Here is a 57,671-nt window from a genome sequence, read left to right on the forward strand (position 1 = left end):
GACATGCTGAGACCGCTGCGCCGCCGAAATGCGGGAGAACCCGATGGAGGATCCCCGACCGCTCGGTGAGTCTGTGCGCGGCCGAAGATGAAAGCGAAAAACTCCATGAGTGAGCAGTCGAACGGTTCCGGCCCCGGCTACGGGGGCGACGCAGAGACCGTTTCCGGAATCGAAGAGGCCTCCGGCCCGGCCAAATGGAAGGTCATCGGTCCCGGCCTCGTCGTCGCGGCCACCGGCGTCGGTGCCGCGGATATGGTGGCGACCCTGGTGGCCGGCAGCCAGTTCGGCTACGGACTGCTGTGGGCAGTGATCGTCGGCGTCATCCTCAAGATCGTCCTCGTCGAAGGAGCCGGCAGGTTCAGCCTCGCGACCGGGAAGACGATCTTCGAGGGGTGGCGATCGCTCGGCCGCTGGACTACGTGGTACTTCGGGCCGTACATCATCATCTGGGGCTTCGTCTACGGAGCCACGGCGATGAGCTCGGCGGCACTGCCGCTGGCCGCGCTCTTCCCCGGCCTCAACCTCACTGTGTGGTCGGTGCTCATGGGCCTGGCCGGCTTCGTCATGGTGTGGTTCGGTCGCTACGGCGTGTTCGAGAAGATCACCGCCGTTCTCGTCGGGATCATGTTCATCACCGTCGTGGGGCTGGCGATCATCGCCGCGCCGAACATTCCCGATATGCTCACCGGGCTGATCCCCATCATCCCCGAGGGCGGAGTGATCTACACGCTCGCGCTCGCCGGAGGAGTCGGCGGCACCATCACCCTGGCCGCCTACGGCTACTGGCTGCGCGAGAAGGGCTGGCACACTCCGAAGTGGATGCGGGTGATGCGCATCGACAACTCGATGGCGTACGTGATGACCGGCATCTTCGTCATCGCTATGCTCATCGTCGGTGCCGAAGTCGTCCGTGCCGCGGGAGTCTCGATCTCTGCCGAGGACAAGGGACTGCTCGACCTCGCCGACGTCCTCAAAGCCCGTTACGGCGAGGTCGTGGGCATAGGCTTCCTCGTCGGATTCTGGGCCGCTTCCTTCTCCTCGATCATCGGAGTCTGGAACGGAGTGTCCCTGATGTTCGCCGACTTCTGGGGCCATATGCGCAAGAAGCCGGGCGGACATCCCGACACCCTGACCGGCGGCAAGTACTTCAAGTTCTATGTGCTGTGGCTGACGTTCCCGCCGATGCTGCTGTTCATCCTCGGCAAACCGATCGGACTCATCCTCGCCTACGGCGTCCTCGGCTCGCTGTTCATGCCGTTCCTCGCAGTCACTCTGCTCGGCCTCCTCAACGGCAAGAAGATCCCCAAGGAATGGGCCAACAAGCTGCACACGAACATCGCTCTGGCGATCACAGCACTGCTGTTCATCATCCTCGGCATCCAGCAGCTCTACTCGGCGCTCGCCCCACTCTGGGGCGGCGGGCAGTAACCCGCCTGGGCGGGGCCGAGTCTGGGCATTGCCGCTAAGCTGGGAGACGCAATGGCAGAAGAGAACCCGACCCCGTCGACCACCCCAGCGAACACGAATCCAGGACGGCCGCCTCGGCGCGGGAAGAACGGACGTGGGCGTTCGCAGCAGCGACGCAGAACCACGGCAGTGCACCATCAGCAGCGCCGAGCCCGGCTCAAGGACGCCCGCGCTGCCCATCCGGTCACCGTCACCTACCCCGAGGATCTGCCGGTCACCGCGGCGAAGGACGAGATCGCCGAGGCGATCCGGGACAACCAGGTCGTCATCATCGCCGGCGAGACGGGATCGGGAAAGACCACCCAGCTGCCGAAGATCTGCCTCGACCTCGGCCTCGGGGTCGACGGACTCATCGGCCACACCCAGCCTCGGCGCATCGCCGCCCGGACTGTGGCCGAGCGCATCGCCGACGAACTCGACGAGGAGCTCGGCAGCACCATCGGTTACCAGGTGCGGTTCACCGCGCAGGTCGCCGATTCCACTCGGGTGAAGGTGATGACCGACGGCATTCTGCTGTCCGAGCTCTCGCGCGACAAACTGCTGCGCGACTACGAAGTCATCATCATCGACGAGGCACACGAACGCAGCCTCAACATCGACTTCCTCCTCGGCTATCTCAAGGAAGTGCTCGACCGACGTCCCGACCTCAAAGTCATCATCACCTCGGCGACGATCGACCCCGAATCGTTCTCCGCTCACTTCGATGACGCTCCGATCATCTCCGTCGAAGGCCGCACCTTCCCCGTCGAGGTGCGGTACCGGCCTCTCGGGGACGATCCTGCCGATGACGATGTCGACGGGCCCGGCGAATCCGGGAACTACGAAACCGGAGTCGAGGAGCAGACCGACGGAATCATCGCCGCCGTCGACGAACTCGCGGCCGAGGCACCCGGTGACATCCTCGTCTTCCTCTCCGGCGAACGGGAGATCCGCGACACCGCCGACGCCTTGAGTGACCACCTGCGCAGACGTCCGCGGATGAGCAACTGGGAGGTCGTGCCGCTGTTCGCCCGACTCTCGGCGGGGGAGCAGCAGAAGGTATTCCAACCCCATTCACGACCTCGCATCGTCCTGGCCACGAACGTCGCCGAGACCTCGCTGACGGTGCCCGGAATCAAATACGTCATCGACGTCGGCACCGCCCGCATCTCCCGCTACTCCAACCGCACCCGGGTGCAGCGACTGCCGATCGAGCGTATCTCCCAAGCCAGTGCGAACCAGCGCAAAGGCCGCTCCGGGCGCACCAGTGACGGCATCTGCATCCGCCTGTACTCGGAAGACGACTTCGACTCGCGTCCCGAATTCACCGATCCGGAGATCCTGCGCACGAACCTCGCCAGCGTCATCCTGCAGATGGCCTCACTGGGATTCGCCGCAAGCGATCAGGAGATCCTCGACTTCCCATTCCTCACCCCGCCAGAGGCCAGGGCCGTCCGTGACGGACGGACGATGCTCACCGAACTCGGGGCGCTGACCAGCGACTCGGCAGGGAAGATCCACGTCACCGAGATCGGTCGGAAACTCACAGTGCTGCCGATCGACCCCCGCCTGGCCCGAATGGTCATCGCGGGGGCGGAGGCCGGCTGCGGGGGAGAGGTCACCGTAATCGTCGCCGCGCTGTCCATCCAGGACCCGCGGGAACGTCCGGCGGAGGTCCGAGCCTCCGCCGATGAGAAGCACGCCCGATTCACCCACCGAGGCAGTGACTTCCTGTCCTACCTCAACCTGTGGAACTACCTGCAGAGTCTGCAGGCGGACATGGGATCCTCGAAGTTCCGGCGCCGCTGCAAGGACGAGTTCCTCAACTTCGTGCGCATCCGCGAATGGCAGGACCTCGTCGGTCAGCTGCGCTCTCTGCTCGGCTCGGCCGGCTTTCGCATCGAGAAATCCGTCTGGCAGCCGGGCGACGATGCCGACACGGCCGGATCCGCTCTTGATGGCGACGGGGGCAAGATGAATGCTGCCGAGCCCGGTGACTGCTCCGACCGTGGTCAAGGCGGTTGCAGCGGTCGTGGTCGTGAGGGGCAGAATGCTCCTGGCGGTCAGGGCACCCGTGGCGGTCGGGGCGAAGGAAGCGCTCAGGGCGGACGAGGTGCGAACGGCAAGATCGGATTCGCCGAGCTCAGCGCCGCCAAACGCAGCGCGAAGAAGCAGGGCGCGACCGGTCCGGCCGGGGACACCGGGAAGCAGGTGGCGGCTGCCAAACTCGACCCGCATGCCGCCGCCATCCACCGGTCCCTGCTCACCGGTCTGCTGACGATGATCGGCTCACGGTCGGAGCGGCACAAGGACTATCAGGGAGCTCGCGGCACCCGATTCGCGATCTTCCCCGGATCCGGACTCTTCAAGGTCAACCCCGACTTCGTCATGGCCGCCGAACTCGTCGAGACCTCCCGCCTGTGGGCCCGCACCGTCGCCGCGATCGACCCGGACTGGGTCGTCGAAGCAGCCGGTGGCCTGGTCACCCGCCAACATTCGGATCCGCACTGGTCGACGAAGGCCGGCGCATCGATGGTGTACGAGAAGATCTCCCTCTACGGGGTCACTCTGGTCAGCGACCGCCGCGTCGGCTACGGCACCATCGACGCCGAGGCCGCCCGGGACGCGTTCATCCGCAAGGGTCTCATCGAAGGCGACTGGCACGAACGCTTCGGCTTCCTCGAACACAACGCGGCCGTCATCGACGAGGCCGAGGAACTGGCTTCGCGGACACGGAACCGTCGCGTGCTCGACCAGGACGATGCCCTCTACGAATTCTTCGACGAACGGATTCCGGAGGGGATCACCTCGGCGGCGGATTTCCGGGGGTGGTGGTATAAGCAGAAGCGACGGGACGCGCACCTGCTCGACCTCACCACCTCGGTGCTGCTCAGCGACGACAGTGAGGAGCTGACCGCCTCGGTGGCCTCGGATTTCCCGATGGAATGGGAACTGGCCGATGGCACGCGGGCGAAGCTGCGCTACTCCTTCGACCCCGGCAGCACCGAGGACGGGGTGACCGTGGAGATCCCCGCCGAGGCGGTGCCCGCGGTCGACGCGGACGAATTCAGCTGGCAGGTCCCCGGCCTGCGCGAAGAACTCGTCGCCGCCTATATCCGGTCATTGCCGAAGAGCAAACGCCGCTACTTCGTTCCCGCTCCCGACGTCGCCCGCGAGATTCTGCCGGCGCTCACCCCATACCAGGGAAGCCTGCCGGAGGTGCTCGCCGCGTACTTGAGTGAACGCGCCGGTGGGGGAGGGCTGAACGACCTCGTGCCGATCACGGTCACCGCCGACGATTTCGACCGATCGCGGATCCCCGCCCATCTGCGGCTGACCTTTCGGGTCGTCGATGGGAAGAAGACCGTCGGTCTCGGCGAGGATCTGTCTGCTCTGAGAACGAAAGCCACACCCCAGGTGCGCAAGGCCCGCCAGAAGCAGAGCGCGTTCACCCCGAAGACCGGCCTGACGGACTGGTCGTTCGGTGAGCTGGCCGATCCCGATCAGGCCGCAGTCGGTGTCGTTCCGGGGCTCGCGGACCGTGCGAGCTCGGTCGACCTCGTCGCCTTCGACACAGCAGCGCAGGCACGCTTGGCCACGCGAGAAGCGATCATCACCCTGCTGGGCCAGCACACGTCTGACGCACTGAAGTACCTGCAGGACGGGCTGACCACTCAGGAGAAGCTCATCCTCGCCGGTCACCAGAAGACCGCAGACGAGCTCCTGGTCGGACTGATTCGAGTCGGGATCCGCGGCCTCGTCGCCGACCGGTTGGGGCCGGCCGAGACGTCATGGGTGGCCACCGCCGATGAGTTCGCGCAGCTGCGCAAGGACGTCGACGCCGAGCTGCCGCTGACCTGTTCATCGCTGCTGCCGCATCTGATGAAGGCGCTGCAGACGGCGACCGAGCTCGACAAACTCGTGTCGAAGGCATCCTCGTTGGCGATCCTGTCCAACCTCGCCGATGTGCAGGCGTGGCGAGCCTCCCGGACGACCGCAGCCGCCATTGCGGCGATGACTCCGCAGATGCTTCGCGAGCTGCCCCGCTGGGTGCAGGCCGAAGTGGTGCGCATCGGCGGAATGCAGGACTCACCGATCCGTGACAAGCAGCTCATGGATCGAGTCACCGGCTGCAGCAGCGATGTGGTCAAGAAGATCGGCAATCGATTCCCGGCGCTGGCGAAGGCCGAGTGGCCGCAGCTGATCGTGTCGCTGCCTGCCGAGTGGGTCGAGGTCGTTGTGATGCTCGAAGAGCTGCGGGTGTCGCTGTTCGCGAATTCGCTGGGCACGGCACATCCGGTGTCGGAGAAGCGCATCGCGAAGGCTCTCGCCCAGCTCTGACCCGAGCATCCCTCACCGGCAGCGGCACAACACCTCGTTGCAGAGGGGCGTTGTGTCACGAAGTGTGAGTGACGCGCGAGTACCTGTAGGAAGCGCCACCAGCGGGAGGTGTTGCCGCCAAACGTAGGAATTGCGAGGACCTGTGTGGGGCAGCGGCCGTCTCGGCAGCGGGTGAGGGTCAGACGTCGGCGAAGAAGCCGCTGCAGAGCCACCACAACGGCAGAGCTCCGGCGGCAAGAAGGGTGGCGACACTCCACCAGATGCGCCACTTCCACGTGCGACGGCGAGTGCCGATGAAGAGGAACGCGAGATAGAAGATGAGGCAGAAGGCCCCGGACAGGCTGAGCAGCACCATCCCGGCCGCCTCGGTGCCGGAGGTGCCGAGATCGAAGAGGTACTTCGTCGTCTGCGCAATCTGCCAGGAGAACCAGATCGCCGCGCACAGCAGCGGTACTCCCAGGACTCCCGCGACGATGAGCGGCAAGGCTTTGAGCCAGCGTTCCTTCGGCTCCGAACGGCCGGCGTATTCGACGAATTCCTCAGACATCGTCCCCCAGCATATGGGCCGATTCCGACAGGACGCTGGATGCAACGCCCACGGGCCTCCTCGCGCATACGGTTCCGGCCGCCGGACGCCCGGCACAAGCTGGCCCCACACTGTGACTGAGCGGACACGCCGGATGGGCGCGAAGAACGATAGGATATTGCGGTGACTTCTGGCCAGTATTCCGTCAAGGACATCCGACACGAGGCGTCCCGCCGCCGCACGTTCGCTGTCATCTCCCACCCCGACGCGGGCAAATCGACGACCACCGAGGCGCTCGCCCTCCACGCCCGCGCCATCGGCCAGGCCGGAGCCACCCACGGCAAGGCCGGTCGCCGCGCCACCGTCTCCGACTGGATGCAGATGGAGCAGGATCGCGGAATCTCGATCTCCTCCGCCGCCCTGCAGTTCGAGTACCGCGACGCCGTGTTCAACCTCGTCGACACCCCCGGCCACGCCGACTTCTCCGAGGACACCTACCGTGTGCTCTCCGCCGTCGACTGTGCAGTCATGCTCATCGATGCCGCCAAAGGCCTCGAGGCGCAGACGATGAAGCTCTTCGAAGTCTGTGCCCATCGCAATATTCCGATCATCACGGTCGTCAACAAGTGGGACCGTCCCGGCCTCGACGCGCTCGAACTCATGGACGAGGTTCAGCAGCGCACCGGCCTCCTGCCCACCCCGATCACCTGGCCAGTCGGGCAGTCCGGAGACTTCCGCGGAGTCCTCGACCGCATCAGCGGTGAGTACACGAAATACACCCGCACCGACGGAGGCGCCACGATCGCCGGTGAGGACACCTACACGTCCGAGGCGGCCGCCGACCTCGAAGGCGATGCGTGGACGACCGCTGTCGATGAGTCCGATCTGCTGGAGATGGAAGACCAGAACCACGACCAGGAGACCTTCCTCGCCGGCAAGTCGACCCCGGTGATGTTCGCCTCGGCCGTGCTCAACTTCGGCATCCACAAACTCCTCGACCTGCTCGTCGACCTCGCCCCACCCGCCGAGGCCCGCCTGGACAAGGACGACCAGCCCCGCCCCGTCGACGATCCCTTCTCCGGATTCGTCTTCAAGGTGCAGGCCGGAATGGACTCCCACCACCGCGACCGACTCGCCTACATCCGAGTCTGCTCGGGAGTCTTCGAACGCGGAACCGTGCTCACCCACGCCAGCACCGGCAAACCCTTCGCCACGAAATACGCTCAGCAGGTCTTCGGTCGCGACCGCGATGTCGTCGACGAAGCGTTCCCGGGAGATGTCGTCGGATTGGTCAACGCCTCCGCTCTGCGCGTCGGTGATTCCCTCTACCTCGACAAGAAGGTCGAGTTCCCCGGCATCCCGACGTTCTCACCCGAACACTTCATGGTCATCCGTGCCAAGGACTCCTCGAAGTACAAGCAGTTCCGCCGCGGCATCGAACAGCTCGACCACGAAGGCGTCATCCAGGTGCTGCGTTCGGACCTGCGCGGTGATCAGGCACCCGTGCTCGGCGCCGTCGGACCCATGCAGTTCGAAGTCGCCGAAGACCGGATGACCAACGAATTCAACGCTCCCTGCACCCTGGAGCGCCTCAACTTCTCCCTCGCCCGACGCACCACTCCCGAATGCGTGCCGACCCTGGCCCGGGAACGCTCGGTCGAGGTCCTCCACCGCTCCGACGGAGAGCTGCTGGCGCTGTTCTCCGACCGGTGGCGGCTGCAGGGCGTGCAGAAGAACCACCCCGACCTGGTCCTCGAACCTCTGGTCGTCAGCTGAGACGAGCGCTGCCGCGATCGGATGCCGGTGTCCGGCATTTTGACGCGGAGATTATTATGGATAGTTGGGGCCGAAGCGAAGCCCCGCAGGGCGAACCGCCCGCGTGGGACATTCCCGCCGCTCGGTGAAACCCAAACAGACAAAGGAGAATTGTGGGAACGAAATCGATTCGAGTCGCGATTGCCGGACTGGGCAACTGCGCCTCGTCCCTGATCCAAGGCGTGGAGTACTACCGGAACGCGTCGCCCGGGACGAAGGTTCCCGGCCTTATGCACGTGGAGTTCGGGGACTATCACGTCGGTGACATCGATTTCGTTGCCGCCTTCGACGTCGACGGCAAGAAGGTCGGCGTCGACATCGCCGAGGCGATCACTGCCAGCGAGAACAACACCATCAAGCTCGCCGATGTGGAGCCGACCGGCATCGAGGTCCTGCGCGGACCCACCCTCGACGGGCTCGGCGAGTACTACCGCGACACGATCGTCGAATCCGATCGCGAGGCCGTCGACGTGGTCAAGGCTCTCAAGGACGCCGAGGCGGATGTGCTCGTGTGCTATCTGCCCGTCGGTTCGCAGAAGGCCGTCGAGTTCTATGCTCAGGCTGCGATCGACGCGAAGGTCGCCTTCGTCAACGCCCTGCCCGTGTTCATCGCCGGCACCAAGGAATGGGACGAGAAGTTCCGTGCCGCCGGTGTCCCGATCGTCGGCGACGACATCAAGTCCCAGATCGGTGCGACCATCACCCACCGCGTGATGGCGAAGCTGTTCGAAGACCGCGGCGTCGTCCTCGACCGGACCTACCAGCTCAACGTCGGCGGCAACATGGACTTCAAGAACATGCTCGAGCGGCAGCGCCTCGAATCGAAGAAGATCTCGAAGACTCAGGCCGTGACCTCGAACACTTCCGCCCAGCTGTCCGACCGCGACGTCCACATCGGACCCAGCGACTACGTCGAATGGCTCGACGACCGCAAGTGGGCCTTCGTCCGCCTCGAAGGCCGCAACTTCGGAGACGCCCCCGTGTCCCTGGAATACAAGCTCGAGGTGTGGGACTCGCCGAACTCCGCCGGCGTCATCATCGACGCCGTACGTGCGGCGAAGATCGGCCTCGACCGCGGAATCGGCGGAGCCCTCATCTCCGCCTCCTCGTACTTCATGAAGTCGCCCCCGGAGCAGCAGGACGACGACGCCGCCCACGAAGCCGTCGAAGCGTTCATCCGCGGCGACCTCGAGCGCTGATATCGCCGAGGCGGCCCACCCTTATCTGAGGTGCTGAGTCGCCTGCCGGCTGAGAGGGCGCCGATCGCAGATACCTGCGGTCGGCGCCCCGGTCTATTCATCGACGTCGATGTGAACGGAACCGCACGACCGCCTCGGCGAGGTGCGGAGCGAATGTGCATCCGGTATTTGAGATTCCCGTGACACAACGCCGATTGTCCATGAGACTTGCACCTTGAGGTGATCGCTCTCACATGAGCTGCACCTGGCTCAACGCATTCGACTGCGCCGCCCTGACCGAGGAGAACCGATGTCGAGCACCACACCTGCGACCGCAGAGACGAGGAAAGACAGCTCCGAGCTGAGCTGGCTGATGCGGGTCCTCGTCATCATCGAGAAGGCCGGCAACAAGCTGCCTCACCCGTTCTGGCTGTTCCTCTCGCTGGCAGTCATCGTCATGATCCTCTCGGCGATCTTCGCGTCCACCGGGCTCAACGCCGTCAATCCGGCAACGGACGAGAAGGTGACGGTGACGAATCTCTTCTCCACCGAGTCGCTGCGTGAGATCGTCGCGGGGGCCACGAACAACTTCGTCACCTTCCCGCCTTTGGGACTCGTCCTCATCGTGCTCATCGGCGTGGCCGTGGCCGAGCAGTCGGGACTCATCCCGGCGATGCTGCGCGGAACCATCGCCGGAGCCTCGCCGAAGTGGATCACGTTCATCGTGGCCCTGGCCGGAACCGCCTCATCGATCGCCTCGGACGCGTCCTACATGATCATGATTCCTCTTGGCGGACTCGCGTTCAAAGCCGTCGGCCGCAATCCGCTGCTCGGCTGCCTCGTCGCCTATGCCGCGACCTCGGGAGGCTATTCGGCGGCTCCGATGGTCAACTCGCTCGACACGATCCTCGGCGGCCTGTCCACCTCGGCCGCCCAGATCATCGACGCCGACTACTCCGTCAGCCCGGTCGCGAACTTCTACTTCAACTTCATCTCCATGTTCGTCGTCGCTGCCGCGGTGACCCTGGTGACCGAGCTGGTTCTGTCCAAGCGAGCCGACCAGATCGAACTCGACGAGGAGACCGACGACGATCCTGACAACTTCGACGTCAAGATGGCCCTCGACGCCAACGAGAAGCGCGGAATCATCATCGCCGTCGTCGCCATCGTCATCTGCGCGGCGGTGCTGTTCGCCCTCGCCTGGCCCGCCGGGTCATTCCTCCGCGATGAAGCCGGAGGCTTCGGTCCCGATTCGGGTCTGATGGCCGGAATCGCCGCGATCATCGGCTTCGGCTTCTTCATCGTCGGCATCGTCTACGGCTACGCCACCGGATCGATCAAGCACACCGCCGATATCCCGGAGATGATGGGCAAGGGGCTGCTGCCGTTCGTACCGGTCATCGTCCTGTTCTTCGCCGCCAGCCAGTTCCTCGCGCTGTTCAAGATGTCCAACCTCGGCGAGATCATGGCGATCAAGGGTGCCGAGGTCTTCGGGGCGCTCAACACCGGACCGTTCGTCATCCTCCTCGGTGGATGGCTGCTCGTCGCAGTGGGTGCACTGTTCCTCACCTCCGGCTCGGGACTGTGGACGCTCATGGCACCGGTGCTCGTCCCGATGTTCATGCTGCTGTCGATCTCCCCGGAGACCACCCAGGCTCTCTACCGCATCGGTGACTCGACGACGAACATCATCTCCCCGATGAGCCCGTACTTCGTCGTCGTCCTCGGCTTCATCCAGCGATACAAGAAGGACGCCGGCATCGGCACGGTGCTCTCCTTCACGATCCCGCTGTCCTTCGCTATGTTCATCCTCTGGGGACTGCTGTTCTTCGTCTGGTGGGCCACCGGAATTCCGTGGGGACCGGGCGCGGCTACTCACTATCAGATGGGCTGAGTCGGTCACCCGATGGGCCGATCCGGGAATTCTCGCGCACGATCGGGTGTTGTCCACCACAGCATCACGATCGTGCAACGTCGGACGCTGCAGGCGGGAATCCTCAGTTCCCGTCCAGACCGTCCGGTTAGACTGTGACCGTGAACGATCATCTGTGCGGCCTCCCGGCTGCGCATATTCTACTCAGATCGAAAGGATCTCGACCGTGAGTAACCCCATGATGAACCGGGCTATCAACCAGGGCGCCCAGGCCGGACGCAACCAGCCGGTCATGTCCGATCAGGAACTCAACAACCTCTTCAACCAGCCTGCCGCGGAGAACCGCAACGCCGGGCCCCAGGTCGCCGACCGTGCGATGACCTATGACGATGTGATGATGAAGACCGGTGTGCTCTTCGTCATCCTCCTCGCCGGTGCCGTCGTCGGCTGGTTCGTGCCTGTCCTCGCCCTCCCGGCGATGCTCATCGGCCTCGTCCTCGGCCTCGTCAACGCCTTCAAGAAGGAACCGAACAAGGCCCTGATCATCAGCTATGCCGTGTTCGAGGGTGTGTTCCTCGGCGGCATCTCCGCGATCTTCGAGTCCTTGTACTCCGGCATCGTCGTCCAGGCCGTGCTCGCCACTCTCAGCGTCTTCGCGATCATGCTCGCCCTCTTCAAGTTCAAGGGCGTGCGCTACGGCTCGAAGATGATGAAGTTCATGGTGATCGCCGTCGGCGGCTACGCGATCTTCTCGATCGTCAACCTCGTCTTCGGGTTGGCCTTCGGAACCGGAGGGGTCCGCAGCATGGAGATCTTCGGCATCCCTCTGGGCATCGTCATCGGTCTTGTGGCCACCGTGCTCGCCGCGATGACCTTGATCATGGACTTCCAGATGATCGAAGAAGGGGTCAAGCACAAGATCCCGGAGAAGTACTCCTGGATGTGCGCGTTCTCCCTCATGGTCACCCTCATCTGGCTCTACATTGAGATTCTGCGCCTGATCTCCTACTTCAGAGACTGAGAGACGTGCTCGCCCCACGCAAGTGGGTCGCGGCCGAACGCTGAACGAAGGGCGGATCCCCGAGAAGGGGGTCCGCCCTTCACCGTCCGTTGCGAGTTGCCCATTGCTTGTGATCACTTTTCTGCCTATCGTCAGAGATACCGACGAGAAGCGTCGGCGGACCGTCTTCATCGATGAAGCGCGGACCAGAGACCTCATGGCCTGAGAGGACGATTCGATGACGAATCCGATGCGCGGTGTGTTCGCCGTTCCGACGACCCCCTACTTCGACGACGGAGACCAGAACCTCGACGCCCTGGGCAGTCGCGTCGAGGAGGTGCTCGCCTCAGGAGTGACCGGGCTTCTCGGCCTCGGCGCCACGGGGGAGGCGCTGGCACTCAGCGCCGCTGAGCGGGAAGCACAGATCAAGACCATCGTCTCCGCCGTCGACGGTCGGGCGCACGTGGTCATCGGCTGTATGGCCTACACTCCGGCGCAGATGTCGGCCCAGATCTCGGATGCCGCCGGCTGGGGCGCCGACGCCGTCATGGTCACCCCTCCCTTCTACGGCGGACTCGAACCAGACGCTGTCATCGCCGCCTTGCACCCGGTGCTGACCGCGTCCGAACTGCCGGTCATGGTCTACAACAATCCCCACTCCACCGGCACCGACCTGCTCCCGGACCACCTCGCCGCGCTCCAGCAAACCGGCCGACTCTGGAGCGTCAAAGAGACCTCCGGCGAAGCCACAAGGATCCGGGAGCTGCGCGACCGCCTCGGCGAGGACACCGAGGTCTTCGTCGGGGCCGACGGAATCGCCCTCGAGGGCTTCGCCCAGGGCGCCAGCGGCTGGGTGGCGGCCTCGGCGTGGCTGCTGCCCGATCACTGCCAGAGACTGTGGGAGCTGGCCGACAGCGGTGATTGGGCCGGCGCCGTCGACCTATGGAGAAGCCTCGGGCATGCCCTCGGACTCATCGAGGGTGACTCCGCCTTCATCTCACTCATCAAACAGGCGCTCGGCCGAACCGGTCACGAACAGGGACCGGTGCGTCCACCCCTGCCGACAGCCGGTCCCGACTCATTGGCATCGCTGCTCGACGCGATCGCCGAACTGGAGAGGAAACACGCAGCATGAGCCCTACGTCTTCAACTGACAGCACCCTCGTCGACCGCGGTCGAACCGCGCTTCGGGCCATCATCGACGGCAATTTCGGACAGTGGATCGGCGGCCGCGCCGTCACCGGCACCGGCGACGAGATCGGTCTCATCTCACCGAGCGACGGAACAGTGATCGGAAGCCTGTCCCCGGCCAGCGTTCAGCAGCTCGATGACACCGTCGCCACAGCGCGCACCGCCTTCAACGAGGCCGACTGGGCAGGAGACGCGAAGCTGCGGGCGCGGGTGCTGCGTCGCCTCGCCGACCTCGTCGAAGCCGATGCCGCAGAGATCGCCTACCTCGACGGCATCGAAGCCGGAAAGGTCGCCCTCGGCAGCGTCGAGGAAGACGTCCCCGATGTCGCCGCGAACCTCAGACTGAGCGCCGACCTCATCTCGCGCGACGACGGACGCTACCTGCAGAATCCTGACGGTTGGGGCTGGGTGACGAAGGTGCCCAGCGGGGTCGTCGGAGCGATCCTGCCGTGGAACTATCCCGTGGCCATGCTCGGCTGGAAGATCGCCCCGGCGCTGGCCGCCGGCAATGCGATGGTCGTCAAGACCTCTGAGGATTCGACGCTCAGCGCCCTCCACCTCGCCAGGCTCGCCACCGAGGCAGGGGTGCCCGACGGCATCCTCAACGTCCTCACGGGCACTGGCGCAGGCATCGGCGCCGCGATGGGGTTGCACAACGACATCGACGTGCTCACCTTCACCGGTTCGGGACCCGTCGGCAGGTCCTTCCTCGAATCCTCGGCCCGGTCGAACCTCAAGAAGGTCTCCCTCGAACTCGGCGGACGGGCCGGCTACATCGTCGACTCCGCATACGCCACGGATTTCGAGGCGATCGCCGCCGACATCGCGGGTGCGTCCTTCGGCACCAGCGGCCAGAACTGCACCGCCGCCTCTCGGGTGATCTACGTCGGCGACGATGACGAGAGGTTCGCCGAGTTCCGCACCGCGCTCATCACGGCGACCGAGGCACTCACCGTCGGCGATCCGTTCGATGCCGATACGGATGTCGGTCCGGTGATCAATGCTCGCGCCCGCGATCGCATCACCGCCTGGGTCGACGAAGCCGTGGAGAAGGGAGCGCGGATCCTCAACACCCGTGCCGACGTCCCCGACACCGGCACCTGGTACCCGCCGACCGTCATCGAAGGTGTGCCCGATGACAGCGAACTCGGTCGCGGCGAGATCTTCGGCCCCGTGACCCAGCTGCTGCGACGCACCAGCCGCGACGACGCTGTGGACCTCATCAACGGCGAACCCTATGGGCTGGCCTCGAGCGTGTGGTGCGAGGATATCGCCCAAGTGCGGTGGTGGGCGAGCCGGATCCGAGTGGGCACCCTCGCGGTCAACGGCTACAGCGAAGGCACCGAAGCCACCCCGTTCGGCGGACTGCGACAGTCCGGATTCTGGGGCCGCGACAACGGCCCGGAAGCCCTGGACACCTATCAGGAGACCATGACCGTCTGGGTGGCCGACGCCTGATCATCGTCCGAGGTTCCGCCGCTGTTCCCATCGACGAGGACTATCATGAGTCCATGACCACGGCAGCGGCGGAACTCGAGACCGAGGTGCGCCGCCTGCGCATCCGGATCATCTCCCTGACCACTGCCCAACTCGACGAGGCGGCCCCACCGGCACCGAGCAGACGTGCTGTCATCCGTGAGGCCCTGGCCGAGTTCTCATGGATCGGATCCGATGCCCGGCCGGTCCCCGAACTCGGCGATCAGAACCTCGCGGACCAGGTCGTCGTGCTCCTCGAACACGGACTGCGTTCGGCTCGGACACTGCCCGAACCCGATCGCGAGAACCGCATCAGCGCCCTCACCGAGGCGGCCGTGCGCCTGCGTCGAAACCTGGCCTGAGCACGGGGGAGAAGGAGGGCATGGTGGGGAGCACTCAGCGAACGTGGCCCTCTGTGCTCGCCGGGGTCGTTGCGACACTCATCTATTTCGGCACGGCCGAACTCATCGCCCGCAGCCTGGACGTGGCGTCGGCTCCTGCTCTGCTCATCGGCCAGGCACTCATCCCGCTGATGCCTACCGTGCTCATCAAGTCCGCGATCGCCCTCTTCGGCACTCACGACAAATTCGCCCTCGTCATCACGATCGTGGCAGGAGGGGCGGGGTGCGGTGCGATCATCGGGTGGATCGGCGCTCGCCGTCGCGGTCTGGCGCTCGTCCTGCTCATCGGTTTCGGCCTGCTGCCTGCCGTCGTCGGCTTCAGCTCCGGTGCCGGGCTTGTGGCCACTCTGCCGAGTCTCGGCGGAATCGCCGCCGGGGCCGCAGCCTTCCTCGTCCTCCTCCGCCTCGCGACTGTCCCGGCTCGCACCGGTGGAGGCACTGAGGCTCGCTCCGACACCGAGGAAGCCGGAGCCGACACGGAGCATCGAACTCCGGCCAGGCCGGGTCGACGGGCCTTCTTCGGGCTGGCCGCGGGGCTGAGCGCGGTCGGCATCGCCGCCGTCGCGGCCGGGCAGTCCGCGGCCACACTGGCCCGCAGTGCGGCAGGAACGGTGACGAAGCTCGTCCTCCCACGGCCGGCCGCCTCGGCGACGGAGATTCCCACCGGAGCGGAACTCGACGTGCCCGGACTGACCCCGCTGGTCACGGAGACCCAGGATTTCTACCGCATCGACACAGCGCTCTTCCCGCCGTCGATCGACGCGGGAACATGGATGCTGCGCGTCCACGGCATGGTCGAGCACGAGTTCACGATCACGATGGCCGAACTCCTCGACCTCCCGCTCCAGGAGCACTATGTGACCCTGGCCTGCGTCTCGAACGAGGTCGGCGGCGACCTGGTGGGCAATGCGAAATGGCTGGGCTATCCGATCCGGGACCTGCTGGCACGGGCGAAACCGCACTCCGGTGCGGACATGGTGCTCTCGGGCTCCGATGACGGTTTCACCGCCTCCACCCCACTCGAAGTGCTCACCGACGATCGCGCGGCCCTGCTGGCCGTGGCCATGAACGGTCATGCTCTGCCACGCGACCACGGATACCCGGCACGCCTGGTCGTCCCCGGACTCTACGGCTACGTCTCGGCAACGAAATGGGTGACCGATCTCGAAATCACCCGGTTCGCGGACAAAGAGGCATATTGGACGACGCGCGGCTGGGCCACGCACGGGCCCGTGCTGGTGGCCTCGCGCATCGACGTGCCCCGCCCCGGGGCCACTGTCACCCCCAAGAGCGGCGGCCGGGTCGTCACCGCAGGCATGGCCTGGGCGCAGCACACAGGCATCGAGAAGGTGCAGGTGCGCATCGACAACGGCGACTGGGCGGAAGCGGAACTCAGCGAAGAACTCACCGCCGACACCTGGCGCCAGTGGCGATGCGAGCACACGGGACTGAGCACCGGCACGCACACGGTCAGCGTGCGCGCGGTCGACCAGGACGGAAACGTGCAGACCTCGGAACGCCGGCCCGCCATTCCGGGTGCCGCGACGGGACTCCACGAGCGCCAGTTCACCGTTGAGTGAGCCCGCGCTGCGGAACGGACATGCGCATCGAACCGACAGGTCGGTCAGACAGTCGTGCCCCGCGTTCCCACCATGCGAACTTGGCGCTGCAGACTCAGGCTTCTCGCGATAACTTGTAATCTCACTCACATCATCTGTATTCCCGCATCACAACGAGGTGGTCAACGTGTTCGGTCTTCCGACGGCGACGGTCGTCATCATCGTCGGCATCCCCGCGATCTGGGTGATCTACACCCTCGTCTTCGTCTTCCTCTCCCGCGGTTGGAAGGCCGAGGACATGGCTGAGGATCAGGCCCTGGCGAGAACCGCGAACGGAGCGGACGGACGAGACGGCGGGGCCGCCTCGGCGGAAGGAAACGGGGGAGCGGCATGAACATCGAAACCTGGTTCCTCGTCATCTACTTCCTCGCCATGGCCGGGATCGGCGTGTGGACGCTCAAGATCTGGTCGAAGGGCAGCGAGGGATATCTGCTCGGCGGTCGCAGCCTGGGCGCTGCGGTCACGGCTCTGCGCCTGCAGTCGTCGTCGATGTCGGGATACATGTTCCTCGGTGCGGGATCGCTGGCGTATACGAAGGGCTACTTCTCTCTGTGGTACGCGATGGGCGACATCGGCGGCGGTGTTCTCAACCTCTCGATCCTGGGCCGGCGGATGCGCAAGCTCTCCCAGATCCTCGGGTCACTCACCTCGATCGAATACCTCGAACATCGATATCCGTCGAAGTGGATCCGCGCGATCGCCGCGCCGGTCGCCCTGTTCTGCATCTTCTTCTACGTGATGAGTCAGTTCATTGCCGGCGGGCGCGGACTCGAGATGGTCACCGGCATTCCGTACGCCTGGGCGCTGCTCATCGCCGTCGGCGTCATCGTCTTCTACACCTTTCTCGGCGGCTACCTCGCCGTGGCCTACACCGATTTCGTGCAGGCGATCATCATGCTCATCGGCATGGTGTGGATCCTCATCGGATGTCTGCAGGCCGTGGGCGGGTGGACAGCCGGCAACGAGGCGGTCGGACAGATCAACCCGAACCTCTTGACCATGTGGGGACCGGACGGGATCGAATCCGTCCAATGGGGAGTCATCGTCGGCGCCGTCCTCGTCTTCTCCATCGGCTATATGGGCTGGCCGCACGTCAATGTCAGCCATATGGCCATGAAGCGGCCCTCGGTGGCCAGGCGGGCCAGCCTCTACGCCACCGGCTTCAACCTGCTGTTCATCCCCGCCCCCTACATCGTCGGCATCATGGCGCTCATCCTGCTGCCGACCCTGGACAATCCGGAGCTCGCGGTCTTCGAAGTCGCAGACACTGTGCTGCCGAACTTCGCCGTGGGCATCGTCATGGCCGGAATCATGGCTGCGATCATGTCCACAGCCGACGCTCTGCTGCTGCAGTCGGGCACGATCGCCAGCCAGGATCTGTTCCAACGCTTCTTCAAGAAGGACATGTCCGACCAGCAGTCCGTCTGGGTCTCCCGGTTCACCGTTCTCGTGCTCGCGATCATCGGCTACTTCGTCGCCGTGAACGATCCGCCGGCCGTCGCCGAGGTGGTCATCTTCTCGACCACGGTGCTCGGCGCCGCGTTCGTCCCCGTCTACATCGCCGCCGCCTGGTGGAAGAAGGCGAACGTGCCCGGAGCGATCTGGCCGATGATCGCCGGCACCGTGTCGTCCGTCGTCTGGCAGCTGACGGGACTCGTCGACGTGACCGGAGTCGACCCGATGGGAGTCGGCATCGTGTGCTCGACCCTGGCCCTCATCCTCGTCTCCCTGGCCACTCAACGTTCGCGTCCGGTGCCTGCCCACGTCCTCGAGGCGATGAAGGAGACCGACAAGATCGGCGCGATCCCAGCACACATGCTCACCGGTCAGAACGATTCCCTGGCCGGTCAGGTTCCGAAGGACGTCTGAGATGAGTGCCGAGATCGGAACCGGGCGCCCGGTCGGCCCGGATCCGCGGGCTGAGGATCCGGTGCGGATGGACCCGCACGTCACCGCCGCCGAGGCGCTCGCCGTCTTCCAGCGCAAACTCCCTGACGCGCTCGCCGAGGTCCAAGCGGTGCATCATCCGTTCTGGTGGGCCGCCCTCGATGTGCGCACCCGCGGACTCTTCCGTAGAAGCGCATCCGGGCAGGGGCAGCGCATGGATGTGCTCGTCAACGCCGTGTCGGGCAGGGGCATGATCGCCGACTTCACCCCTCGCGGCGCCACGGCGGGATCATCGGAGTGGCCCCGTCTGATCGGCGAGCAGTCGGGACCGCTGCCGACTCGGGACGAGGCGGAGCGGACCGCGCGATCAGTGGCACGTGCGAAGGTCGTCAAGACGGTGAAGCTCGGAATGGGCATCGATATCACTCCTGCGGGCGGTCTGCGCGGAGTGCTCAAGCCCAACTGGATCGTCTCCGGAGGGAATGCGAGGCATCAGGCGACGATCCTCGTCGATGGTCTCGATGGGTCTCACTACATTGTGCGGGTGGACAAGGTCGGACGGAGCTGAGGGCTCGGCTGTCAGGTCTCCGGGGATGCTCAGCCCCAGTTCTTCGCGTCCGAGATGCAGAACGGATGACCGGCGGGATCGAGGAGCACGACCCAGGTCTCACCAGGCTGCGGTTCGGCTCGGGTGGCTCCGAGTTCGACGCAGCGATCGGCTGCCGCATGGATGTCGTCGGCGGCGAGGTCGAGGTGGAACTGCTTGTGTCCGTCGTCGGGCCAGCTCGGTCGCTGGTAGTCCGGGATCGTGCCGATGCCCAGTGCATGGCTGGGACCGGTGAGCATGGCATAGTTCTCGTCCGAATAGGCGATGGGCCAGCCGAGGACTGAAGAGTAGAACTCTCCGAGAACGGCAGCGTTCGGGGCGTCAAGAGTGACCATCGCCAGTGTGGCGACGGGTGCTGTAGTGGAGTTGTCGGCGGTGGTCGCGGCGGTGTCGGTCTTCTGTGTTTCAGTCATGTCTGACATTCTTGTGCCATGGACGACGACGTCACTAGGAAAAATGCGTCACCGGGCGAAGAGATGCCGCAGCACTTCTTCGGACGTGTGCTCAAGCCGGGGGAGATGCTCGAGCATGCGCGTTATTCGTCCGTTCGTGTCGTCGCCGAGCGCCTGCGCCCCTTCGTCAAACGCTATTGGGCCGTCGAGTGGGATCTGCCGGAGGGCGAGAGTTATCAGACGGCGACTTTGTCCGAACCGACCATCCATCTGACCTTCGAGTTCGGCGACAGCCGGCGGGCGCACGTGGACGGGCCTGGGGCATGGGTGACCGGTCCGGTCACCAAACGGCGCTTCGATGTGGGAATCTTCGGGCGCGGCGGAGTCTTCGGCGTGAACTTTCAGCCGGGTGCGACACTGGCGTTCTCCGAGGAGAAGCCGGCGAGCATCCGTGATTCGACCGTCCCTGCCGAACTGTGGTTTCCGAGGTTGGATGCCGACCTCGGACTCTCCGAGATGTTTGCGCAGTCGCAGAGTGCCGGGGCGCCCGACTTCAGCGAATTGGCCGCATCGGTGGAAAGCTGGCTGCTGTCCTGGCGGCCGCAGATGACCCCGTCGTTCGAACGATTGAAGCGGGTGCTCGACATCCTGTCCGACCCCGAAGTCGTGAGCCTGAAGGTCCTCTCGGAGAGAGCCGATATCGGTGAGCGTACGCTGCAGCGGATATTCAGCAGCTTCTGCGGAGTCGGGGTGAAGAAGGTCTTGGCCAGGGCACGGATCATCGACGCGGTCGCAGCGATCGACCGCGGGTGGGACGGAACTCTGGCCGACCTCGGCGCGCACTTCGGATGGTTCGATCAATCGCACTTCAGCACGGATTTCGTTCGCGTCACCGGTTTCAGCCCTGCCGAGTACGCGCAGCGGAAGTCCGCGCGGGTCACGCGAGGCTGACCGGGGACAGGCCGAGCGCTCCATCGGTCGTGGCGTGGGAACGAGCGACCGCCTCGGCGGTCCAGTCGGTGCGATCGAGGTCGGGGACCGCCTCGGCGATCTGGGACCCCCAGCTGTCGTGCCATTGGGCGGGGAAGGCCTGCTTGAGCAGATCGACCATGATCGGCACCGCCGTCGATGCTCCGGGGGAGGCCCCGAGCAGACCCGCGATCGAGCCGTCGGCGGAGACGACGAGTTCGGTGCCCTGCTGCAGGACGCCGATCTTCTGCCGATCCGGTTTGACCAGCTGGGCCCTCTGCCCGGCCGGCAACAGGGTCCACTCATTGCGTCGGGCCAGGGGCAGATAGCGTCGCAGCTGCGCGAATTTCCGGGACGGGCTGGCGGCGAGCTCCTTGACGAGGAACGACACGAGACTGAGGTTCTGCAGACCGGCGGCCGCGATGACATGTAGGTTGTCAGGCCGCACCGTCGTGAAGAAGTCGGAGAGGCGACCGTGCTTGAGCAGCTTCGTGCTGAAGGTCGCATAGGGGCCGAATAGCAGATGCTCCTTGCCGTCGACGACTCTGCGGTCCAGATGCGGCACCGACATCGGCGGGGCGCCCACATCGGCCTGACCATAGACCTTCGCATCATGGCGGGAGACGACCGACGGGGTCGAACACCGGTAGAAAGCGGCCCCGACCGGCAGGACGGCGTAGCCGCGGACTTCGGGGATCCTGGCTTTCTGCAGGAGTCGCAGCGCGAAGCCGCCGGCCCCGACGAACACGGTCTTCGCGTGCACGGCGAACGGTCCCGCCGGTGTCGATCCGCTGACCGTCCAGCCCGATGTGCGCGATTCGAGCCCGGTCACTGTGTGACCCGCTCGCACCTCGGTGGACCCGATGCTCAGCAGTGCCGAAGTCAGAGCGCCGAAATCGACATCGGTGCCGCGAGGGTGACGGGCCGCCGCCATGGGCTCGTCGCTGTCGGCTCGTCCCTCCATCGTCAGGGGAGCCCACCGGGCGATAGTGTCCGGATCCTCTGTGTACTCCATTGCGGAGAACAGCGGGTCGGCTTTCAGGGTGTCAACGCGTCGACGCAGGTAGGTGACGTCCGTGTCCCCGAAGACGAGGTTCATGTGTGGGGCCGAGTGGATGAATTCCGCTGGGTCGAGGAGCCCGAGTCGGACGAGATGGGCCCACCATTGGCGGGTGAGGTGGAATTGTCCGGCGATCTCTGCCGGTTTCGCGCCATCGGCGGGGTCAGGCATGTAGTTGAGTTCGCAGTACCCCGAATGCCCGGTGCCGGCATTGTTCCACGGGTCGCTGCTCTCTCCGGCGATGTCTTCGGCCTTCTCCAGAACGAGGATCCGCAGATCGGGATCGAGCAGAGTCAGCATCGAACCGAGAGTCGCGGACATGATGCCCGCGCCGATGAGGACGACATCGGCATCGGGCAGCTGGTCGGTGTGCTTGGGGTTCGCAGTCATATTCTCACCATGCGCCCCCATAAATCATCCGTCCAATGCGCGATCGGAACTGTATGATCCGAATATGGAACGATCATCCGAGTCCCGCGCGGCGCCGCTGACGGCGCTGCGGGAACTCGTCGAGCTGGCCGATCAGGACGGGCATCTGACCGAGGCCGCCGCCGCCCTCGGCATACCCCAATCCACGATGAGCCGACGTATCCGCGCCCTCGAAAGCCACCTCGGGGTGCCATTGACCGTTCCGCGCGGACGCGCCATCGGTCTGACGACGGCAGCGCTGGATCTCGTGGCTGCGGTGCGTGCCCCGCTGACGGAGATCGATGCGGCGCTGGCCGATCTCGCCGAGGTGGCCGATCCCGAGCACGGCACGATTCGGTTCGGATTTCCGCTGACGATGGGCGCCGGTGAGGTGCCCGACCTGCTCGCGGCTTTCAACCGGGCTCATCCTGGCATCCGCCTCGATCTCAAACAGGCCCACGGTGCCGAGCTCGTCGCTGATCTGCAGCGGGGCACTCTCGATCTGGCGATCATCATTCCGCCGCCGCCCGAGGTCAGCCACGAGGTGCTCGCACGACAGACGATCATCGCGGCGCTGCCCGATGTGCACCCGCTGGCAGGTGTCCGCAGCATCACCCTGGATCGGTTGGCGTCCGAGGAATTCATCGCCACCCCTGCGAGTTACAACCTCCGGGTGCTGACCGACCGCTGGTGTCAGGCCAGCGGATTCGATCCGGAGGTGAAGATCGAGGTCACCGAGTTCTCGACGATCCGCGAATTCGTCGGTCGTGGAATGGGCGTGGCATTGATCCCGCCCGCAGTGCGTCCGGTCGACGGAATCACCGAGGTGGCTCTGGACGGGGCCGAATACGTGCGTGAGGTCGCGCTGTGTTCGGCTGTGCGTCGGCCCGGCCGCGTCGTCGAGCGCCTGCGCGATTTCATCCGCGCGCACGCGGCCGCGTGGGCAATCGAGGACTGATGAGAAAGTGCGTACATCGTTGAGACCGTCGCATGTGGAGATGCTCGGTCCTGGAGTCGGAGGGAGCTGCTAGGTCCGCCATTCCTTCGCGCTGGCGATCTTGCGGAATGCGCGAACCAGAGACAGCACGGCCGGTGATGGCACTCGTTCGGGCAGTTGGGAAAGGACGATGCGTCTCGGCGCTGGATTTCCTCTGATGGAGACGACCTTCACGTCAGGGCTATGAAAATGGACTGCAAGGCGAGGGGCGATGGCCACCCCCAGCCCGGCGGCGACCATGCCCAGAAGCTCTTGGTAGTCATTGGCCTCGAAGACGATGCGCGGCGCGAACCCGGCATCACTGCATATCCGTCCGAGCACCGAGGCCACGGGGTGGGAAGAGCGAGTGATCCATGGATTGTCCGCCACCTCTTTGAGCTCCACGACTCTGCGTCGTGCTAAGGCGTGAGTTGATGGCAGAAGCAGCATCGTGGGCTCTTTGAGCAGCGTCGTCGTCACGGGGATCTGGTCGTCGATCGGCGCCCAGGGGTAGTCCCACACTGTCGCGAGATCGACTTCGCGGCGTTCGAGCGCCTCTTGGATGCGGTCGAGACGGTAACTCTTGACCGTCACATCGAGGTCTGGATGCAGTTCATGGAAATGCTGAAGGATCTTCGGCATCACCGACGCGGCGAAGGTCGGAAATGTGGCAATCCGAACTTCGCCTCGGTCGAGCTGAGCAAACGCGGACATGTCGTTCCTTGCGGCTGTGAGCGCATTGTCGATGGTCGCCGCATAAGACGAGAGTTTCACTCCGGCATCTGTCAGGCGCATGCCCTTCGGGTGACGGACGACAAGCGGAAGGCCGACTTCGCGTTCCAGTTTGCTGATCTGCTGTGACACTGCCGAGGTCGATAACGCGAGTTCGTCGGCGGCGGCAGAGAGGCTGCCTGTCCGAAAGACGAGAAGCAGCAGGAGGAGGCGGTCGACGTTGTAAGGCGCTGAACTCATAGTTTAAGCGTAGCTTATAGAGAGATTATCAAGTGTTGATTGAACTTAACTGGCCGATGTGAAAACTTGATGTTCGTCGTCGCAGACAGCGGCGATGGACCAAGGAGAAGCGAGTGGAAAGTCAGCTCCACGGACAGTGGTACAGAGGCGGAACGTCTAAGTGCTGGTTGTTCGCCAATGACGAGATGCCGGCGGACAGAGCTGGGATCGCGCAAGCCTTGTCTGCGGCCTTCGGGTCGGGAGATGACCGTCAGCTCAACGGAGTCGGTGGGGCTTCCTCGACGACCTCCAAGGCTGCCGTCATTTCGCCGTCGGCGATCCCCGGCATCGACGTCAGCTACCTGTTCGCGCAGGTCGGAATCGGCCGGTCGGCGGTCGAGTTCACGTCGAACTGCGGCAATTGCGCTTCGGCTGTCGCGCTCTACGCGGTCCAGAACGGATTGGTCCGACCTGGCGGCGAAGTCACTCCGGTGAGGATGGTGAATGAGAATACTCGTTCCGTCGTGGTCGCTCATGTAGCTACACCCGGAAAGAAGATTCCATCGAACGGCTCCGAAACGATACCGGGAAGCTCGATGCCGGGCATTCCGGTCAACGTCTTCTTCGAAAACGTCGACGGTGCTTCAACCGGCGAGCTGCTGCCGACCGGAGAGGCAGCCACCGAGGTGAGTTGCGACGGAGTTTCGATCACCGTCAGCTGCATCGACGCCGGTGCTCCGGCTTGCTTCGTCAGTGCCGCTGAGCTCGGACTTTCCGGGGCCGAGCCGACCGCGGAGATCCGTCTGAGACTCAATGAGCTCGTCGAGATTCGATCGGCCGCATCGAGGTCAATGGGACTGAGCGCCGAAGGCGAGGAGCCGAGCCCCGCCGTACCCAAGGTGGGCCTCATCGCGCCGCCGTCCGACTACACCAGCATCTCCGGAGAGAGGATCTCCGCCGGAGACTACGACATCTCTGCGCGGATGGTTTCGATGTTCGATCTGCATCCCGCAATCGGAATCACTTCGGCGATCGCCCTGGCACGGGCTTCATTCGTGGAAGGAAGTCTTGTCAATGACGTCATCGACAAGCGGGCTCTTCAGCACACCGACGCCGACGACGAGGTGGCTATCCGAATCGGCACCCCCGTCGGAGTCATCGTCTGTCGAGTTCAGCTCACCGGGTCGGGGCAAGTCGCTCGTCTCGGAGTCAGACGGGTGGCGCGGCGGATTGCCCACGCAGACATAGATCTGCCCCTGGTCTCATGAACGACCGTCCCTAGGAATACCTGAATCTTTTCAAGGAAGATCAGCTGACAATGAAGTTGGAGGAACACCCATGTCCCTAGTTCAGATACTCATGCTCGTGGTGCTGGTGGTGATGTTCATCGCCGCCACCAAATGGCCCATCAATATCGGGATCATGGGCCTCGTCGGGGCTTTCGTCTTCGGCACCTTCGTCTTCGGCATGGATGACAAGGAGATCCTTGAGGAGTTTCCCGCGAGCATCGTGCTGACGATCGTAGGCGTGACTTTCTTCTTCAGCATCGCCCAGAAGAACGGGACCATCAGGGTCCTCGTGGATCTGGCTATCCGCGCAGTCCGGGGTCGTATCAATATCGTGCCGTGGATCTTCTTCGTCGTCTCCTCGCTGCTGACAGCGATGGGCACATTCTCTCCCGCCGCAGTTGCTCTGCTGGCACCGGCAGCCATGGGCTTCTGTGCCTCGACCGGCTACAGCGGAGTAGTCATGGGAGCGATGGTCATCAACGGCGCACACGCCGGTGGGTTCTCACCGATCTCCGTGTCCGGAAACATTGTTCGTGACATTGCCGAGGCCAATGGCTTCGAGATCAACGGCGGGGCTCTCTTCCTCGCAGCCTATGTCATCAACTTGTTGGTCACTATTCTCACTGTCGTCGTGATGAAGGCCCTCGGGCGACTGCGTACAGTGCCCGACCCGGACAACCTTGAGAGTTGGGGAGCTCATGGAGACTCCGGTGTGGGAAGCAAAGGACCCGACTCTGACGGTAGGATGCCTCGGCAGGGAAGCGGTTCTGGAACGGCAGTCGCAGTAGAGACCGAGGTGCGCACAGCGACATCGCCGATGACTCGTCAGGTGTGGCTGACCATAGGCCTCATCGTCGTCATGGTTGTCGGCGCGGTCGGATTCGAGCTGCCGATCGGCTTCCTCGGACTGGCGTGCGGACTCGTGCTGGCGTTCACCTCCTTGAAGAGCTCCGAGAACCTCGTCTCAGGAATCTCGTGGTCGACCGTCCTTCTGGTGTCGGGCATGATCGTCTATGTCAGCCTGCTCACCCACGCCGGCGTCATCGATTCGCTCTCGAAGATGGCGGTGGCAATTGGTGCTCCACTCATCGTCGCGATCGTCCTCTGCTACGTCATCGGAGTGAGTTCTGCCTTCGCATCCTCGACTGCGCTGCTCACCGCCCTGATTCCGATGTCCATCCCTCTGCTCGAGCAGAGTGCCCTCAGCGCGACAGCCGTCATGTCGGCGCTCGCGGTATCGGCGACGATCGTCGATGTCTCTCCGTTCTCGACGGACGGTGCGCTCATCATTGCCAACACACAGGGCGGCGAAGCCAAAACAATCTGGCGCGACCTCATGATCTACGCCGGGTTCGTCGTCCTCATCGCCCCGCTTCTTGCGTGGGCTCTGCTGGTGCCGACGGGAATCATCTGACAACCGAACGATACACAGGTCGCCGCCGAATGCCATCGTGACTCGGCGGCGACCTTTCATCTGCTGATCGTTACTCGGATCGGCTGGAGAGTGCACATCGAATTGCAAGGCAACCGGGCAGGCGAGGAGCAGCGCGGGACCTTGCGAGTCTCACGCAATGTCAGGCGCGGGTGCGTGCCAGCAGGTAGACGAAGTACGGGGCGCCGATGAGGGCGACGATGAGACCGGCCGGTATCTGCGCCGGAGCGATGACCGTGCGCCCCACGGCGTCGGCGACGACAAGGCCCACGGCTCCGAGCAGCATCGCCGTGGGCACGACCCGGATATGACGGGCGCCGACCAGAGCGCGCGCAGCGTGCGGGGCGACGAGGCCGATGAATCCGACGACGCCGACTGCCGATACGCTCACCGCCGCGAGCACGGCGGCGGTGATGAGCACTGCCAGACGCACCGGTTCACGAGGAACCCCGACCAGCCGTGGGGTGTCATCATCAAGGGCGAGCAGGTCGAGCTCGCGCGTCCACACGAACGCCAGCGGTACGGCGACGAGCAGGGCGAGGGTGACCGGTGCGATATCCGCCCACGCCCTTCCGTACGTCGATCCGGACAGCCACGTGAAGAGGGCAGGCGTGTCCCAGGGATTCGCGCGGACGAGGAACAGCGTGGTCAGCGCGGTGAACCCGAACCACAGCCCGATGCCGATGAGGACGAGACGATCGGTATTCATTCCGCCTCGCCACGAGAGCCCGTAGACGATGGCGAAGGCGACCAGGGCGCCCACGATGCCGACCGCAGAGACGAGCCCGACCCCGGCGCCGGGGATGAGGGTGACGACGATGACGGCACCCAGCCCGGCTCCACCCGTGATGCCGAGCAGGCCGGGTTCGGCCAGAGGGTTGCGCGCACTGGCCTGGACGAGAGTGCCGGAGAGCCCGAGCGCGGCACCGGCAGCCAGGGCAGCGGCGACGCGGGGCGCCCGAGAATCGAAGGCGAAGTCGATGACGGGTGCCGCCCGGTCCTGGAACCACAGCAGCACATCGCCGAGGAGGTAGAACCGTTCCCCGGTGAGCAGACCGGTCACGGCGACGAGGATGAGGACCATGACGCCGATGCCGATGACGAGCCCGGCACGTCGCGGACCGACCACAGCCGAGTTCGCCGCCGAGGTGGCCGCGGCCGGTGATGCCGTGCGCATCGATCGCGCCAGAAGAACGAGCACGATCGCCCCGATCACAGTCGTCGTCACTCCCGACGGGAGGGTGATCGCCTCGGTGGCGCCGACGATCGCGCGCAGGAGGGCATCGGCGACGATGACGATGATCGCACCGATGAGACCGGCGGCGGGAAAGAGCACGGCATGACGGCCGAGGCTCGGTACGACGCGGGCGAGGAGCCGGGCGATGACCGGGGCACAGAGGCCGACGAAGCCGATCGGACCGGCCAGGGTCACCGCAGTGGCGGTGAGCATGACGGCGAGGAGGATCCCGATGGCCCGCGTCGACCTGACCGGAACCCCGAGCACCGAGGCGGCGTCGTCGCCGAGACCGAGCAGGTCCAGACGCCTCGACAGCAGGATCGCACCGCCGGCGATGACAGCGATGACGGGAATGCTGCGCAGGGCCGCGGTCCCGTCGAGCTGATTGAGAGTGCCCGAACCCCAGGAGAAGAGACTCGTCGTCTCTTCGGCGAAGAGGATGAGCAGAGTCGATGTCGCCGCCTGCAGCGCCATCGCCGTGGCCGTGCCCGCCAGCACGAGCCGAGTCGTCGAGGCTCCTGCGCCTCCGGCCAGGCCGAGGACCAGGGCTGCGGCAAGCAGGCCGCCGAGGAAGGCGACCCCTCCCGAGGCCCAGATCGGAATCGCAATGCCGAAGGCAGTGACCACGGTGACGGCGAAGTACGCACCGCCGGTGACCGCCAGCGTGTCCGGCGATGCCAAGGGGTTGCGCGCCAGCGATTGGAACAGGGCGCCGGCCACACCCAAGGCGAGGCCGACGAGGATGCCCGCCCCCACGCGCGGCAGCCGGGATCCGAGGAGGATGTCACGGGCACTGGGGCTATCCTCGGCGGGGGAGAGCGTGCCGGTCACGGCCGTGAACAGTTCCCTGATGCCGATGCCCGAGGTGCCCTGCGTGATATGCCAGGCGGAGGCGATGACGAGGACGGCAATGAGGCCGAGCAGTGCGGCGGCGGTCGACAGGGCACCGACGATTCCGCGGCCGCGGACCGGAACCATGGTCGGTTCCGGTGCCGCAGCCGTCTGCTGGGAGGTGTTCGGACGGGTCAGGGGAGAGGCCACGGTCTACTTGGTCAGTGCGTCGACGTAGGCGTCGAGGGCCTGCTCGGACGACTTGGGTCCGCCGAAGGTCCAAATGCCTGCCGGGAAGGCCGTGGTGCGGTCGTCCTTCACTGCGGGGATGTTCGCCCAGATGTCGTTCTTCTTCAGCAGCTCCACATAGTCCTCGGACTCAGGGTCCTCGGTCCCGGTGTAGAAGAAGTTCGCGTCACCGACCTTCGAGATGCCTTCGATATCGGTCTGGCCGAGTCCGTACGCGGGGTCGACCTCACCGGTCCACGCGTTCTTCAGGCCCAGTTCCTCGCCGAGTTCGCCGATGAGTGAACCCTGGCCGAAGGGACGCAGCGCCACATTCGAACCGTTGACCCAGCCGTCGAAGTAGACGAATTCGGTGGTGGCCGGGTCCGCCTCGGCGATGGCCTTCTTCGATTCTTCGAGCTTCGCATCGAAATCGCCGAGCACGGTGTCGGCGCGCTCGGTGCGACCGGTCGCCTCGGCGACGGTGGTGAACGTGTCCTTCATGTACTTGACGGGATCCTTGCCGTCGGCGCCGGCCATCGCCATCACAGGGATTCCCTGCTTCTCGAGCTGACCGACGATCTTGTCCTTGCGGTTCGTCGTTTCGATGATGACGAGATCCGGATCGGCCGACAGGATCGATTCGACGTTGGGTTCCTGGCGAGTGCCGACGTCGGTGGTGGAGTCGGGCAGCTTCTCTGCCGTGTCCCAGGTGGTGAAGCCCTTAGCATCGGCGACGGCGGCGGGATCGACGCAGAGCGAGAGAAGATCCTCGGTGTACTGCCATTCGAGAGAGACGACCTTCGCCGCCGGCTTGTCCAGTTCGATCTCGTGGCCGGTGTCGTCGGTGACGGTGACCGGATCCGCCGAGGTGGTGCTCGAGTCGTCCGCGCACGATGCGGAGGTCTGTCCCTTCGCATCTGCAGGGGCGTCGGTATCGGTGGTGCCGCACCCGGTCAGGGCCAGTGCGCAGACCGCCGTTGCCGAGGCGAAGGCGGCGAACGAGGTGCGTGACAGAGGTGTTCTGGTCATGGTGTTCTTTCTGTGAACCGATCGGCGATCGGAGATGAGGTGGTGCGATTTCTGGGTGTGACTGTCAGAAGGTGCGGTGGGGTGCTCAGAGAGCTGCGGCCGGGCGACGAGTCCGTCGGTGGAGGGCTTCGACCCGGACCAGGCCGGTGTCGGCATCGATCCGGGTCGAGATGGGCAGCCCGTAGACCTCGCTCAGCGTCTCGGCGGTGAAGACGTCTTCGCAGGTGCCGACCGAGCGGATGCGGCCCTGTTCGAGCAGGACCACGTGATCGGCGACGGTGGCGGCATGTTCGAGGTCATGGAGGACGACGCCGACGGCGATGGAGTGGTCGTCGGCGAGTTCGCGCATGAGGTCGAGGATCTCCGACTGGTAGCGCAGGTCGAGATGGTTCGTCGGTTCGTCGAGCAGGAGGACTCCGGTGTCCTGGGCCAGACAGGTCGCCAACCAGACGCGTTGGAGCTCGCCGCCGGAGAGCTGGTCGACCGGACGGTCGGCCATCGCCATGGTGCCGGTGAGGGAGAGGCCGCGATCGATGGCAGCGCGATCGACGTCGGTGAGCCCGGCGAAGCGCTTACGGTGCGGATGGCGGCCGAAGGTGACGATCTCACGGACACTGAGGCCCGACGGGTGCGGGCGCGACTGGGACAGCAGGGTGACGAACCGGGCGAACTCTCTGGCCGTCAGAGTGCTTGATGGAGTGTCTGCGTCGGCCTCGGTGATGACGACGTCGCCCGAGGTGATCGGGTGCAGCCGGGCCAGTGAGCGCAGGACGGTGGACTTGCCCGACCCATTGGGTCCGAGCAGGGCGGTGACCCGTCCGGGGACGATCGTCAGGCTCACGTCATGGACGACCTCGGTGCGGTCGTAGCCCAGATTGAGGCCGGTGGCAGTCAGTGCAATCGCATTCACAAATGTTTAGCCTAACCTAAGTCAGCGGTTGAGGGTATCTGTGTGGTGCAGAACACCCGCGTCAGTGCCTGCCGATAGTGTGGGCCTGCGACCGTAGGATGGGACCGATTGAGGAGGAGCAGATGAGATTCATCGCCACGGGGGACTGGCAGCTCGGCATGACCGCGCACTACCTCAGCGACGAGGCCCGGCCCAGGTTCCACCGCGCCCGCCTCGACGCCGTTGCCCGCATCGGAGCGCTCGCCGCCGAGACGGGCGCGGAGTTCGTCCTCGTCTGCGGGGACGTGTTCGAAACCAACCAGCTCGACCGCGCGATCATCGCCCGGACTTTCGAAGTCCTCAACGCTTTCACCGTGCCGGTCGTGTTGCTTCCCGGCAACCATGACCCCTTGGACGCCGCATCGATCTATGACTCCCCGGCCTTCTCCTCACGGGTGCCCTCGCATGTGCATGTCCTGCGCGGCAGCGACCCGTTCACCGTCGTTTCCGGGGTCGAGATCATCGGCGCCCCCTGGTCTTCCAAACATCCTCAAGGGGATCTCGTCGCCACAGCGACGAAAGACCTCGCCGAGGTGGCTGCCGGTGATATCCGGATCATCGCCGGCCACGGAGCCGTGAGCGTCCTCGACCCGGATCGGGAATCGCTGGCCACCATCGACACCGACCATCTGCAGGCACTGCTGCGCGACGACTGGGCCCAGTTCGTCGCGCTCGGCGACCGGCACGCGACCTTCGAGGTCGCCGACCGCATCTGGTATCCGGGAGCACCGGAAGTGACCTCTCGGCGGGAGACCGATCCGGGCAACGTGCTCCTCGTCGACATCGATGCCGACACCCACCGGGCCGAGGTCGAGAAGGTCCACGTCGGCACATGGGCATTCACCGTCATCGAAGCCGACCTCAACTCCGCCGAGGATGTCGCCGATTTCGAAGAGCGGATGAATGTCGTTCCCGACAAGGACCGCACGGCGGTGTGGCTGATCCTGCGCGGCACTCTGCCGACGGCGGCGAAGGCCCGACTCGACGAACAGCTCGACCACTTCTCCGACCTGTTCGCGCTCGTCTCACTCTGGGAGCGTCACATGGACCTGGCCGTCGTCGCTGCGGACGACGACTTCGCCGATCTCGGACTGAGCGGATACCTGCAGGAGACTCTTGACGAACTCTCCGCACGTGCCACCGCAGACGACGACTCAGCAGTCACGGCCCAAGACGCACTCGGTCTGCTCTACCGATTCGCCAGGAGCGGCTCATGAGACTCCATTCCATCCGCCTCATCGACTACCGCGCGATCAGCGACGCCACCGTCGACTTCAGCTCCGGGGTGACGATCGTCGAAGGCCCGAACGAGGTCGGGAAGTCCTCGATCCATCAGGCCATCACGCAGCTGCGCGAGGACAAGGACAGCTCCCGCAAGGCCAGCGTCAAAGACACCCAACCGGTCGGTTCCGACGTCGGTCCGCAAGTCGAACTGCACCTGAGCACCGGGGACTACGAACTCCGATACAGCAAACGCTGGATCAAACAGCCCTTCACCGAGCTGAGCATTCTCAACCCCGTCCCCCAACAGCTCAGCGGCAGCGAAGCACATGAGCGGTTCTTGGCGATCCTCGACGAAACCGTCGATGTCGACCTGCTCGACGCTCTCGACGTCGCTCAGGGCCGGAGCCTCGACCAGGCTTCCCTGGCCGAGATCAAGGCACTGCACGGTGCTCTGGGCGAGGCCGGGGAGGAACCGGCTGACCACGATGCCTTCCTCGACAGAGTCGAAACCGAATACCTGAGGTTCTTCACGGCAAAGGGCAAGGAGACGGGTGAGCTGCGAAGGCTCACCGAAGAACTCCCCGGCGCCGAAGAGCAGCATCGTGAACTGAAGGCTCGCAGCGCCGATATGGACGGGCTCGTCGACCGGCATGCTCGAGCAGCCGAGCGGCTGACGAATGGGCGTACTCAGCTGGCATCGGCCGTGACCGAACGCGAAGAGGCTGAACAGGCTGTGCAGTCCGTGTCCGGGCTCAAGACCGAACTCGATCGAGCTCTCGAACGCGCGGGCGTCGCACAGAGAGAACGTCAGCGTGCCGAGGAGGCGCGAGACCGACGTCAGGCACTCATCACCGAGGTCACCGCGGCCGAAGAGTCGGTGAAGACTGCCGACGATGCACTCAAGACGGTCACGACCGCACAGCAGGAAGAGGACTCGTCTCTCGCCGAGGCGCAGAAGGGCCTCGAGGCCAAACAGGCCGCACTCCTCACCGCTCAGGTTGAAGCGAAGACCGCAGCCGCCGATCTCGCTCGGGCCCGCGCACGCAGAGAGGTCGACACTCTGCGGAAGAGGCTGGCCGACATCCGCGACCAGGAACGCAGAGCAGCCGAGGCGAAAGCGACGATCGGGTCGATCACCGTGACCGCGAAAGACGTGGAGAAACTCGGAGGACTGTTCACCGAGCTGCGCATTGCGCAGAACGCGAAGACCGCGGCCGCCGCACAGATCGTCGCCCGCCGCCTCGGCGATACCGCCGTGAGCATCGACGGAACCGATGTGCCCAAGGGGTCCGCCGAGGAATTCGCCGTCACCTCGGACCTGCAGATCCTCGTCGACTCCGTCGTCGACATCACTGTGCGACCGGGACAGTCACCAGCCGAACTCGACCGGGCCCTCGACTCCGCGCAGACCTTTCTCGACGCGGAACTCGACCGGCTCGGCGTGACCTCCCTAGAACAGGCACGCGAACGCAGCGAGGTGCGCACCGATGCCGAGTCCGTGCTGGCCGAAGCCTCATCGACTCTGCGGGTGCTCATCGGCGACGACGACCGCGACGGACTCGATGCCGCGCTCACCCGAGCCAAACACGTGGCGGGGGACCCCGCTGATACGAGCGGAACCGCCGCATCGATCGACGACCTCGAAGCACTGGTCGAATCGACGTCAGCAGCCGTCGACGATGCGACCGCGCAGGTCGAGACGGCCAGAACCACGCTCGAACGCATTCGCACCGACCGGGATGAGGCACGTGTGGCAGCCGTGCGTGCACAGTCGACGCGCGAACAGGCGGCGACGACGCTGCAGAACCTCAGCACCCGCCTGAGCATGGACAGGGAAGCGAACTCCGATGAGTCCCTCGACGAAGCACTGACCGCTGCCACGGCGACACAGACACAGGCTGAGGACGAAGCCGCTGCCGCACGCTCCGCATACGAGGCCGCCGACCCCGAGACTCTTGAGATGCGACTGCAGAACGCTCTCCAGCTCGTCGACAGCAAACAGAAGCAGCAGGAGAAGGACCGGCAGGAGGTCGATCAGCTCTCGGCTCTCATCGATGACCGTGCGGCCGAGGGCATCTACGACAAGCTCAAAGCTGCAGAGCAGAACGTGGAGTCCATTCGGTCGAAGCAGGCTCGCATGCAGCGGCAGGCAAATGCGATCCGACTGTTGCGCGACACCGTGCTCGCACACAAGGAAGAGGCTCAGCGGAGGTACGTCGCCCCGTTCAAGGAGGCGATCGAGAAGCTGGGTCGGGTGATCTTCGGTCAGGGACTGTCGGTGGAGATCTCCGAGAACCTCGAAATCGTCTCCCGCACGCTCGACGGACGCACCGTGGCCTTCGACGCGCTTTCGGGCGGGACGAAGGAACAGCTGGCGCTCATCGGGCGACTCGCCGTCGCCACCCTCGTCGATGCGGAAGCCGGAGCACCGGTCATCCTCGACGATGCCTTCGGCTTCTCCGATGAGCAGCGCCTGTCCGCCCTCAACGTCATCCTCGGCAATGTCGGCCGCACGGCTCAGGTCATTCTGCTCACCTGTCAGCCCGACCGCTTCGCCTCCATCGGCGGCGCCGAAACCGTCAGCCTGGGCTGAATCTCGGCGTCCAGTCTCGGCGTCGACAAGGAAGCATGCGTTAACCTGGGGGTCATGCGCGAGAAGACCTATGCCGATGAAGTCATCGTCCGCTGCTCCGGCGGCGGGTACTACCGCACTCGCTGGATTCCGCTGATGTCATTCAAATCCATCCGCTTCGGTGCGTATCGCTTCCAATATTGCCCGGTCCACGGCCGATGGGAGATGGCAGGCATTGTCGAGGACGACGAACAGACTCCGGAGACTGTCAGCGAGGCAGACAAGTATCCGGCATCCCGCGTCCCCTGAACGACACCGACGCCGCGGAAGCCGGATTCGCGCAAGACCGCCCTGGCCCCAGCCTCAGTCGGCAGTGCCCGCTGCTGCCTTGGCCGCCCGGGCGGCTTCGACGGCATCGGCGCGGATGGTCCGTCGCAGGATCTTACCGGAACTCGTCTTCGGCAGCTGATCGATGAACGTCACCTGGTGCGGAGCCTTATAGGAAGCGAGCTTCTGCCGGCAGAATGACATGATCTCCTCAGCGGTCGCCTCAGCGCCGGGCTGCAGGGTGACGAAGGCCGACACATCCTCGCCGCGGTAGTCATCGGGGATGCCCACGACAGCTGCCTCCTGGATGGCCGGGTGCATGTAGAGCACATCCTCGACTTCCCGCGGCCAGACCTTGAAGCCGGAGGCATTGATCATGTCCTTCTTCCGGTCGACGATGAACAGCCACCCGTCTTCATTCATGAACCCGACATCGCCGGTGTGCAGCTCGCCGTTGGGGATCTGCTCCGCGGTGGCCTGCGGGTTGTTGAGGTAACTGGAGACCACCTGCGGTCCGGAGATCGCAACCTCTCCGACCTCCCCGGGGCCCATGGGCTGACCGTGGTCATCGAGGATGCGGATCATCACATCCGGCTGCGGCAGACCGCAGGCGAGGTTCCCGCTGTCCGGGTCGACCGGGGCTTGGAATCCATGCGGCACGGTGGCGACCTGGGCGCAGGTCTCCGACAGGCCGTAGCCCTGACCGACATAGATCTCGGCACGCTCTTCGAATTTGTTGACCAGTCCTTCGGGCAGCGGTGCACCGCCGGACATGAGGGATTTGAAGGATGCGAACTTCTCGGCGCTGAAGTCGGGGTGCGCCATCATCGCCGTGTAGATCGTGGCCGGGCCGGCCATGTACGCAGGCTTCTGCCGATCACATAGAGCGATGAGCGAACCGGGTTCGAAACGATAGTTCAGGATGAGCCGGGCACCGCCGGCCACGGCCGCAAGGAACTGGCAGATGAATCCGGTGATGTGGAACAGGGGAGCCAGTGAGACGTAGCCGTCGCCGGGACCCAGGATCGGGTTGCGCAGGCAGTAGCGCGAGTTGCTCGAGATATTCGCATGAGTCGCTGCCGCTCCCTTCGACCGTCCCGAGGTGCCGGACGTGTAGGCGATGAGACCGAGGTCCGACGGAGCAGGGGAGTACGGGGTGAAGTCGGTATCGAGGTTGTCCTCCACCGCCTCTGCGAACGCAAAACGTCCTTCGGCCGGCGGCAGGTCCTCGAAGCGCGGCAGCTTGTCGAACATCGCATAGATCGCATCAGGGCCATCCGTCTGGAAGCTCCGGTCATCACTGAGCACAACCAGCGGCAGGTCCGAGGTATAGTCCTTGACCCGGTCGAGATAGGCAGCCTGAGAGACGATGAGTCCCTTGACCTCGGAGTCGGCGAAGATGTGCTCGAGCTCGCCGCGGTACATGGGGTTGAGGGGGACGACGGTGCCTCCGGCTTTCCAGACCCCATAGGTGGAGATCGCGAACGCGGGGGTGTTCTGATCATAGATGCCGACACGGTCGCCGGGCTTGATCCCGTGGGCCGAGAGGAAGGCAGCGAAAGCTGTCGACCACCGGTCGAACTCCGCCCAGGTCAGGGTGAATCCGTAGTAGTTGATGCCTTCCTCGTCGCCACGGGCGTCGACTGTTGCAGCCAGGTCGGCCAAGGGCGTGGAATCCGGCAGCACATAGGGCTCCTGAGCGAGATCGCCCAAAGTGGTGATCCATGGGCGATCCTCAAACCAATTGTTCGTCATTGAACATCCTTTCGCAGGCGGTGCCGGGCCCGTGCACACTGCTGCGGGCCCGGTGGGGTCTCACTGTATCGCGGAAGAGCCGACCTCAGCCGCGGTATTTCCTGATCTCATTGCGGGCGATGGAGCGCTTGTGCACTTCATCCGGTCCATCGGCCAGACGCAGGGTGCGCATATGCGCCCACATCCGGGCCAGTGGGAAGTCCTCGGTGACTCCGCCGCCGCCGTGGACCTGAACCGCCCGATCGATGACCTTCAGCGCCATCGTCGGTGCGACGACCTTGATCTCAGCGATCTCGTTCTTCGCCACCTTGTTGCCGTACTTGTCCATCATGTCCGCGGCGTGCAGGGTCAGCAGCCGAGCCTGATCGATCTCGATCCGGGACTCGGCGATCCAGTCTTGGATGTTCGCCCGGTTCGACAGCTTCTCACCGAAAGTCACGCGAGATTCTGCGCGCTTGACCATGAGTTCGAGCGCCCGCTCGGCGGCTCCGATGGCACGCATGCAGTGGTGGATCCGGCCCGGACCCAGGCGCGCCTGACTGATGGCGAAGCCTTCGCCCTCGCCCTTGAGAATGTCCTTGAACGGCACGAGCACGTTCTCGAAGATGATCTCGGCATGGCCCTCCCGGTCGGCGTAGCCGTATACGGGCAGGTTGCGCACCACGGTGACTCCGGCGGCATCGATCGGCACGACGAGCATCGACTGCTGACGGTGCACCTCGGCGGTGGGATCGGTCTTGCCCATGACGATGAGCACCCGGCAGTTCGGGTGCATCGCGTTCGACGCAAACCACTTGCGGCCGTTGAGCACGAATCCGTCGTCGGTGCGCTCCATGCTCATCTCGACGTTCGTCGCATCGGAGCTGGCCACGGCCGGCTCGGTCATGGCGAAGGCCGAAGCGATCTCACCCTCGAGCAGGGGCCCCAGGTACTTCTCCTTGTGCTCATCCGTGCCGAAGACCGTGAAGACCTCCATATTGCCGGTGTCCGGTGCATTGCAGTTGATCGCTTCGGGGGCGATCTCCAGGCTGCGCCCGGTGATCTCGGCCAATGGAGCGTATTCGAGGTTCGTCAGCCCGGGTCCCCATTCCGGGTGCGGGTGGAAGAGGTTCCACAGGCCCTGCTTCTTCGCTTCGGCTTTGAGGTCTTCGAGGATCTGCGGCTGTGTGTGGGGGCTGGCCGCCGCGGCCATCTGCTCGGCGTAGACCGGCTCGGCCGGGTAGACGAATTCGTCCATGAAGGCGTTCAGACGCTCCTGATACTCGCGTCCGCGTTCGCTGATTTCCAACACGTGGGCTCCTTGCTTCTCGGTGGGTCTCACACTGCTGTGAGGTCTGGTCTCGGGTGAGTCTCACTCGGTGGTGGGCTCGGTGTCACTGTTCGCTGAGTCGGGCTTGGTATCGGGACATTCCGCGCAGCCAGCGGTCGTAGTCGCTGCCTTTCATCCGGTACATCTCGAGGACTTCGGGGTGCGGCAGGATGAGGAACTGCTCGTTCTCGACGGCGTCGAGGACGATGGCGGCCACCTCGGCGGGTTCCAGGACGGTTCCGGCTGAGGTCACGGCCTTCTGGGCGGCGCCGCCGGCGGATCCGGCGTCGTCGAGCAGATTCGTGTTCACTCCCATCGGGCAGACCACCGAGGCGCGGATTCCGTCGTCGCGATAGGTCATGGCCAACCATTCCGCGAATCCGACTGACGCATGCTTGGTCACCGAATACGCGGCCGAGCCTATCTGCGTGAGCAGTCCTGCCGCCGAGGCGGTGGCGACGAAATACCCGGAACCGGCCTCCTGCCAGCGGGGGACGAGTGCCTGCGCGGCGCGGATATGGGCGCGCATGTTGACGTCGATGATCGCGTCCCAGTCGGCGTCGGAGTCTCCGAGCATCGCCGGACCGATGATTCCGGCATTGGCGAAGTACAGATCGATCCCGCCGAGGCGGTCGTCGGCAGAATCGATGAGCGCACCGATTCCTTCGACCGATGACACGTCCCCCGTCCACGCGAATGCCGAGGTGCCGAGTTCGGCGGCGGTGTCGACGACCGTGGGGGAGAGGTCCGCGAGAACGACTGACGCACCGCGTTCGATGAGCTCGGCGGCCAAGGCGGCGCCGATTCCACCGGCGGCCCCGGTGACCACTGCACGTTTGCCAGCCAGGGATGAGGTCATGATCTCTCCAACAGGTCGAGGGCTTGGCGAGCGAGGTCTTCGACCCCGGCTCCGGCCTCTTCCGGGTCGAGATCGAGGTCGCCCATCTTGCCAGTCGCCAGTCGTGTGTAGACGCCTTCACGGATACAGGCCAGTTTCCACATCGCGAACGCCGAGTAGTAGCTGACATCGTGGACTTCGTGCCCGCTGACTTCCTGATAGCGGTCGATGAGTTCGTCTGTGGTGGGGAAACCGTCGTCGGCTCGGGGCACCCAGATGCTGGTGTACTGTTCGGGCACCGTGAGCATGGCGACGAAATAGCCGAGGTCGGTGAGCACCTCGCCGATGGCTGTCAGCTCCCAGTCGACGACGGCGTTGACCGACCCCGACGGCGCGAAGATCATATTGTTCGGTTTGAAGTCCCCGTGTGCGATTCCCACGGGCGAGCCCGCAGGGTCGGGCATGGCCTCGCGGAGGACATCGTGGACTTCGTGGATTGTCGGAGTCTCGCGCATCGCGATCTTCTCGACCTGCCCGATCCAACGACGCAGCTGCCGGTCGATGAGTCCGCCGGGTCGACGCAGATCGGACAATCCGACAGCATCGACGTCGACGGAATGGATCGCCGCCAGCGCGTCGACCATGCCGAATGCACAGTCGCGGCGGTTCTCAGGTGGGATGGACTCCCACTCGGTGGGAGTGTTGATCGGGAATCCCGGGCAGTGGTCCATGAACACGAAGGGCACGTCGAGGACCTCGGGGTCGTCGACGATGTCGAGGACGGTCGGCACCGGAACGTCACTGTCATTGAGCGCTGCCATGATCCGGCCCTCGCGGGCGACATTGTGAGCGCTGCCGCCCTCGTGGCCCAGGGGAGGGCGGCGCAGGACCCAGCGTGGGTTGCCGTCGACGAGGATGGTGAACGTCAGATTCGACCGACCGACCGACATCACTTCGACGTCGAAATCGCTGATCCCGAATCTCCGCTCGATCCATCTGCCGATGCTGTCCGCATCGAACCCTGCCGGTGATTGTGTCATCCTTGACCTTCCCGAGTGAACAGTCGTTCAGTAGAGTTCACAGTATTCATCCCGAGCGGGGGAGTCAAGCCGTGAAAGTGATCACGGTCATAGCCGCTCGGTGTGATAGAGGTGAGAAGACCGCCGACACCGGAGCTCGAGTGTTCCGTGTGCGTCACAACGATAGCGAGGAAACAATGAAAGCCATTCGCGTCACCGCTCTGACCGGCCCCGATGATGTGGAGCATCTCGATGTGGAGCGCCCGTCGCCGGGGCCGGGCCAGGTGCTCATCAAGGTCGCATATGCCGGCGTGACGTTCCCCGAAGTCCTGCAGACTCGCGGAATGTACCAGGTCAAGCACGACCTGCCCTTCACTCTGGGTTCCGAGGCCTCCGGCGTCGTCGCCGAGGTGGGTCCGGACTCCCGCTACTCCGTCGGGGACCGCGTTGCTGCGATCACCGGAAAGGGTACCTTCGCCGAATACCTCGTCGCCGGTGACGAGGCCACCGTGAAGGTCCCGGATTCGGTTTCCTTGGCCGATGCCGCAGGCATGCCGATGAACGTGCTCACCGCTGACTTCGCACTGCGGGTGCGCGCGAATGCCCAGCCTGGCCAGAGCCTCCTCGTCCACGGAGCCGCAGGCGGTCTCGGTTCGGCCGCAGTGCAGCTGGGTCTGGCGATGGGCCTCGAAGTCATCGCCGTCGTCTCGACCCAGGCGAAGGCTGAAGCGGTTCGCGAGATCGGCGCCACGCATGTCGTCCTCGCCGACGGCTTCAAGGACGCGGCGAAGGAGATCTGTCCGGGCGGCGTCGATTTCGTCTTCGACCCCGTCGGCGGCGACCGATTCACCGATTCGACACGAGTGCTCGCTCCGTTCGGTCGGCTTCTCGTTCTCGGCTTCACTGCCGGTGAAATCCCCTCGATCAAGGTCAATCGCCTGTTGCTGAAGAACATCTCTGTCGACGGCGTCGCTTGGGGCGCGGCGGCCTGGGGTCACTCGAACTTCATCCACGAGCAGTGGGACGCCGTCCTCGGGCACGTTGCCGCAGGTGACCTCAACCCGCGCATCCACGCGAACTACCCGCTCGCCGAGGCCTCCTCGGCGATCAGGGAACTCGACGGCCGTTCCGTGATGGGCAAGGTCGTTCTCGAAGTCGCGGGAGAGTAGCCGCGGGCGTTATCACCTCTTGCGGTTGCGCTTGGCGATATCGCGTCCGATGAGTTCCTTCATCACCTCGTTCGCTCCGCCGAAGATTGCCTGGATGCGGTTGTCCTTGTAGGCGCGAGCGATGGGGAACTCGAGCATATAGCCGTAGCCGCCGAAGAGTTGCAGGCAGCGATTGACGACCTCGATCTCGAGGTCCGAGCCCAAGTACTTCGCCTTGGCGGCGTCGACCGCGGTGAGTTCGCCTTCGTTGAGAGCCAGGGCACAGCGGTCGACGAACGCCTCCAGGGCGTCTACGCGGGTTTCGAGCTCGGCGAGTTCGAAACGAGTGTTCTGGAAGTCGCCGATGGTCTGACCGAAAGCGGGGCGGTCGAAGACGTATTCGGCCGTCCATGCCAGCGCTGCCCGCGCCGATGCCAGGGTTCCCGATCCGATGAGGAGGCGTTCGGTGGGGAGGTTGACCATGAGGTGGATGAACCCCTGATCGAGTTCGCCGAGGAGGGCATCGGCCGGCACCCGGACATCGGTGAACGAGAGTTCGGCAGTGTCCTGGGCATCCAGGCCGAGCTTTTTCAGTTTGCGGCCCTTCTCGAACCCAGGTGTGCCTGCCTCGACGATGAACAGCGAAGTGCCTTGAGACGCCTTCGCCTCCGGGTTCGTGCGGGCGACGACGATGACGAAATCACAGTGGATGCCGTTGGTGATGAAGGTCTTGGCGCCGTTGATGATCCAATTGTCGCCGTCGCGGACAGCCTTCGTGGTGATGCCCTGCAGATCCGAACCGGCATCCGGTTCGGTCATGGCGATCGCCCCGATCATCGCGCCCGAGGTCAGTCCCGTCAGGTACTTCTGTTTCTGCGCCCGAGTGCCCAACTCCATGAGATAGCCGGGGACGATTCCGTCTGAGACGCCCCAGCCGCTCGTGGCCGCACCGACGCCACGGCGGGCGATCTCTTCGGCTCGCACCATCTCGAACCGGAAGTCGGAGACGCCGCCACCGCCGAACTCCTCGGGGATGGCCAGGCCGATGATGCCCGACTGCGCTGCCTTGCGCCACATTTCCCGATCGACGAGGTGGTTCTCCTCCCAATCCTCGAAGTGGGGGACGACTTCGCGATCGAGGAATGCAGCGACCGATCCTCGGAATGCCTCGTGATCCTCGTTGTACAGATTCCTCTTCATCGATTGCGTCCTCTTCTCAAGCAGTGGTTGTCGCTGGGCGGGCAGACAGGCCGGTCTTCGGGCCGAGGCGATGATGTGTGCCCGGTCACTGAGCGTGCGTTCAGTCTGGCATCCGCCTGAAAAACAGTCAATACAGACTGGATCTGTGAGATAGTCGGAAGCAGCCCGTTTCGACCGCAGTTCTGCGGTGTCGAACAGCTCCAGAACGGAACACGGCAGAAGGGGATGCGATGGATGCCGGCAACCAGGCCGAACGCACTGCGCGCTCACGCGACCTCATCCTCGATGCCACGATCGAATGCCTGCTGCGCGAAGGATATGCGGCGACGACGACGGTGAGAGTCCAATCGATCGCGGGGGTGACTAGGGGGCGTCTGCTCCACCACTTTCCCTCAAAGCAGGATCTGCTCACGGCTGCAGTCAGCCGCCTCGGCGAACAGAGACTCAGCCTACGGCTGGAGGACCAGGACGACGAATTCGGTCGGATACTGGAATCGGAACGACCCGACGCCGCCGACGCCAGAAGCGATTGGGCGATTCGGACCCTGTGGACGGGGCTGATGCACGGCAGCTTCTTCTCTGCCCTCGAGCTGTGGACGGCTTCGCGCACCGACGATGAACTGGCCGGAAACGTCCGTGAGCACGAGAAGATCGTCCTCGACCGCGTCAGGGACAATGCCCGTGAGCTCTTCGGATCGGCGGTCACGCGGAACCCGGAGTTCGATGAGGTCTTCACGATGATCTTCGCGAGCATGCGCGGAATGGCCGTGACCTACACCTTCTCCCGACGTGACCCACACCGGGAGCCGATGCTCACCACCTGGCAGCGGACCGCGCGAACCCTGCTCTTGGGTGCGGCACCGGACTGACATCGCAGACCCACCGACGAGAGCCGGTGAGAAGCTGAGCGATCAGCAGCCGTAGATCTCGTCGAAGATGGTCAGGTCACCGACGACGATGAGCTTCGTCGTCGCTCTCGACATACCGACGTAGAGCATGTCGATGGCTCGCTGGGGGTCTCTGAACCCGTTGAGGCAGAGCACCACGGCGGGCCTTTCGAGTCCTTTGAAACCGAGCACATGCCCGTAGAAGACGTCCTCTTCAGCAAAGAACTGATCCCAGTAGGCTGCGATCCCTTCACTCTCCACGATGTTCTTCTGCTCCGGATGCCTGGATCCGGTGGTCAGCAGTGCGACCTGGCCGGCGTTCCACCCGGCATCCATGAGTGCTTCGACCTGCCCATCTGCTTCGGCTACGGCATCCTCGAGGCCGACGTCGATCCACTCGATTTCGTCGCCGGGCCCGTTGCGTGCGATCGGCGGTTCCAACGCGAGGTCGGCGATTCCGGCGACGATCTGCGATGAGTTGCGGAGATTCGCGTCGAGCTGGATGGGGTTCATCGTGATCGGTGATTCGCCGTGACGGTCGAAGATCCGTTGGCGCTCATCGGTGAAGACGTAGAGGGTGTCGGCAAGCTGATTGCGCAGGCAGGATTGGACGGCTTCCCACCACAGCAGGCTGAAGTCCTGGCCTTCGTCGATGACGATGGCGTCGAAGAGTCTCTTGCGCGGACGCTCGTCGGCGAGTTCCTTGAGCATCGTGGGCAGTCGCTGTTCCCAGTACTCCGAGTCGTCGTCGCTGCCGGTGGGCGCACCCCAGCTGATGGGCAGGTCGTGGAAGAGCCCGACGAACGCGGGCCGGTCGACTTCGGGCCATTGTGCGGTGAAGAGCTGGAGGAAGCGGCCGAGCCCGCGGGAATAGCACATAAGGGCGACCTTCTTCCCCTCCTGCGTCAGCGCTCTGGCCTTGAGCAGGGCCAGATAGGTCTTGCCCGATCCTGCACCGCCGCTGATCTCGGCACGATTCTGGTGGCGGAGGATGCGGATGAGCTTCGCCTGCTCACGGCTGAGGGCATCGGCTCGGTCAGAGATTTCGGAGGCTCTGAGCTTGAGATTCTCCACCGCCTGGTTTGTCCTGCGGAGGTTCTTCAGCACGAACTCGTGGCCGGCCGTGAGGTCGTGGCGTTCGGGGTCGAAGTCGAAGCGCAGCTGAGTGGCGATCTTCGATGCCAGGGAACCGATCTCGGTGCCGTCGACGAGCTGATGCCTCGGCGCGTCCGGCTGGTCCCAGTCGCTCGGCAGTTCCGTGTAGGGGAGGACCGCAAGGTGGCTGATCGGTCCGGGGAGGCGGGAGAGCCGCGGGCGCAGATAGTCCACGAGGGTGTGCTTGGCGATCATCGCCTGCTCGAGGGGAGAGGTGGGCAGTCGGTTTCGCTTTCCCTGGGCGCCGGAGGTGAACCAAGCGCCGTCGACGACGTCGACGCGTCCGCCTTTGACCTCGACGACGGCGATGCCGGCGCCCGGCCACAGGATGAGGAAATCGATCTCGACATCCTTGTCATCGCCGGTCAGTCGTTGACCATGGATGATCGCCGCTGCATCGGGCAGCTGCCGGCACAGAGCATTCCACACGAGCTCCTCGGCCGTAGATCCATTGAAATCTGGCTGTTCGGGAATCAACGTGACCATGACACGAGATTAACCCAGACTCAGTCGCAGAAGACCGGCGACACTGCAACGGAAGTTCCGCTGTAGTGCCGCCGGTCTGCTCTGCCGTAGGTGACGCGTCACTCAGATGCGGTCACGAGGGGTCCGGACGGTCATTTCGCGTCGTCGACGAGCTCCGATTCGTCGAGGATGACGTCCGCGCCGGTCTCGGGGAGGCCGCAGCCGCGCAGCGAGGCACCGTTCGTCTCCTTCATGAAGATCGTGGCAATCAAACCGATCGCGCATGCAGCCATGACGAGGTAGGCGGGAATGATGGTGTTTCCCGTCGCGCCGATGAGTCCATCGCTGATCGAGGGTGCGGTGCCACCGAACAGTGCAGTGGAGACGTTGTAAGAGATAGCGAAGCCTGCGAAGCGCACAGGTCCGGGGAACATCGCCGGGAACGTTGCCGAGATGGTCGAGATCTGCGGGATGTAGAGGACACCGAGGACGGCCAGTCCGATGAGTGCCCACACGAAGCCATTGGCCATGAGCATGAACATCGGAATCGCCGCGACGAAGAGGCTGATGAGCGAGAAGTACCAGACGGGCTTGCGTCCTACCTTGTCCGAAAGCATTCCGCCGAACGGGATGAGGATCATCATGAATGCCTGGGCGAGGAACATCACGGTCAGTGAGGCGTTCGCGCTCATGCCGACCGGGTTCTGCAGGTAGGTGGGCATGTAGGACAGCAGCGTGTAGTTGACCACGTTGACCGCGACGACCATGCCGCCGAGGACGAGGAGCTGCTTCTTGTAGTTCGCGAACAGGGTCGCGAAGACCTCCTTGACGGACTTGCCTTGATCGCTGTTGTCCAGCTCTTCATAGACAGGGGATTCGTCGAGCTGTGAGCGCAGGTACAGGCCGACGACGCCGAGCACACCGGCGAAGACGAACGGAATCCGCCATGCCCATTCCGTCATCGTCTGTTCGCCGAGTCCGAGCTGCAGAAGGAGGACGAAGAGCGAACCGGCGGCCATTCCGGCCAGAGTGCCGAATTCGAGGAAGCTGCCGAAGAATCCGCGCCGGTTGTCCGGGGCATATTCGGCCATGAAGGTGGCGGCACCACCATACTCACCGCCTGAGGAGAAGCCCTGGATGACGCGGAGCAGAACGAGGATGATGGGTGCGGCGACGCCGATCGTGGCGTAGGACGGCAGCAGCGCGATGCAGAAGGTGGAACCGGCCATGAGCAGAATCGTCAGCGCCAATACGCGTTTGCGGCCGAGGCGATCGCCCATCGGGCCCCAGATGATCCCGCCGAGTGGGCGGAAGATGAAGGACACTGCGAACGTCAGCAGCGCCATCAGCTGAGCATGCTCGCCGGGGAAGAAGTGCTGAGCGAGATAGGTCACTGAAACGGCGTAGAGACCGTAGTCGAACCACTCCGTCGCATTGCCCAGGGCGGAGGCGGCGACGGCCTTGCGGACCGTCTTGAGATCAGGTTCGGGCGGGGAAGCAGGTGATGCGGATCCTGAGGTATAGGGGATACTCATGAATTCCTCCAGTCATGTGGACCACAGTCGAAGTGATCCTTCATTCGAACCGAAGCCACGTTACGAGCCTGTGCTCAGCTTCTCAATCGAAGAATCCTGTCAAATCATCGGCGTGTCATTAGGAGAATATTCGGCTTTGGCGTATCTGACCTGGAAGAATGCTCTTCGTCGTCAATATCGGAGCGGCAAGTCTTCTTCACAGGGAACAGTGAAGTTATCGTTATGGCAATCGGGTTGACAGAAAACTCAATCAATGACCGAATTTGTCTGTGCAAGCGAAAAGAGTAGTCTTCTCTTTCTCCTCAGCCGACCGTTGCGCCCACCCCCGTTCGCGAAAAGAGCGGAGGGACCGCGCATATGCACGATCCCTCCACTCAATCGACTCAGGCCGAATGGCTCAGGTGTCAGAACGGTGGCGCTGGATCAGGACGCCGCAGATTCCTTCGCCGCGGCTGCTGCACGCTGATCCATCGCCGGAGACGTATCGATCCCGCGAGCGTTGAGGCGACGCTTGACCAGCGGCCACACGGCGAAGAGCACCGCAGTGGCGACTAGGCTCGTCCACACCTGTGCCCGGCCGTCCTCGCTGAGGAGCATGATGACGACGACGCCGATGACGACGATGATGAGGAAGATGTTGAGGATCGGCGTCAGCCACGATTTCAAGGTCAGAGCTTCTCGCTCGGCCGGGCTGAGTTTGAGTCGCATGCGCCACTGGGCGAGGGCAATGAAGACATAGACGAAGAGGGCTACGAGACCGCCGGAGTTCATGATGAAGTCGAAGATCCCTGATGCCGGGACGGTGAAGTTGGCGACAACTGCCGCCAGTGCACCGAGGCTCGAAGCGATGAGAGCGGCCACTGGGACGTTCGTCTTCGAGCGCTTGCGGATGAGCGCGGGCGCATACCCTTTGTCGGCCAGGGAAGCGAACATGCGGGAGGCCGAATAGAGGCCGGAGTTGAGCACCGAGATGACGGCGGTGAAGAGGACGATCGTCATGATCGCCGAGGCGCCCGGCAGACCGAAGAGACCGTAGACATGAGCGAACGGAGCGATCGTATCGGGATCGGGCAACTCATCCCAGGGAACCGCGGTGACGATGATGAGCACGCCGCCGACGAAGAACAACATGATCCGCCAGATGACGGTCCGAGTGGCCTGGTTGATGCCGCGAGCCGGATCGACCGACTCGGCCGATGCCATGACAGCGATCTCGGTGCCGAAGTAGCTGAAGATGACGGTGGCCACGCCGATCATCACGGCACTGAAGCCCATGGGCATGAAACCGCCGTGGTCCCACAGGTTGGATACGGAATTCGTCGCGTTGGGCCAGGCGCCGAACACGAAGAGTGCACCGACGATGAGGAAGACGACGATCGTGATGACCTTGATGCTCGCGAGCCAGAACTCGACCTCACCGAAGACGCGGACCGAGAGGACGTTCGTGCCGATGAAGACGATGACGAGGAGGAGGGACCAGAGCCAGGTGGGAATCGCGGGGAACCAGCCTGACATGATTCCGCCGCCGACGACCGCTTCATAGGCGATGACGCCGACCCAGAAGTACCAATACAGCCAGCCGACGAGGTAGGCGGCCCACCCGCCCAAGGACTCGTTCGCGTACTCCATAAAGGAGCCGACGGCAGGTCGTCGCGCCGACATCTCACCGAGCATCCGCATGGCGAGGAAGACGAGAAGTCCGCCGATGAGATAGGAGAGGATGGCAGCCGGTCCAGTCGAGCGGATGACGTTTCCGGATCCGACGAAGAGGCTTGCACCGATGATGCCGCCGAGCGTGATCATGGTGATGTGCCGGTTGCGCAGCTTGCCGCCCCCAGCGGCGTTGTCAGTGTCAGCACCCGAGTTGTGGGGTTCGCTCATAGAGCTTTCTCCTTGTGAGACCAGGGCTCGGATTTCGCACGAATGCCGAGCCTCCAGGCAGTCACTGTTGAAACTGCCTCCGGGATTCTACACAGAAGTCGCGAGAATCAGATGTCGTCGATCACACGGTGGTCGGCGAATGGAGTTGTCAGCGCAGTATTGTCAATCGTGCCGGTGGGACGCGTGCTCGTCGATCCACGTCCAGCCGGGCGGCATCGGCGCCCATGCGGCGACATCGCGGCCGGCTTTCGAGCTGTCGGCGAGGACGACGACTGCTCCGGCCCGCTCGGCGATGAGCTCTTTCGTGCGTGCTTCGTCGAGACTCGGTTCGCCGAGGCCCTGTGCCGGATCCACGGCATCGGCACCGAGGAATGCAACGTCGACATGGATGCGCGACAGCGCATGATCGGACAGCGCGCCGGTGGTGCCGTGCGACAGTGTCGAGACCTCGCCGCCGACCATGATCACTGTGGGGCCGGCGGGATGAGCCAAGGCCAGCGCGATCTCGAGACCGCGAGTGAACACGGTGAGCTCTTTGCGGTCCCTGATCCGCTCGGCCAAACGCACGGTCGTCGAACCCGCGTCGAGGAAGACGGTGCGCACTCGGGCGTCGTCGAGTCGTTCGAGCGCTCGTGCGGCGATCGTGTCCTTCGCCTCCGCCTGCTGCTCCATGCGCTCGCCCAAAGGCGGTTCGACATAGCCGGCGGCTGCGGCTCCGCCGATGGTGCGGATGATCTCGCCGTCTGCGGCCAACTCACGCAGGTCGCGGCGGATCGTCGATTCCGAGGTCTCGAGAGCCTCGGCCAGGCGAGGTATGCTCCACGAGCCGGTTTTGAGCAGGCCGAGAATGGCTTCGCGGCGGCGCTGAGTCCCTGAGCGGATCGCCATCTGTTCTCCCTCTCATTCGGCAGTGATCCGGCCGCAGCGACGCCGCGGCCGGAGATACGACTCAGCCTACTGCGGCAGGTACTCCGCGCGGATGCCGTCGACGAACGGAGCGTAGCCGATGGCCGCGCGGTAGGCCGAGCGCATGGTGCCCGCATCGGCGATTCCTTGACCGGCGATGTCGAAGGCGGTTCCGTGATCGACCGACGTGCGCAGGATCGGCAATCCGACGGTGACCGAGATGGTGCCGTCGAAGTCGAAGGTCTTCGATGCGATGTGCCCCTGATCGTGGTACTGAGAGAGGATTCCGTCATAGCGGCCGGTCAGCCCCTGGTGGAAGACGGAATCCGCCGGGATCGGTCCGGCGACTTCGAAGGCGCCACCCGCATTGACCTTCTCCACGGCCGGGCGGAGGATCTCGATCTCCTCGTCGCCGAAGGCGCCGTTCTCGCCACCGTGGGGGTTGAGAGCAGCGACGGCCAGTCTCGGCGAGGTGACGCCGTAGAGCTGGAGGGCACGATGGGCGCGTTCGATGGAGTCGACCTGAGTGTCCACGGTCAGGGCGTCGAGAGCCTTGCGCAGGGACATGTGGCGGGTGGCGAAGAAGATCTGGAGTTTGTGGTCGGGGACCTTCGTGTTCTCCACGACGAACATCGTGTCCTGCTTCGTCACTCCGGTCAGCTCACCGAGCATCTCGGTGTGCCCGAGGTGCTGCGAACCGGACTTCCATACGGCTTCCTTGTTGATGGGGCCGGTGACGATGCCGGCGACCTGCTGATCCATGGCCGCCTTGGTGGCGAGCTCGATCGCGGCCACCGAAGCCCTGCCGGCGCGGGCATCGACGACTCCCCAGTCAGGAAGGTCATCCCCGAGAACGCCGATATCGAAGACGTCGATGACGCCTTCACCGGCTGACGGGGTCGACCAGTCGGAGATGGAGCGCAGTTCGACGTCGAGTCCGAGGACGTCGACGGCCCGTTTCATCACGGCCAGATCCGCCACAGCGATTCCATGCTGATCGTCTCTGCCGGCGAACTCCGCAAGCACCGTGGCGGTGATCTCCGGTCCGATTCCGACCGGGTCACCCACGGTCACGGCGAGTGCTGGTGCTGTCATTTCTGTCTCCTCAGATGGTTCGGATGGATGTCGGTGGGTGGGGTGCTGGGGTCGTCGTGCACGATTCAGTCTCGCCTGACGCGAGCAGTCGTCGACAGGAATTCGAGGCAGTCGACGGCGGTGCCGGTGTCACCGATGAGCCCGCCTTTCGTGACGATCGGCAGTCCGTCAGCGCTTCCGCCGACGAGGCGACCGCCCACGGCCAGAGGCACGATCTCCTTGTCTATCTCCATCCCCATCGCACCGAGCTCGCGCATCACCGTGGCAGTGACGTCCCCGCCGGTGGTGTAGAGGCCGGAGACCGGGATGGCGGACATGACCGCCGAGGCGATCAGTGCCAGGCGCCGTGTCGTCTCTTCGGATTCAGCGTCGGTGAGTTCGCGCAGGTCGCTGGTCTCGAGGACGGTGGCGATGATGATCGCCCGCGCCGAGGCGGTCCGATCGATGAGGCCGAGTGCGGCCTCGACATCGGGCAGTCCCGCGTCGTCCAAAGGTGCACGCAGGACCGTGATCGTGGGGTCCTCGGCCACTGCTGCAAGCTGTGCACGGGTGACCTCAGTGGCCGATCCCGAAATGCCGAGCAGAATGCCGTCGGCGCGAGTCGGCAGCCGAGACTGAGCCAGGGCGAGGCTGCCGGGCCCGGGGTCGATGGTCACCCAGTCCAACCGCTCACCGTCGGCCAGACCTGCCCGGTCGCGGATGTCGGGGGAAGCCGCCTCGGCGAGCTCGTGGCTGATCTCAGCCATGACGGACCCGACGAGGTCGATGTGGTCGGTGGTCAGGGCATCGGCGATGAGCACGTCCGTTCCTTCGCCGATGGCGTCGAGTACGGCGGTGCGTACGGCATCCCGACCGGCCAGCACCGTGGCGATATCGATGAGGCGGCTGTTGAGATCCGTGCCGGCGGCAAGGATGTCCTCGATGACGGAGGTGCGCATGGGGGAGCGGACGTCATGGGCGAGCTCGGTGTGTTCGAGCAGTCGGCCGCCCAGCAGCTGTCGCCCCTGCACGGTGGTTCTGCCTGCGGCAGGGAACGCCGGCACGCACAGGCCCAGTACGCGGTGGCGTGGCCCGTCGGTCGCGGCGAGAGATCGTCTGCGGGCCGAGATGGCGGCGGCCGCGGCGGGTCCGACGTTGCCGCGCAGGGTGGTGTCGATTCGGCATGCTACGAGGTCGACAGCCCCGGCGGTTTCGATGAGCTCGGTGTAGAGCTCACTTGCCTGCCGTGCGGGCAGGTGCCGGGAGTCCGTGTTGACGACGACCGCGTCGAAGTCATCGAGCAGTCCGCTGATGTCGAGGTTGCCGGCCGGCCTGGTATCGGTGACGGTGATCGTCCGCAGCCCCGCCTCGGCGAACAGGGCTCCGCACGCATTTCCGCCGGTGAGGTCGTCGGCGACGATGAGGATGCGCGGACTCGCCTGGGCCGAGGCGGCTGCGGTCGTTTCGGAGTCGGACATTCGGGAGGCGCTCATACGACCAAGTCGAGCACGAACAGCAGCGGAAGGGAACAGATCCACACGGCGGTGGTGATTCCCGACCAGCCCTTGATGGCATTGATTCCGTCGAGGCCGGTGAACCGGGTGACGACCCAGAAGTAGGAGTCGTTGAAGTAGGAGAAGACCATCGAACCGGCGGTGCAGGCCATCACGGCCACCAGCGGGTCGAGTCCCAGCGGGGCGATGAGCGGAGCCGTCACCGAGGCGGCGGTGATCATCGCGACCGTGCCCGATCCCTGAGCCAGACGCACGAGCGAGGCGATGAGGAACGGGACGAGGAGGGCCGGCAGGCTGATCGAGGCGATCGCCTCGGCGAGGGCATCACCGACGCCCGACTCGCGCAGCACCAGTCCGAAGCTTCCCCCGGCGCCGGTGATGAGCAGGATGAGTCCGGCTGAGGCGGCGCCGTCGGCCAGCCAACTCTGCACCTGGTTGCGTGGGGTTACGCGGGGCAGCAACGTGTAGACGGCGAGGACGAGGCCGATGATCAGAGCGACGACGGGGTTACCGAGGAAGGCCAGAGGTGCGACCCAGGCGGAGGGCTCGTAGGCGTCTCCGGCAAGTTCGCCCTGAGCGTTCTTGTCGATCGCGGTGCTCACGGTGTTGGCGACGATGAGCAGGAGCGGGACGATGAGCGGAAGGAAACCGAGGAAGGCGCCCGGCTTCTTCGACGAATCGGGAGCGGAATCGGGTCCCGTCGCGTCTCCGCCTTCGGCGGTGAGGACGGTGCCTCCGGCGGAACCTGATGCGGTTTCGGCGACCGCCTCGGCGTAGACATCATGCTTGACCTGGGCGTTGAGGACGGGTTCGAGCTTCGGTCCGATCCAGCGAGCGTAGACGACGACTACGGGCAGAAGGACGACGGTGAACACGAGACCGGCGAGGATGACTGCACCGATATCGGCGCCGAGGATGCCGGTGGCTGCCAGCGGACCGGGCGTCGGCGGCACCATATGGTGGGTCAGCGTCATTCCGCAGCCGAGAGCCAGGGCGAGGGTGACATAGCCGCCCTTCTTCACGCGGGCGATCGAGCGGGCCAGCGGGTTCATGATGACGTATCCGGAGTCGCAGAAGACGGGGATGGAGACGAGGGAGCCGACGGTGCCCATTGCCCAGGGCTCACGGCCTTTGCCGAAGGCGCGCAGGAAGGCGCGGGCAAGGGAGTCGGCGGCACCGGAGACTTCGAGGATCTTGCCGATGCCGACACCGAGTCCGATGACGATGCCGATGCTGGCCAGGGTGTCGCCGAAGCCCGTGGTGATGGAGTCGACGATCGAGAGCAGGTCCTGGCCGGCGACGATGCCGGTGACGACCGCTGCCAGGAGCAGGGCGATGAAGGCGTCGAGCCGGGTCGCGAGCACGATGACGACGATCGTCGCGATTCCGGCGACCAGCGCCAGGATGAGTTGCAGGTCCATATGGTCCTCCGCAGTGAGGCCGGCTCAGGGAGCCAGGGCGTGTGGTTCTCATTGGCTTCGACCTGATGTGCGATGCCCGTTGGGCAGTCGACGATCAGCATCGAAGTTGAACAGTATGAGCAAGTATGTGTCATAACTGCGCATTTATGCAATGTTGAATCTCGGTGCGTTCGTCTCGGCTCGGTGAATGCGCTGAGGGGTACGGTCCGGATAGGCTTCGTCACGAGGGCGCGGGACTGCGTCGCGGCGCTCTGGCATCGAACCGTTCGGGCTCCGCGCAGTCGAGTAGTCGGGAGGAGACCGTCGCCGATGGCATGGAGTACTCGTGATTTGGCGGATCTGGCCGGTACGACGGTCAAGACGGTGAGGCACTATCACGATCGCGGGCTGCTGGCCGAGCCGGAACGCGCCGCGAACGGCTACAAGCAGTACCGTGCCGAGCACCTTGTGCGGCTGCTGCAGATCAGGCGGCTGAGCGAACTCGGCTTCTCGCTCAGCCAGATCCGCGACTTCGAGCCCGGTCTCATGGTCGACGCTCGGGGTCGAAGTGGTCAGGGCGACGGTGCGGTCGTTCGCGACGGCGGGCGGGCCGAAGAGGTGGGAGAGATGCACTCGGCGTTGAGGGCGCTGGATGCGGAGCTGGCAGCTGACATCTCTCGTCGGGAGCAGATGCGCGAGGACATCGCGGCCATTCTCGATCACGGCACTGCCATGGATCTGCCGAGCGGATTCGGAGAGGTGCGGGGCACCCTCACAGAAGCGGATCGAGGACTGCTCCTCGTCTATTCCCAGGTCCTCGACGCGAAGTCTGTGGCGTCCCTGCGCGCGATGCTCGCCGAGGTGAACTCGACCGAGGCATCGCGGGAGTTTCAATCGATCTCCCCGAATGCCTCTGCAGAAGTGAGAGACAACCTGGCTCGACGATATGCTCCGCAGGTCAAGGCCATCGGCGAGAAGTACGGTTGGGCGGATCTCCTCGACGACGTTCCGCGTAGGAAGCGCAGAAGGATGCAGCAGACGATCGGTGAGGCCATGGTGCGGCTCTACAATCGCGCCCAGATCGAGGTGCTGGTGCGGGTCGAGGAGATCAATGGGACGGCGGGTGAGGATCGAGCACCGGCCGAATCCGAAGAAACTTCTGGCTGAACCCTTGACCCTGCCCTTAGGGCACAGTTTTTGCTGAGGGTGTCAAGCAGTTCGGAGCTCTACGGAAGGACCGAGTCATGCAACTCCAGATCGACACCTCAGTTCAATCGCCCAGCCGGGCCGACCGCCCCGGCTGGTCGGAGATGATCGTCGGCCTCATCGCCTATGTGCTCGCATTCGGTGCGGTCTTCCTCATCCTCAAGATGATTCCGGATGGTCTCTCCGAGCTGGGCGGCGTCATTCAGCTTGCGCTGTCCGGGGTCATGGGACTGGCCGCATTCGCCGCCGCCTATGTGATCAAGCGCCGCGGACTCGCCGCCTTCGGGCTGCGCAAGGCATCCTGGAAGTCGCTTCTCCTCGGCGCCGGACTCGGCGTGGTCTGCTGGATCCTCGGCGCGATCGTCTCGCTGATCGCCTATTCGGTCAACGGCGGAATTGAGAACGTGCAGGGCGACTATCAAGCTGCTGCCGCCGGGGGAGTGCTCGCGGTCATCGGCACCGTGATCATGGGCTCGATACTGACGCCGCTCGGGGAGGAGTTCTTCTTCCGTGGTGTGCTCACATCGGGGCTGCTGCGTTTCGGGCCGTGGGTCGGAATCATCGTCAGCGCGGCGATCTTCGCCCTCGCTCACGGAATCAACCCCGTCCTTCCCGTTGCGTTCATCGTCGGAATCATCAATGGGATTCTGTTCCACCGGACCGGATCGGTCTGGCCGGGAGTCGTCTCTCATGGCTTCAACAATGCCTGCGCGGCGTTCGTTCCCGTTGTTCTTGCCGCTTTCCTGGGCTGAAGGAGTGTCGCTACGAAGGCGGTGCCCCTGCCGGACTCGAGAGTCCGGCAGGGGCCGGGTGTAGGCGGAGGATCCTTAACGGCCTCCTTCTGATGTTGGGCTGGTGCTCTCTAGGCTGGGAGTTCAGGCGCGCGGATCGACGATGATCTTCACGTGTTGCTCGTTGTTGTTGATGAGTTCGTCGAACCCGCCTGAGACGAGTTCGTCCAGGCCGATGCGTGCGGTGATGAATGCGGAGAGATCGATGGTTCCGTCGGCGGCTAGTCGGATCGTCTCGGGGTGGTCACCGGAGTAGCCGATCGTTCCTCTGAGATCGATCTCTTTGAGGACCAGCTTCGGCATATCGACTTCGGGCTTATGCCCCCAGATGGAGACGTTGACGATGACGCCTCCGGGGCGAGTGGCGTCGATGAGCATGTCCAGAACCGCGGGAACGGACGAGCATTCGAATCCCACGTCGGCTCCTCGCCCATCCGTGCGCTCGCGAACGGTCTCTGCGACATCGGAATCTCGCGGATCGAGAACTTCATCGGCAACGCCAGTCGACAGTGCCATCTCCTTCCGCGCCTCAGAGAGTTCGGAAATGTAGACGGTCAGCCCCTTGGCCTTGAGGACGGCGGCGGTGAGGAGGCCGATCGGGCCCGCGCCGCCGACGACGGCGATCTGGCCTGCTCCAGCATCAGATCGCACAACTGCGTGGTGCGCGACTGACAACGGTTCGATCAGTGCAGCTTGATCGAGTGGAATGTCGCCGATGGGGTGGACCCAGCGACGCTGGACGACGATCTTCTCCGATAGCCCGCCACCGCGACCGCCGAGGCCGATGAAGTTCATATTCTCGGACAGCTGATAGCTCTGACCGGGGCTGGTGTCGACATCGTCGGCGATGATGTAGGGCTCGACGACGACGTTCTGGCCGACCTCCAGATCGCTGACACCTTCACCGAGTTCGGTGATCGTGCCGGAGAACTCATGTCCCATAGTCACCGGCGCGGATTCGCCGGAGATCGGGTGGGGGTGGCCCGCCGGTGGGACGAAGATCGGCCCTTCGAGGTATTCGTGGAGGTCAGTTCCGCAGATCCCGCACCATGCCACGTCGATGGCGACTGTGCCCGGTTGCAGTTCGGGCTCTGGAATATCGTCGATCCGGATGTCTTTGCGTGCGTGGAACCGTGCTGCTCTCATGTTGAGTCCTTTCGTGAGGCCTATATGGGCCGTTCGGCGTTCTTCGACGCTAGAGCGCCTGCGACATGAGAGCCAGGGTTGCATGGGATTGCACGTGAGGGGACTCACCGTTGATTTATACCCCTAGGGGGTATATCTTCGGGGTATGGACAACCAGCAGAATCATCGGCATATGCGGCCCGATGAACCGGGACATTCTGGTCACGAGGGACATTCCGGACATTCGGGCCACGGCGGGCACGCAGGGCATGCGGGTCACGGCGATCACGTCGCGCAGTTCCGTCGCCTGTTCTGGATCATGCTCGTCATCGCCGTGCCTGTCGTCGCGTTCAGCCCGATGTTCGGCCACCTCGTCGGCTATGAGGTTCCCGAAACCGGCATCCTCGGTGCACTCCGATGGCTCGCGCCGATCCTCGGCACCGTCATGTACGTCTGGGGCGGCAAACCCTTCCTGACCGGCGGGCTCGACGAGATCAAGGGGCGCAGCCCCGGCATGATGCTGCTCATCGCACTGGCAATCACGGTCGCGTTCATCTCCTCCTGGGGCTCGTCGTTGGGTCTGCTCGACCCGCAGCTCGACTTCTGGTGGGAGCTGGCCCTGTTGGTCGTGATCATGCTCGCCGGTCACTGGATGGAGATGCGCTCACTGGCACAGACCACCTCGGCGCTGGACAGTCTCGCCGCACTGCTGCCCGATGAGGCGGAGAAGATCGTCGATGGGGAGACGGTGGCCATCGCTCCGGGCGAGCTTGTCGTCGGTGACATCGTCCTCGTCCGTCCCGGCTCCTCGGTTCCCGCCGACGGTCGGATCATCGACGGTTCGGCCCATATGGACGAGTCCATGGTCACCGGAGAGTCCGCCACGGTCCGACGGGGCGAAGGCGCTGCCGTTGTGGCTGGCACCGTCGCCACGGATTCCGGGCTCCGGGTCGAGATCACCGCGATCGGTGATGACACAACGCTGGCGGGAATCCAGAAGCTGGTCTCCGATGCTCAGAACTCTTCGTCGCGTGCGCAGCGCATCGCCGACAAGGCCTCGGCTTGGCTGTTCTGGTTCGCTCTCGGCGCTGCCGTGATCACCGCGGTAGTCTGGTCGCTCATCGGTATGCCTGACTCGGCGGTCGTGCGCACGATCACCGTGCTCGTCATCGCCTGTCCTCACGCCCTGGGCCTGGCCATTCCCCTGGTCGTCTCCATCGCCACCGAGC

The 57,671-nt window shown here is 64.5% G+C and carries 45 protein-coding genes (1 of these 45 cut by a window edge); 25 read left to right on the forward strand and 20 right to left on the reverse strand.

The annotated features are described in order from the left end of the window. The first annotated feature begins 105 nt into the window (after positions 1-105). Both HIM68_RS00285 and hrpA read left to right on the forward strand, forming a co-directional pair. Positions 106-1,428, forward strand: coding sequence for an Nramp family divalent metal transporter (locus HIM68_RS00285; protein ID WP_216656706.1), 1,323 nt, complete (start codon positions 106-108; stop codon positions 1,426-1,428). 51 nt (positions 1,429-1,479) lie between these two features. Then, a complete protein-coding gene (hrpA, locus tag HIM68_RS00290; RefSeq protein WP_172168663.1) occupies positions 1,480-5,787 on the forward strand; it encodes an ATP-dependent RNA helicase HrpA in 4,308 nt (1,435 codons plus the stop codon). A 178-nt stretch (positions 5,788-5,965) separates the two neighbouring features. On the opposite strand, the gene HIM68_RS00295 is transcribed toward hrpA, so the two are convergent. Next, on the reverse strand, positions 5,966-6,334 hold the full coding sequence (locus HIM68_RS00295) for a hypothetical protein (RefSeq protein WP_139907390.1): 369 nt from the start codon (positions 6,332-6,334) through the stop codon (positions 5,966-5,968). Positions 6,335-6,496: 162 nt separating this feature from the next. Here HIM68_RS00295 and HIM68_RS00300 point away from each other — a divergent pair, with 162 nt between their 5' ends. The 11 genes from HIM68_RS00300 to HIM68_RS00350 all read left to right on the forward strand — a co-directional run bounded on the left by HIM68_RS00300 (position 6,497) and on the right by HIM68_RS00350 (position 19,321). Beyond that, positions 6,497-8,089: a peptide chain release factor 3 gene (locus HIM68_RS00300; protein WP_101545124.1), complete on the forward strand. Its 1,593-nt coding sequence runs from the start codon at positions 6,497-6,499 to the stop codon at positions 8,087-8,089. Positions 8,090-8,241: 152 nt separating this feature from the next. Then, the gene (locus HIM68_RS00305; protein WP_101545123.1) at positions 8,242-9,327 is read left to right on the forward strand and encodes an inositol-3-phosphate synthase; all 1,086 of its coding nucleotides are present in this window, start codon (positions 8,242-8,244) and stop codon (positions 9,325-9,327) included. A gap of 289 nt (positions 9,328-9,616) precedes the next feature. Beyond that, on the forward strand, positions 9,617-11,200 hold the full coding sequence (locus tag HIM68_RS00310) for an AbgT family transporter (protein WP_172168666.1): 1,584 nt from the start codon (positions 9,617-9,619) through the stop codon (positions 11,198-11,200). Between the two features lie 217 nt (positions 11,201-11,417). Then, positions 11,418-12,200: a Bax inhibitor-1/YccA family protein gene (locus HIM68_RS00315; protein ID WP_172170167.1), complete on the forward strand. Its 783-nt coding sequence runs from the start codon at positions 11,418-11,420 to the stop codon at positions 12,198-12,200. 217 nt (positions 12,201-12,417) lie between these two features. Next, positions 12,418-13,314, forward strand: a complete 897-nt coding sequence (locus HIM68_RS00320; protein WP_172168669.1) for a dihydrodipicolinate synthase family protein — start codon at positions 12,418-12,420, stop codon at positions 13,312-13,314. Then, the gene (locus tag HIM68_RS00325) at positions 13,311-14,828 is read left to right on the forward strand and encodes an aldehyde dehydrogenase (protein WP_172168672.1); all 1,518 of its coding nucleotides are present in this window, start codon (positions 13,311-13,313) and stop codon (positions 14,826-14,828) included. The genes HIM68_RS00320 and HIM68_RS00325 overlap by 4 nt, the downstream gene beginning before the upstream one ends. 53 nt (positions 14,829-14,881) lie before the next feature. Then, positions 14,882-15,208 carry a hypothetical protein gene (locus tag HIM68_RS00330; protein ID WP_172168675.1) on the forward strand — a complete coding sequence of 109 codons (327 nt, stop codon included), beginning with the start codon at positions 14,882-14,884 and terminating at the stop codon, positions 15,206-15,208. 20 nt (positions 15,209-15,228) lie between these two features. Continuing rightward, on the forward strand, positions 15,229-16,827 hold the full coding sequence (locus HIM68_RS00335) for a molybdopterin-dependent oxidoreductase (RefSeq protein ID WP_172168678.1): 1,599 nt from the start codon (positions 15,229-15,231) through the stop codon (positions 16,825-16,827). Positions 16,828-16,993: 166 nt separating this feature from the next. Further along, positions 16,994-17,200: a hypothetical protein gene (locus HIM68_RS00340; RefSeq protein WP_172168587.1), complete on the forward strand. Its 207-nt coding sequence runs from the start codon at positions 16,994-16,996 to the stop codon at positions 17,198-17,200. After that, the gene (locus HIM68_RS00345) at positions 17,197-18,735 is read left to right on the forward strand and encodes a sodium/proline symporter (protein WP_172168681.1); all 1,539 of its coding nucleotides are present in this window, start codon (positions 17,197-17,199) and stop codon (positions 18,733-18,735) included. The genes HIM68_RS00340 and HIM68_RS00345 overlap by 4 nt, the downstream gene beginning before the upstream one ends. A gap of 1 nt (position 18,736) precedes the next feature. After that, positions 18,737-19,321, forward strand: a complete 585-nt coding sequence (locus HIM68_RS00350; protein WP_172168684.1) for a hypothetical protein — start codon at positions 18,737-18,739, stop codon at positions 19,319-19,321. Between the two features lie 29 nt (positions 19,322-19,350). Here HIM68_RS00350 and HIM68_RS00355 read toward each other — a convergent pair whose 3' ends face one another. Next, positions 19,351-19,773: a VOC family protein gene (locus HIM68_RS00355; RefSeq protein WP_139907400.1), complete on the reverse strand. Its 423-nt coding sequence runs from the start codon at positions 19,771-19,773 to the stop codon at positions 19,351-19,353. Positions 19,774-19,791: 18 nt separating this feature from the next. Between HIM68_RS00355 and HIM68_RS00360 the strand changes: the two genes are divergently transcribed. Then, positions 19,792-20,703 (forward strand): helix-turn-helix domain-containing protein, encoded by a 912-nt coding sequence (locus HIM68_RS00360; RefSeq protein ID WP_139907401.1) that lies wholly within the window; start codon positions 19,792-19,794, stop codon positions 20,701-20,703. Here the strand turns inward: HIM68_RS00360 and HIM68_RS00365 are convergent. Continuing rightward, positions 20,690-22,171 carry a malate:quinone oxidoreductase gene (locus HIM68_RS00365; RefSeq protein ID WP_172168687.1) on the reverse strand — a complete coding sequence of 494 codons (1,482 nt, stop codon included), beginning with the start codon at positions 22,169-22,171 and terminating at the stop codon, positions 20,690-20,692. The two genes, HIM68_RS00360 and HIM68_RS00365, sit on opposite strands and share 14 nt — an antisense overlap. 64 nt (positions 22,172-22,235) lie before the next feature. Here HIM68_RS00365 and HIM68_RS00370 point away from each other — a divergent pair, with 64 nt between their 5' ends. Beyond that, the gene (locus HIM68_RS00370) at positions 22,236-23,147 is read left to right on the forward strand and encodes a LysR family transcriptional regulator (RefSeq protein ID WP_172168690.1); all 912 of its coding nucleotides are present in this window, start codon (positions 22,236-22,238) and stop codon (positions 23,145-23,147) included. Between the two features lie 69 nt (positions 23,148-23,216). Here HIM68_RS00370 and HIM68_RS00375 read toward each other — a convergent pair whose 3' ends face one another. After that, positions 23,217-24,137 carry a LysR family transcriptional regulator gene (locus tag HIM68_RS00375; protein ID WP_139469629.1) on the reverse strand — a complete coding sequence of 307 codons (921 nt, stop codon included), beginning with the start codon at positions 24,135-24,137 and terminating at the stop codon, positions 23,217-23,219. A 113-nt stretch (positions 24,138-24,250) separates the two neighbouring features. On the opposite strand from HIM68_RS00375, the gene HIM68_RS00380 reads away from it, so the two are divergent. Together HIM68_RS00380 and HIM68_RS00385 are read left to right on the forward strand one after the other, a co-directional pair. Then, the gene (locus tag HIM68_RS00380) at positions 24,251-25,384 is read left to right on the forward strand and encodes a PrpF domain-containing protein (RefSeq protein WP_139469628.1); all 1,134 of its coding nucleotides are present in this window, start codon (positions 24,251-24,253) and stop codon (positions 25,382-25,384) included. Between the two features lie 70 nt (positions 25,385-25,454). Then, positions 25,455-26,819 (forward strand): SLC13 family permease, encoded by a 1,365-nt coding sequence (locus tag HIM68_RS00385; protein ID WP_139469627.1) that lies wholly within the window; start codon positions 25,455-25,457, stop codon positions 26,817-26,819. A 160-nt stretch (positions 26,820-26,979) separates the two neighbouring features. Here the strand turns inward: HIM68_RS00385 and HIM68_RS00390 are convergent, their stop codons facing one another. From HIM68_RS00390 to HIM68_RS00400, 3 genes are all read right to left on the reverse strand, one after another. Continuing rightward, a complete protein-coding gene (locus HIM68_RS00390) occupies positions 26,980-29,115 on the reverse strand; it encodes an iron ABC transporter permease (protein ID WP_367647397.1) in 2,136 nt (711 codons plus the stop codon). A 3-nt stretch (positions 29,116-29,118) separates the two neighbouring features. Continuing rightward, positions 29,119-30,162 (reverse strand): iron-siderophore ABC transporter substrate-binding protein, encoded by a 1,044-nt coding sequence (locus HIM68_RS00395; protein ID WP_139469626.1) that lies wholly within the window; start codon positions 30,160-30,162, stop codon positions 29,119-29,121. 85 nt (positions 30,163-30,247) lie between these two features. After that, a complete protein-coding gene (locus HIM68_RS00400; RefSeq protein ID WP_139469625.1) occupies positions 30,248-31,072 on the reverse strand; it encodes an ABC transporter ATP-binding protein in 825 nt (274 codons plus the stop codon). Positions 31,073-31,194: 122 nt separating this feature from the next. Between HIM68_RS00400 and HIM68_RS00405 the strand changes: the two genes are divergently transcribed. Genes HIM68_RS00405 through HIM68_RS00415 form a run of 3 tightly spaced genes read left to right on the forward strand, consistent with a single transcriptional unit; the run spans position 31,195 to position 35,216 of the window. Continuing rightward, positions 31,195-32,328: an exonuclease SbcCD subunit D gene (locus HIM68_RS00405; protein ID WP_172168693.1), complete on the forward strand. Its 1,134-nt coding sequence runs from the start codon at positions 31,195-31,197 to the stop codon at positions 32,326-32,328. Further along, the gene (locus HIM68_RS00410; protein ID WP_172168696.1) at positions 32,325-34,928 is read left to right on the forward strand and encodes an AAA family ATPase; all 2,604 of its coding nucleotides are present in this window, start codon (positions 32,325-32,327) and stop codon (positions 34,926-34,928) included. The genes HIM68_RS00405 and HIM68_RS00410 overlap by 4 nt, the downstream gene beginning before the upstream one ends. 54 nt (positions 34,929-34,982) lie before the next feature. Further along, positions 34,983-35,216: a hypothetical protein gene (locus HIM68_RS00415; RefSeq protein WP_172168699.1), complete on the forward strand. Its 234-nt coding sequence runs from the start codon at positions 34,983-34,985 to the stop codon at positions 35,214-35,216. A 54-nt stretch (positions 35,217-35,270) separates the two neighbouring features. Here HIM68_RS00415 and HIM68_RS00420 read toward each other — a convergent pair whose 3' ends face one another. The 4 genes from HIM68_RS00420 to HIM68_RS00435 form a co-directional block, all read right to left on the reverse strand. Beyond that, positions 35,271-36,989 carry a class I adenylate-forming enzyme family protein gene (locus HIM68_RS00420; RefSeq protein WP_172168702.1) on the reverse strand — a complete coding sequence of 573 codons (1,719 nt, stop codon included), beginning with the start codon at positions 36,987-36,989 and terminating at the stop codon, positions 35,271-35,273. An 85-nt stretch (positions 36,990-37,074) separates the two neighbouring features. Then, positions 37,075-38,280, reverse strand: a complete 1,206-nt coding sequence (locus HIM68_RS00425; RefSeq protein ID WP_172168705.1) for an acyl-CoA dehydrogenase family protein — start codon at positions 38,278-38,280, stop codon at positions 37,075-37,077. Between the two features lie 82 nt (positions 38,281-38,362). Continuing rightward, entirely contained in the window at positions 38,363-39,157 is a 795-nt protein-coding gene (locus HIM68_RS00430) for an SDR family oxidoreductase (RefSeq protein ID WP_139907411.1), read from the reverse strand. Continuing rightward, positions 39,154-40,176 carry a phosphotransferase family protein gene (locus tag HIM68_RS00435; protein ID WP_139907412.1) on the reverse strand — a complete coding sequence of 341 codons (1,023 nt, stop codon included), beginning with the start codon at positions 40,174-40,176 and terminating at the stop codon, positions 39,154-39,156. Before HIM68_RS00435 ends, HIM68_RS00430 begins: the two co-directional genes overlap by 4 nt. 176 nt (positions 40,177-40,352) lie before the next feature. On the opposite strand from HIM68_RS00435, the gene HIM68_RS00440 reads away from it, so the two are divergent. Then, positions 40,353-41,324, forward strand: a complete 972-nt coding sequence (locus tag HIM68_RS00440; RefSeq protein ID WP_139907413.1) for an NADPH:quinone oxidoreductase family protein — start codon at positions 40,353-40,355, stop codon at positions 41,322-41,324. Positions 41,325-41,336: 12 nt separating this feature from the next. Here the strand turns inward: HIM68_RS00440 and HIM68_RS00445 are convergent, their stop codons facing one another. Beyond that, on the reverse strand, positions 41,337-42,503 hold the full coding sequence (locus HIM68_RS00445) for an acyl-CoA dehydrogenase family protein (protein WP_172168708.1): 1,167 nt from the start codon (positions 42,501-42,503) through the stop codon (positions 41,337-41,339). Positions 42,504-42,733: 230 nt separating this feature from the next. Between HIM68_RS00445 and HIM68_RS00450 the strand changes: the two genes are divergently transcribed. Then, entirely contained in the window at positions 42,734-43,372 is a 639-nt protein-coding gene (locus tag HIM68_RS00450; protein WP_172168710.1) for a TetR/AcrR family transcriptional regulator, read from the forward strand. A gap of 42 nt (positions 43,373-43,414) precedes the next feature. On the opposite strand, the gene HIM68_RS00455 is transcribed toward HIM68_RS00450, so the two are convergent. The 7 genes from HIM68_RS00455 to HIM68_RS00485 all read right to left on the reverse strand — a co-directional run bounded on the left by HIM68_RS00455 (position 43,415) and on the right by HIM68_RS00485 (position 53,341). After that, the gene (locus HIM68_RS00455; RefSeq protein ID WP_172168712.1) at positions 43,415-45,031 is read right to left on the reverse strand and encodes a nuclease-related domain-containing DEAD/DEAH box helicase; all 1,617 of its coding nucleotides are present in this window, start codon (positions 45,029-45,031) and stop codon (positions 43,415-43,417) included. Between the two features lie 131 nt (positions 45,032-45,162). Next, positions 45,163-46,545, reverse strand: coding sequence for an MFS transporter (locus HIM68_RS00460; protein ID WP_172168714.1), 1,383 nt, complete (start codon positions 46,543-46,545; stop codon positions 45,163-45,165). Between the two features lie 423 nt (positions 46,546-46,968). Next, the gene (locus tag HIM68_RS00465) at positions 46,969-48,426 is read right to left on the reverse strand and encodes an amino acid permease (protein WP_229663875.1); all 1,458 of its coding nucleotides are present in this window, start codon (positions 48,424-48,426) and stop codon (positions 46,969-46,971) included. 162 nt (positions 48,427-48,588) lie between these two features. Further along, the gene (locus tag HIM68_RS00470) at positions 48,589-49,314 is read right to left on the reverse strand and encodes a DeoR/GlpR family DNA-binding transcription regulator (RefSeq protein WP_172168716.1); all 726 of its coding nucleotides are present in this window, start codon (positions 49,312-49,314) and stop codon (positions 48,589-48,591) included. Between the two features lie 66 nt (positions 49,315-49,380). After that, positions 49,381-50,427 (reverse strand): 4-hydroxythreonine-4-phosphate dehydrogenase PdxA, encoded by a 1,047-nt coding sequence (gene pdxA / locus HIM68_RS00475; RefSeq protein ID WP_139469610.1) that lies wholly within the window; start codon positions 50,425-50,427, stop codon positions 49,381-49,383. A gap of 65 nt (positions 50,428-50,492) precedes the next feature. Next, positions 50,493-51,899: a four-carbon acid sugar kinase family protein gene (locus HIM68_RS00480; protein WP_253903671.1), complete on the reverse strand. Its 1,407-nt coding sequence runs from the start codon at positions 51,897-51,899 to the stop codon at positions 50,493-50,495. Continuing rightward, positions 51,896-53,341, reverse strand: a complete 1,446-nt coding sequence (locus tag HIM68_RS00485) for a GntP family permease (RefSeq protein ID WP_172168718.1) — start codon at positions 53,339-53,341, stop codon at positions 51,896-51,898. The genes HIM68_RS00480 and HIM68_RS00485 overlap by 4 nt, the downstream gene beginning before the upstream one ends. A gap of 309 nt (positions 53,342-53,650) precedes the next feature. On the opposite strand from HIM68_RS00485, the gene HIM68_RS00490 reads away from it, so the two are divergent. Both HIM68_RS00490 and HIM68_RS00495 read left to right on the forward strand, forming a co-directional pair. Next, positions 53,651-54,487, forward strand: coding sequence for a MerR family transcriptional regulator (locus tag HIM68_RS00490; protein ID WP_172168720.1), 837 nt, complete (start codon positions 53,651-53,653; stop codon positions 54,485-54,487). Positions 54,488-54,564: 77 nt separating this feature from the next. Beyond that, a complete protein-coding gene (locus HIM68_RS00495; protein ID WP_172168722.1) occupies positions 54,565-55,278 on the forward strand; it encodes a type II CAAX endopeptidase family protein in 714 nt (237 codons plus the stop codon). 123 nt (positions 55,279-55,401) lie between these two features. Here HIM68_RS00495 and HIM68_RS00500 read toward each other — a convergent pair whose 3' ends face one another. Further along, positions 55,402-56,463 carry a 2,3-butanediol dehydrogenase gene (locus HIM68_RS00500; RefSeq protein WP_172168724.1) on the reverse strand — a complete coding sequence of 354 codons (1,062 nt, stop codon included), beginning with the start codon at positions 56,461-56,463 and terminating at the stop codon, positions 55,402-55,404. A 172-nt stretch (positions 56,464-56,635) separates the two neighbouring features. Here HIM68_RS00500 and HIM68_RS00505 point away from each other — a divergent pair, with 172 nt between their 5' ends. Continuing rightward, positions 56,636-57,671, forward strand: partial view of a heavy metal translocating P-type ATPase gene (locus HIM68_RS00505; RefSeq protein ID WP_172170179.1) — the 5' portion only. It continues 1,055 nt past the right edge of the window; the window shows 1,036 of its 2,091 coding nt (coding positions 1-1,036); the start codon lies at positions 56,636-56,638; its stop codon lies beyond the right edge, outside the window.

This window comes from Brevibacterium sp. CT2-23B (genome assembly GCF_013168765.1).
Lineage (GTDB): Bacteria > Actinomycetota > Actinomycetes > Actinomycetales > Brevibacteriaceae > Brevibacterium > Brevibacterium sediminis.

Coding starts and splice junctions, on each gene's coding strand:
- HIM68_RS00355 (WP_139907400.1), bottom strand. CDS start 19,773: ATGACTGAAACACAGAAGACCGACACCGCCGCGACCACCGCCGACAAC.
- HIM68_RS00485 (WP_172168718.1), bottom strand. CDS start 53,341: ATGGACCTGCAACTCATCCTGGCGCTGGTCGCCGGAATCGCGACGATC.
- HIM68_RS00325 (WP_172168672.1), top strand. CDS start 13,311: ATGAGCCCTACGTCTTCAACTGACAGCACCCTCGTCGACCGCGGTCGA.
- HIM68_RS00345 (WP_172168681.1), top strand. CDS start 17,197: ATGAACATCGAAACCTGGTTCCTCGTCATCTACTTCCTCGCCATGGCC.
- HIM68_RS00470 (WP_172168716.1), bottom strand. CDS start 49,314: ATGGCGATCCGCTCAGGGACTCAGCGCCGCCGCGAAGCCATTCTCGGC.
- HIM68_RS00330 (WP_172168675.1), top strand. CDS start 14,882: ATGACCACGGCAGCGGCGGAACTCGAGACCGAGGTGCGCCGCCTGCGC.
- HIM68_RS00315 (WP_172170167.1), top strand. CDS start 11,418: ATGATGAACCGGGCTATCAACCAGGGCGCCCAGGCCGGACGCAACCAG.
- HIM68_RS00320 (WP_172168669.1), top strand. CDS start 12,418: ATGACGAATCCGATGCGCGGTGTGTTCGCCGTTCCGACGACCCCCTAC.
- HIM68_RS00480 (WP_253903671.1), bottom strand. CDS start 51,899: ATGAGCGCCTCCCGAATGTCCGACTCCGAAACGACCGCAGCCGCCTCG.
- HIM68_RS00285 (WP_216656706.1), top strand. CDS start 106: ATGAGTGAGCAGTCGAACGGTTCCGGCCCCGGCTACGGGGGCGACGCA.
- HIM68_RS00385 (WP_139469627.1), top strand. CDS start 25,455: ATGTCCCTAGTTCAGATACTCATGCTCGTGGTGCTGGTGGTGATGTTC.
- HIM68_RS00310 (WP_172168666.1), top strand. CDS start 9,617: ATGTCGAGCACCACACCTGCGACCGCAGAGACGAGGAAAGACAGCTCC.
- HIM68_RS00420 (WP_172168702.1), bottom strand. CDS start 36,989: ATGACGAACAATTGGTTTGAGGATCGCCCATGGATCACCACTTTGGGC.
- HIM68_RS00440 (WP_139907413.1), top strand. CDS start 40,353: ATGAAAGCCATTCGCGTCACCGCTCTGACCGGCCCCGATGATGTGGAG.
- HIM68_RS00435 (WP_139907412.1), bottom strand. CDS start 40,176: ATGACACAATCACCGGCAGGGTTCGATGCGGACAGCATCGGCAGATGG.
- HIM68_RS00460 (WP_172168714.1), bottom strand. CDS start 46,545: ATGAGTATCCCCTATACCTCAGGATCCGCATCACCTGCTTCCCCGCCC.
- HIM68_RS00370 (WP_172168690.1), top strand. CDS start 22,236: ATGGAACGATCATCCGAGTCCCGCGCGGCGCCGCTGACGGCGCTGCGG.
- HIM68_RS00455 (WP_172168712.1), bottom strand. CDS start 45,031: ATGGTCACGTTGATTCCCGAACAGCCAGATTTCAATGGATCTACGGCC.
- HIM68_RS00350 (WP_172168684.1), top strand. CDS start 18,737: ATGAGTGCCGAGATCGGAACCGGGCGCCCGGTCGGCCCGGATCCGCGG.
- HIM68_RS00365 (WP_172168687.1), bottom strand. CDS start 22,171: ATGACTGCGAACCCCAAGCACACCGACCAGCTGCCCGATGCCGATGTC.
- HIM68_RS00415 (WP_172168699.1), top strand. CDS start 34,983: ATGCGCGAGAAGACCTATGCCGATGAAGTCATCGTCCGCTGCTCCGGC.
- HIM68_RS00335 (WP_172168678.1), top strand. CDS start 15,229: ATGGTGGGGAGCACTCAGCGAACGTGGCCCTCTGTGCTCGCCGGGGTC.
- hrpA (WP_172168663.1), top strand. CDS start 1,480: ATGGCAGAAGAGAACCCGACCCCGTCGACCACCCCAGCGAACACGAAT.
- HIM68_RS00430 (WP_139907411.1), bottom strand. CDS start 39,157: ATGACCTCATCCCTGGCTGGCAAACGTGCAGTGGTCACCGGGGCCGCC.
- HIM68_RS00450 (WP_172168710.1), top strand. CDS start 42,734: ATGGATGCCGGCAACCAGGCCGAACGCACTGCGCGCTCACGCGACCTC.
- HIM68_RS00295 (WP_139907390.1), bottom strand. CDS start 6,334: ATGTCTGAGGAATTCGTCGAATACGCCGGCCGTTCGGAGCCGAAGGAA.
- HIM68_RS00375 (WP_139469629.1), bottom strand. CDS start 24,137: ATGAGTTCAGCGCCTTACAACGTCGACCGCCTCCTCCTGCTGCTTCTC.
- HIM68_RS00405 (WP_172168693.1), top strand. CDS start 31,195: ATGAGATTCATCGCCACGGGGGACTGGCAGCTCGGCATGACCGCGCAC.
- HIM68_RS00495 (WP_172168722.1), top strand. CDS start 54,565: ATGCAACTCCAGATCGACACCTCAGTTCAATCGCCCAGCCGGGCCGAC.
- HIM68_RS00490 (WP_172168720.1), top strand. CDS start 53,651: ATGGCATGGAGTACTCGTGATTTGGCGGATCTGGCCGGTACGACGGTC.
- pdxA (WP_139469610.1), bottom strand. CDS start 50,427: ATGACAGCACCAGCACTCGCCGTGACCGTGGGTGACCCGGTCGGAATC.
- HIM68_RS00395 (WP_139469626.1), bottom strand. CDS start 30,162: ATGACCAGAACACCTCTGTCACGCACCTCGTTCGCCGCCTTCGCCTCG.
- HIM68_RS00445 (WP_172168708.1), bottom strand. CDS start 42,503: ATGAAGAGGAATCTGTACAACGAGGATCACGAGGCATTCCGAGGATCG.
- HIM68_RS00465 (WP_229663875.1), bottom strand. CDS start 48,426: ATGAGCGAACCCCACAACTCGGGTGCTGACACTGACAACGCCGCTGGG.
- HIM68_RS00360 (WP_139907401.1), top strand. CDS start 19,792: ATGGACGACGACGTCACTAGGAAAAATGCGTCACCGGGCGAAGAGATG.
- HIM68_RS00500 (WP_172168724.1), bottom strand. CDS start 56,463: ATGAGAGCAGCACGGTTCCACGCACGCAAAGACATCCGGATCGACGAT.
- HIM68_RS00410 (WP_172168696.1), top strand. CDS start 32,325: ATGAGACTCCATTCCATCCGCCTCATCGACTACCGCGCGATCAGCGAC.